45 protein-coding genes and 2 pseudogenes are annotated in these 51195 nt (G+C 70.0%); 33 read left to right on the plus strand and 14 right to left on the minus strand.

What is annotated here, in order from left to right; all coding sequences use genetic code 11:
* Window positions 1-274 (plus strand): T9SS type A sorting domain-containing protein (locus KDM41_04215; GenBank protein ID MCB1182616.1); only part of this gene is annotated, 274 nt, incomplete at its 5' end.
* A gap of 385 nt (window positions 275-659) precedes the next feature.
* Entirely contained in the window at window positions 660-1478 is an 819-nt protein-coding gene (locus KDM41_04220; protein ID MCB1182617.1) for a helix-turn-helix transcriptional regulator, read from the plus strand.
* Between the two features lie 114 nt (window positions 1479-1592).
* On the opposite strand, the gene KDM41_04225 is transcribed toward KDM41_04220, so the two are convergent.
* Window positions 1593-2138 carry a hypothetical protein gene (locus KDM41_04225; protein MCB1182618.1) on the minus strand — a complete coding sequence of 182 codons (546 nt, stop codon included), beginning with the start codon at window positions 2136-2138 and terminating at the stop codon, window positions 1593-1595.
* A gap of 179 nt (window positions 2139-2317) precedes the next feature.
* On the opposite strand from KDM41_04225, the gene KDM41_04230 reads away from it, so the two are divergent.
* From KDM41_04230 to KDM41_04270, 9 genes are all read left to right on the plus strand, one after another.
* Entirely contained in the window at window positions 2318-4300 is a 1983-nt protein-coding gene (locus KDM41_04230; protein ID MCB1182619.1) for an ABC-F family ATP-binding cassette domain-containing protein, read from the plus strand.
* Window positions 4297-5625, plus strand: coding sequence for a GTPase HflX (hflX, locus tag KDM41_04235; GenBank protein ID MCB1182620.1), 1329 nt, complete (start codon window positions 4297-4299; stop codon window positions 5623-5625). The genes KDM41_04230 and hflX overlap by 4 nt, the downstream gene beginning before the upstream one ends.
* A gap of 283 nt (window positions 5626-5908) precedes the next feature.
* Window positions 5909-6364: a GspH/FimT family pseudopilin gene (locus KDM41_04240; protein MCB1182621.1), complete on the plus strand. Its 456-nt coding sequence runs from the start codon at window positions 5909-5911 to the stop codon at window positions 6362-6364.
* A 3-nt stretch (window positions 6365-6367) separates the two neighbouring features.
* Window positions 6368-6766, plus strand: coding sequence for a prepilin-type N-terminal cleavage/methylation domain-containing protein (locus KDM41_04245; protein MCB1182622.1), 399 nt, complete (start codon window positions 6368-6370; stop codon window positions 6764-6766).
* Window positions 6767-6782: 16 nt separating this feature from the next.
* A complete protein-coding gene (locus tag KDM41_04250) occupies window positions 6783-7376 on the plus strand; it encodes a prepilin-type N-terminal cleavage/methylation domain-containing protein (protein MCB1182623.1) in 594 nt (197 codons plus the stop codon).
* Between the two features lie 67 nt (window positions 7377-7443).
* Window positions 7444-7890 (plus strand): hypothetical protein, encoded by a 447-nt coding sequence (locus KDM41_04255; protein ID MCB1182624.1) that lies wholly within the window; start codon window positions 7444-7446, stop codon window positions 7888-7890.
* A 77-nt stretch (window positions 7891-7967) separates the two neighbouring features.
* Window positions 7968-10724 carry a PQQ-binding-like beta-propeller repeat protein gene (locus KDM41_04260; protein MCB1182625.1) on the plus strand — a complete coding sequence of 919 codons (2757 nt, stop codon included), beginning with the start codon at window positions 7968-7970 and terminating at the stop codon, window positions 10722-10724.
* A 50-nt stretch (window positions 10725-10774) separates the two neighbouring features.
* Window positions 10775-11233 carry a hypothetical protein gene (locus KDM41_04265; protein ID MCB1182626.1) on the plus strand — a complete coding sequence of 153 codons (459 nt, stop codon included), beginning with the start codon at window positions 10775-10777 and terminating at the stop codon, window positions 11231-11233.
* A gap of 220 nt (window positions 11234-11453) precedes the next feature.
* The gene (locus tag KDM41_04270) at window positions 11454-14054 is read left to right on the plus strand and encodes a PQQ-binding-like beta-propeller repeat protein (protein MCB1182627.1); all 2601 of its coding nucleotides are present in this window, start codon (window positions 11454-11456) and stop codon (window positions 14052-14054) included.
* A 159-nt stretch (window positions 14055-14213) separates the two neighbouring features.
* Here the strand turns inward: KDM41_04270 and KDM41_04275 are convergent, their stop codons facing one another.
* The 3 genes from KDM41_04275 to KDM41_04285 form a co-directional block, all read right to left on the minus strand.
* A complete protein-coding gene (locus tag KDM41_04275) occupies window positions 14214-16262 on the minus strand; it encodes a tetratricopeptide repeat protein (protein MCB1182628.1) in 2049 nt (682 codons plus the stop codon).
* A gap of 3 nt (window positions 16263-16265) precedes the next feature.
* Entirely contained in the window at window positions 16266-17567 is a 1302-nt protein-coding gene (locus KDM41_04280) for an esterase-like activity of phytase family protein (protein ID MCB1182629.1), read from the minus strand.
* A 105-nt stretch (window positions 17568-17672) separates the two neighbouring features.
* The gene (locus KDM41_04285; protein ID MCB1182630.1) at window positions 17673-18257 is read right to left on the minus strand and encodes a TlpA family protein disulfide reductase; all 585 of its coding nucleotides are present in this window, start codon (window positions 18255-18257) and stop codon (window positions 17673-17675) included.
* Window positions 18258-18515: 258 nt separating this feature from the next.
* Here KDM41_04285 and speD point away from each other — a divergent pair, with 258 nt between their 5' ends.
* The 4 genes from speD to KDM41_04305 all read left to right on the plus strand — a co-directional run bounded on the left by speD (window position 18516) and on the right by KDM41_04305 (window position 21087).
* Window positions 18516-18887 carry an adenosylmethionine decarboxylase gene (speD, locus tag KDM41_04290; GenBank protein ID MCB1182631.1) on the plus strand — a complete coding sequence of 124 codons (372 nt, stop codon included), beginning with the start codon at window positions 18516-18518 and terminating at the stop codon, window positions 18885-18887.
* Window positions 18888-18993: 106 nt separating this feature from the next.
* A complete protein-coding gene (locus KDM41_04295; GenBank protein MCB1182632.1) occupies window positions 18994-19182 on the plus strand; it encodes a hypothetical protein in 189 nt (62 codons plus the stop codon).
* A 14-nt stretch (window positions 19183-19196) separates the two neighbouring features.
* Window positions 19197-20057, plus strand: a complete 861-nt coding sequence (gene speB, locus KDM41_04300; protein MCB1182633.1) for an agmatinase — start codon at window positions 19197-19199, stop codon at window positions 20055-20057.
* Between the two features lie 16 nt (window positions 20058-20073).
* The gene (locus tag KDM41_04305; protein ID MCB1182634.1) at window positions 20074-21087 is read left to right on the plus strand and encodes a deoxyhypusine synthase; all 1014 of its coding nucleotides are present in this window, start codon (window positions 20074-20076) and stop codon (window positions 21085-21087) included.
* Window positions 21088-21162: 75 nt separating this feature from the next.
* Here the strand turns inward: KDM41_04305 and KDM41_04310 are convergent, their stop codons facing one another.
* Together KDM41_04310 and KDM41_04315 are read right to left on the minus strand one after the other, a co-directional pair.
* Complete coding sequence (locus KDM41_04310; GenBank protein ID MCB1182635.1) at window positions 21163-21501, minus strand: DUF805 domain-containing protein; 339 nt, start codon at window positions 21499-21501, stop codon at window positions 21163-21165.
* A 77-nt stretch (window positions 21502-21578) separates the two neighbouring features.
* A complete protein-coding gene (locus KDM41_04315) occupies window positions 21579-22082 on the minus strand; it encodes a DUF309 domain-containing protein (protein ID MCB1182636.1) in 504 nt (167 codons plus the stop codon).
* A gap of 78 nt (window positions 22083-22160) precedes the next feature.
* Between KDM41_04315 and KDM41_04320 the strand changes: the two genes are divergently transcribed.
* Both KDM41_04320 and KDM41_04325 read left to right on the plus strand, forming a co-directional pair.
* Window positions 22161-22898: a glycerophosphodiester phosphodiesterase gene (locus KDM41_04320; protein ID MCB1182637.1), complete on the plus strand. Its 738-nt coding sequence runs from the start codon at window positions 22161-22163 to the stop codon at window positions 22896-22898.
* Between the two features lie 29 nt (window positions 22899-22927).
* Window positions 22928-24448 (plus strand): MFS transporter, encoded by a 1521-nt coding sequence (locus KDM41_04325; protein MCB1182638.1) that lies wholly within the window; start codon window positions 22928-22930, stop codon window positions 24446-24448.
* 83 nt (window positions 24449-24531) lie between these two features.
* Here KDM41_04325 and KDM41_04330 read toward each other — a convergent pair whose 3' ends face one another.
* The 4 genes from KDM41_04330 to KDM41_04345 form a co-directional block, all read right to left on the minus strand.
* Complete coding sequence (locus tag KDM41_04330) at window positions 24532-26640, minus strand: transporter substrate-binding domain-containing protein (protein MCB1182639.1); 2109 nt, start codon at window positions 26638-26640, stop codon at window positions 24532-24534.
* The gene (locus tag KDM41_04335) at window positions 26637-28340 is read right to left on the minus strand and encodes a response regulator (GenBank protein MCB1182640.1); all 1704 of its coding nucleotides are present in this window, start codon (window positions 28338-28340) and stop codon (window positions 26637-26639) included. The genes KDM41_04330 and KDM41_04335 overlap by 4 nt, the downstream gene beginning before the upstream one ends.
* A gap of 63 nt (window positions 28341-28403) precedes the next feature.
* Entirely contained in the window at window positions 28404-28898 is a 495-nt protein-coding gene (locus KDM41_04340) for a methylated-DNA--[protein]-cysteine S-methyltransferase (GenBank protein ID MCB1182641.1), read from the minus strand.
* A complete protein-coding gene (locus KDM41_04345; GenBank protein MCB1182642.1) occupies window positions 28891-30351 on the minus strand; it encodes a DNA-3-methyladenine glycosylase 2 family protein in 1461 nt (486 codons plus the stop codon). The genes KDM41_04340 and KDM41_04345 overlap by 8 nt, the downstream gene beginning before the upstream one ends.
* 126 nt (window positions 30352-30477) lie before the next feature.
* On the opposite strand from KDM41_04345, the gene KDM41_04350 reads away from it, so the two are divergent.
* Window positions 30478-31473, plus strand: a complete 996-nt coding sequence (locus KDM41_04350; protein MCB1182643.1) for a fructose-bisphosphatase class II family protein — start codon at window positions 30478-30480, stop codon at window positions 31471-31473.
* 3 nt (window positions 31474-31476) lie between these two features.
* On the plus strand, window positions 31477-33636 hold the full coding sequence (locus KDM41_04355; protein ID MCB1182644.1) for an STAS domain-containing protein: 2160 nt from the start codon (window positions 31477-31479) through the stop codon (window positions 33634-33636).
* A 4-nt stretch (window positions 33637-33640) separates the two neighbouring features.
* Here the strand turns inward: KDM41_04355 and KDM41_04360 are convergent, their stop codons facing one another.
* On the minus strand, window positions 33641-34180 hold the full coding sequence (locus KDM41_04360) for a GAF domain-containing protein (GenBank protein MCB1182645.1): 540 nt from the start codon (window positions 34178-34180) through the stop codon (window positions 33641-33643).
* Between the two features lie 120 nt (window positions 34181-34300).
* On the opposite strand from KDM41_04360, the pseudogene KDM41_04365 reads away from it, so the two are divergent.
* The 4 genes and pseudogenes from KDM41_04365 to KDM41_04380 all read left to right on the plus strand — a co-directional run bounded on the left by KDM41_04365 (window position 34301) and on the right by KDM41_04380 (window position 39537).
* Window positions 34301-35222: pseudogene (locus KDM41_04365) on the plus strand (DMT family transporter).
* Window positions 35223-35321: 99 nt separating this feature from the next.
* Window positions 35322-37097 (plus strand): endonuclease/exonuclease/phosphatase family protein, encoded by a 1776-nt coding sequence (locus KDM41_04370; protein MCB1182646.1) that lies wholly within the window; start codon window positions 35322-35324, stop codon window positions 37095-37097.
* A gap of 456 nt (window positions 37098-37553) precedes the next feature.
* Window positions 37554-38627, plus strand: coding sequence for a branched-chain amino acid aminotransferase (locus KDM41_04375; protein ID MCB1182647.1), 1074 nt, complete (start codon window positions 37554-37556; stop codon window positions 38625-38627).
* Window positions 38628-38763: 136 nt separating this feature from the next.
* Window positions 38764-39537: a hypothetical protein gene (locus KDM41_04380; GenBank protein ID MCB1182648.1), complete on the plus strand. Its 774-nt coding sequence runs from the start codon at window positions 38764-38766 to the stop codon at window positions 39535-39537.
* A 147-nt stretch (window positions 39538-39684) separates the two neighbouring features.
* Here KDM41_04380 and KDM41_04385 read toward each other — a convergent pair whose 3' ends face one another.
* The gene (locus tag KDM41_04385) at window positions 39685-40269 is read right to left on the minus strand and encodes a hypothetical protein (GenBank protein ID MCB1182649.1); all 585 of its coding nucleotides are present in this window, start codon (window positions 40267-40269) and stop codon (window positions 39685-39687) included.
* Window positions 40270-40411: 142 nt separating this feature from the next.
* Between KDM41_04385 and KDM41_04390 the strand changes: the two genes are divergently transcribed.
* Both KDM41_04390 and KDM41_04395 read left to right on the plus strand, forming a co-directional pair.
* On the plus strand, window positions 40412-41197 hold the full coding sequence (locus tag KDM41_04390) for a 3'-5' exonuclease (GenBank protein MCB1182650.1): 786 nt from the start codon (window positions 40412-40414) through the stop codon (window positions 41195-41197).
* 2 nt (window positions 41198-41199) lie between these two features.
* Window positions 41200-41949 (plus strand): DUF2270 domain-containing protein, encoded by a 750-nt coding sequence (locus KDM41_04395; GenBank protein MCB1182651.1) that lies wholly within the window; start codon window positions 41200-41202, stop codon window positions 41947-41949.
* A gap of 79 nt (window positions 41950-42028) precedes the next feature.
* Here KDM41_04395 and KDM41_04400 read toward each other — a convergent pair whose 3' ends face one another.
* Window positions 42029-42469 carry a hypothetical protein gene (locus tag KDM41_04400; GenBank protein ID MCB1182652.1) on the minus strand — a complete coding sequence of 147 codons (441 nt, stop codon included), beginning with the start codon at window positions 42467-42469 and terminating at the stop codon, window positions 42029-42031.
* A 318-nt stretch (window positions 42470-42787) separates the two neighbouring features.
* Here KDM41_04400 and pseB point away from each other — a divergent pair, with 318 nt between their 5' ends.
* The 6 genes and pseudogenes from pseB (at window position 42788) to KDM41_04430 (ending at window position 48987) form a co-directional block, all read left to right on the plus strand.
* A complete protein-coding gene (gene pseB / locus KDM41_04405) occupies window positions 42788-43828 on the plus strand; it encodes a UDP-N-acetylglucosamine 4,6-dehydratase (inverting) (GenBank protein MCB1182653.1) in 1041 nt (346 codons plus the stop codon).
* 53 nt (window positions 43829-43881) lie between these two features.
* Window positions 43882-44526, plus strand: a complete 645-nt coding sequence (locus tag KDM41_04410; GenBank protein MCB1182654.1) for a methyltransferase domain-containing protein — start codon at window positions 43882-43884, stop codon at window positions 44524-44526.
* Window positions 44526-45620, plus strand: coding sequence for a UDP-2,4-diacetamido-2,4,6-trideoxy-beta-L-altropyranose hydrolase (pseG, locus tag KDM41_04415; protein ID MCB1182655.1), 1095 nt, complete (start codon window positions 44526-44528; stop codon window positions 45618-45620). Before KDM41_04410 ends, pseG begins: the two co-directional genes overlap by 1 nt.
* A complete protein-coding gene (gene hisH / locus KDM41_04420) occupies window positions 45617-46279 on the plus strand; it encodes an imidazole glycerol phosphate synthase subunit HisH (protein ID MCB1182656.1) in 663 nt (220 codons plus the stop codon). The genes pseG and hisH overlap by 4 nt, the downstream gene beginning before the upstream one ends.
* A pseudogene (gene hisF / locus KDM41_04425) lies at window positions 46273-48259 on the plus strand (imidazole glycerol phosphate synthase subunit HisF). Before hisH ends, hisF begins: the two are co-directional and overlap by 7 nt.
* Entirely contained in the window at window positions 48256-48987 is a 732-nt protein-coding gene (locus tag KDM41_04430; protein ID MCB1182657.1) for a glycosyltransferase family protein, read from the plus strand. Before hisF ends, KDM41_04430 begins: the two are co-directional and overlap by 4 nt.
* Before the next feature lie 32 nt (window positions 48988-49019).
* Here the strand turns inward: KDM41_04430 and KDM41_04435 are convergent, their stop codons facing one another.
* Window positions 49020-49472, minus strand: a complete 453-nt coding sequence (locus KDM41_04435) for a GNAT family N-acetyltransferase (protein ID MCB1182658.1) — start codon at window positions 49470-49472, stop codon at window positions 49020-49022.
* Window positions 49473-49556: 84 nt separating this feature from the next.
* On the opposite strand from KDM41_04435, the gene pseI reads away from it, so the two are divergent.
* Window positions 49557-50669, plus strand: a complete 1113-nt coding sequence (gene pseI, locus KDM41_04440) for a pseudaminic acid synthase (GenBank protein MCB1182659.1) — start codon at window positions 49557-49559, stop codon at window positions 50667-50669.
* On the plus strand, window positions 50666-51195 hold a 530-nt coding region (locus KDM41_04445), incomplete at its 3' end, for a hypothetical protein (GenBank protein ID MCB1182660.1). The genes pseI and KDM41_04445, both read left to right, overlap by 4 nt.

Raw genomic sequence — 51195 nt, forward strand, 5'->3', positions numbered from 1 at the left:
CTTCGTGTGGGACGACGACGAGACGCCCACCCAGCTCGACGTGTCCGCGGCGGTGCCGTGGCGCAGCGGCACGCCGCGGGTCACGGTGAAGATCTACTCGGTGAACGGCCAGGAGCTGGTGACCCTCTTCTCCGGCGACATGGGCGTGGGGGAAAATGTCGTCTCGTGGTCGGGCACCGACAGTTATGGGAGATCTGTATCTTCTGGCACGTATTTCTGTAAGCTCCAGATGGACGATTGGAGCGTCACCAGGCGCCTGGTCTACATCCGGTGATCTTGGTCCGATTCGGTAACTGAAACAGATTTCCGGGCTTGCCCACGTTTTTTCCTAAACACCTGAATACGGGGTCTAATCCTAGGTTTTAAAGCGATTTATGGTCATGTCCCATCCCACCGAAAGCTATTTTTGCCGAGGTTCCGATGGCTAATCACACTATCGGACCAAAATAATGTGATAGTTTTGTTTTTTTTGATAGACAAGTCCTCGGGGCCCATCGTATTATACATCACGTCAGCGGTAAAAATTTGTAGTAACGTACACCTTTGCGCTGCCCAAGAGTGATTTTTTGCTTGGGGGTATGATTGTGGAAGAAAGACTTGAGGCGTTGCAGGAGCCTTGGACCTCCTTCGTGATTGAGTTTCCGACTTATCCGAAGCAGATGGTCCACGGGCGGGAGGAGAGTCAGCGGATTCTCTTTCTCTGCCCGCAGGCCGAGGCCAACCCGACGGAGTTGTGCCTGGCCCTGTTCGGCTCCCAGATCCTGATGCACAGGTTGCAGCAGGGTGAATCGACGGAAGCCCTGGCTTCCGCCGGGTTCATCTTCGTGTACGCGGCCGAGACGCCCAATGCATTGCGGAACGTCCTGGCCCGTTACAAGCAGATGACCAACGCCCCGGTTCTGGTGTCCCAGAAGTCCAACGTGGTCAAGACGGCCCATTTCGTGACGGAATTCCTGAACCGGGTGACGGCTCCCGCCTTCAGCCAAGGGCGGACCCTGGCCGACAACCCCGGTGCGGGCATGTCCGTGGGCGCGATGGACCCGGCCATGATGCCCCTTTCGGGCGACGAGGACCTGTGGACCGACGCGCTGCCCGAGATCGTCCTCGTGGACGAGGAAGGCAACACGGTGCACGCGTCGCACAACCTGCAGGATTATCGGGCCGAGTACGCCTGCCGCTATGTGCTGGCGCATTTCTCGGAGAACATCAATCGCGACAAGATGGCCGAGACGGTCAACCTGTCGCCCGGCTACTTCTCGAACCTGTTCCGGTCCGAAGTGGGCATGAGCTTCTCGGACTACCTGATCCAGGTGCGGGTCGAGAACGCCAAGAGCCTGCTCCGGCGGTTCGACCTCTCGGTCGATGCGATCAGCCGCAAGTGCGGGTTCAACAGCCTGGCCCACTTCTCGCGGACCTTCAAGGACCGCTGCGGCCTTTCGCCGCTGAAGTACCGCAAGAGCCCCCACGCCACGGCGTGATCCGGGGCCGCGCGGCGGCCGGTCTGTCAGGCCAGATCAAGAAAAAGGCCCTTCCCGTCGAGTCGGGGAAGGGCCTTTTCTTTTGCCGACGTGGCTGCGTCGGCCATTGCCGGGCTAATGCCCGAAGTGGATGGCGAAGACCGTCAGGTCGGCCAGGTTGAGGATACCGTCGCCGTTGAAGTCGGCGCAGCGGTTGTAGACGCCGGTGGAGTAGAGCCCGGCGAACGCCGCCAGATCGGACAGATCGACCCGGCAGTCGGCGTTCAGGTCGGGCGACACGATCAGCGGCACCACCGCGAGCTGGAATCCGGCCACGTCCACGAAGCTCGCGCTGCCGGCGCAGCACGCCCCCATGGGCGCACTGAACTGCACGATGCCGGTCGGGCCGGACACCGCCGAGAACACCGAGACGCCGTTGCACGCGACGGGACAACTGCCCCCGAAGACCATGGTCAGCGCCTCGTTGGGACACGGCACCGCAGCGGGGTCCCGCAGGACGGCGCTGTAGGTGATGTCGCCGCTGGGGCAGACGGTCATGATCTGGGGGAACGTGCTCGTGGCGGGGCTGGCGCACTGCGCCCGGGCGATGTCGGCCAGGAGAAGCGGCACACCGAGGGCCGCGAGGGCGAACAGGAAGAGGGAGAATCGTTTCCTGGTCATGATGATTCCTTTCGAGCGAGGTCAGAGTGATCCGGGGGACGGAAGGTCCGGCCCCCCAGCCGGACTGTTGCTTCACCCTGCTGTCATGACGATATTGGACGCCGCCGGGACCGTCAATACAGGATGGCCGGACCCCGAATTCGCGACTGCCGACCGCCGCCCCCGAAAGGCCCCCGCCCTTGGCCCTGCTTTCGCTCCAGGACGCCCACTTCGACTACGGGCGCGAGAAGATCCTGCGCGGGGCCAACCTCGCCCTGCAGCCGGGGGTGAAGTGCGCCCTGGTCGGGGCCAACGGCGCGGGCAAGACCACGCTGCTGGCCCTGATGACGGGTGAACTCGCGCTGCACGGCGGCGTGCGCCAGTTGCGGGGCAAGGTCGAGGTGCGGCACCTGCGGCAGGAGTCGGAGCTGGGCGCGGTGCCGGGCGGCGGCGCGGATGCCGGCACCGGCCTGCGTGCCGTCGTGGCCGCCCACGCCTTCACCCGCGAACGGGAACTCGAGCACCGGCTCGAGGTGCTGAACGGCGAGATCGCCGCGGCCGCTGCCGCCGACCAGGCTGCGCTCGTGGTCGAACAGGGGCGCCTGCAGGAGGAGTTCGAGCGCCTCGACGGCTACACCATGACCGCGCGGCTCGAGTCGGCCCTGCGCGGCGTGGGCCTGCGGCCCGCCACCTGGGACACGCCCGTCGACCGGCTCAGCGGCGGCGAACGGCGGCGTGCCGCCCTGGCCCAGGTGCTGCTCAGCCGCGCCGACCTGCTGCTCCTCGACGAGCCCACCAACCACCTCGACCTCGACTCGTGCGAGTGGCTCGAAGGCTTCCTGGCGACGTACCCGGGGGCGGCCGTCATCGTCTCCCACGACCGGCACTTCCTCGACCGCGTCACCACCCGCACCCTGCATCTGGACCGCGGCCGCGTGGTGAGCTACTCGGGCAACTACACCTTCTTCGACGCCCAGAGCACCCTGCGTTTCGAGCAGGACCTCGCCGCCTGGGAACGCCAGCAGGCGAAGATCCGCCAGACCGAGGAGTACATCCGGCGCAACATCGAGGGCCAGAAGACGAAGCAGGCCCAGTCGCGGCGCAAGCAGCTCGAGAAGGAGGAGCTGCTCGAACGGCCCTCGACCGAGCCGGGCCAGTTCCGCTTCCGCCTCGAGCCGGTGCGTCCGAGCGGCGGCACGGTGCTGGAAACGGCGGGCCTCGGCAAGCGGTACGGCGAGCGCACGCTGCTGCACGACCTCGACCTGCACGTGTCGCGCGGCGACCGGGTGGGCATCATCGGGCCCAACGGCTGCGGCAAGTCGACCCTGCTGAAGATGATGGCCGGGCGCGTGGTGCCCGACGCCGGCACCGTCGTGACCGGACACAACGTCGACCTGGGCTACTACGACCAGGACCTGAGCGGCGTCTCGGACCACAACACGGTCCTGGCCGAGATGATGGCCGTCGACCCGCGGGCGACCATCGGCGAGCACCGCTCGTTCCTCGGCGCCTTCGGCTTCGGCGAGGACCTCTTCGACCGGCAGGTGAGTGCCCTGAGCGGGGGCGAGCGCGGCCGGTTGTCCCTGCTGCGGCTCATCAAGGAGGGGCACAACACCCTGCTCCTGGACGAGCCCACCAACCACCTGGACATCCGCAGCCGCGAGTCCCTCGAGGCGGCCCTGCGGGAATTCGACGGCACCATGGTCGTCGTCTCCCACGACCGGCGCTTCCTCGACAAGATCGTCGACCGGCTGGTGGTGTTCCCGTCGCCGGAGGAGGCGACCGACGGCACCGTGCGGGTCTTCGACGGCAACTGGGCCGACTGGGTGTGGAAGCGGGGCCAGGAGCGGCAGGACGCCGCACCGGCGGCCGCGAGACCGGCGGCGAAGGCGGGGGCGACCCCGTCAGCCCCGGCCGCGGGCGAACGCGGCGGGGCCCTGAGCAAGAACGAGCGGCAGCGGCGCCAGCAGTGGATCGCCGCCGCCGAAGAAGCTATCGTGGCGCTCGAGACCGAGCAGGAAACGGTGCTGGCCGCCATGGGCCGCCCCGACCTGGACAACGAGCGCCGGGTCGAGCTGGGCCGCCGCTGCACCGAGATCGAGCAGGAGATCGCCGGCCACCTGGCCGACTGGGAAACGTGGAGCCTCGAACTCGAGGCCGGCCGGGAGGTCGACGGCACGTGAGCACCCGCCAGAAGGAAGTCGCCGGCTTCGTCACCGAGCGGCCGCGCGAGCGCGCGGTCATCGTCGGCGTGCACCTGCCCGACGCCTGGGCCGGCGGCCTGGGCGGCGAGGCCGACCTGCCCGAGCTGGCCCAGCTGGTCGACACGGCGGGAGCCGACGTGGTGGGGGAGGTCGAGCAGCGGCGGCACCGTCCGGCGCCGGCCACCTTCCTGGGCAAGGGCAAGCTCGAGGAACTGAAGGAGCTCGTGGGCGAGACCGAGGCCACCCTCGTCGTCTTCGACAACGACCTCTCGCCCGCCCAGGGCCGCAACCTCGAGAAGCTCCTCGACGTGAACGTGCTCGACCGCACCGAGCTCATCCTGGACATCTTCGCCAACCACGCCGACTCGCGGCAGGCCCGGCTGCAGGTGGAGCTGGCCCAGCTGCAGTACCTGCTGCCCCGCCTGACCCGGCTGTGGTCGCACCTCGAGCGGCAGGCCGGCGGCATCGGCACCCGCGGACCCGGCGAGACCCAGCTCGAGACCGACCGGCGGCTGCTGAACCGGCGCATCGCGGCGCTGCAGCGGTCGCTGAAGGAGGTCGAGACCACGCGGCAGACCCAGGTGCGGTCGCGCGACAACGTCTTCAAGGCGGCGCTGGTGGGCTACACCAACGCGGGCAAGTCGACCCTCATGAACGCCATCACCGACGCCGACGTGTACGTGAAGGACCAGCTCTTCGCGACCCTCGACGCCACGACGCGCCGCGTCGAGACCGACGAGCGGCGGCGCTTCCTGCTGACCGACACCGTCGGCTTCATCCGCCGCCTGCCGCACCACCTGGTCGAGAGCTTCAAGGCCACCCTGCAGGAGGTGCGCGACGCCGACCTCATGGTGCACGTGGTCGACGCGGGCCACGAGGACCCGGAGCACCAGATCGCCTCGGTGAACGCGGTGCTGCGCGACATCGTGCCGGCCGAGAAGGCCACGCTGATGGTCTTCAACAAGATGGACCTCGTCGACCGCGAGCTCGTGGCCAACCGGTTCGGGCGCGCCTATCCGGGCGCCGTGTTCGTGTCGGCCCGCGACGCCGACGGCCCGGCCGCGGTGCGCGACGCCATCCTGGCCCGCGTGCTCGGCGGCGAGATGATCCGCACGGTGCGCGTGCCCCTGCGCAACCTGGGCTGCCTCGGCCGCTTCCACCGCACCGGCTCGGTGCTGGAGCAGGAGTTCGAGGGGACGGCGTGCCGGGTGACGCTGCGCCTCTCGGAGGAGGAGTTCAACCGGCTGGTCTCCCGCGAGGGGGCCGAGCCGGTCGACGACGGCGCGCCGGGCGCCCCGGCCTGACCGCCGCGGGCCCTGCGGGCCCGGCGCTTGCACGAGCTTCCTTTAGCGACCATCCGCCCCGAATTTCCATGCATTCCGCCAGCCCCGTCCGGGCCGGTCGTTGCGCTTTGCCCAGCCCCGTGGCCCCGATTCCCCGTAACCCCCCGTAGTCCCTCGTTTTCGCCCCCGCAGGGGCGGCATGGACCTTGCTGGAAAAAACCTGAAGAAATGTGCCCGGCGGCCGATAACAGGCAGAGAAACGCCGTTTTCAGGACCAGAAACAAGGGATCGGGGGACCGGAACCATGTTGTTGCCCACGCTGGCACCCGGCGGCCGCGCCCGGCAGAAAATGCCGTCGCGCCGCGGTTTCACCATGGCCGAGATGATGGTCATCATCGTCATCGTCGGCATCATGGCGACCGTCGCCGCCCCGCCGCTTTTCCGCTACGTGCAGTCGAACCGGCTGCAGACCGGCGTCGACCGTCTGGCCGCCGACCTGCAGTACGCCCGGTCGCTGTCCATCGCCAACAGCCAGATCCTGCGCTTCTCCGCCGACAACGCCGGCTACCAGCTGACCAACCCCAACTCGGGAGTGGTCATCCGGCAGCGCGACTTCGAGCACGGCGTCGCGCTCGACCTGGACGTGACCGCGGACTTCTACCCGTGGGGGATGGCCGACGCGCGCGTCTTCAACATCACGAACGGATCCGGCACCCGGCAGGTGAACCTGCTGCCCACCGGCATCGTGGAGGTGCACTGAGACATGCTGCGCAAGCTGAACCGCCAATGGCGCCGCTGCCTGGCCCGGGGCCGCGTCCCGGGTCGCGAGGGCTTCACCCTCGTCGAGATCCTGATGGTGCTGCTCATCCTCTCGGTGGGGATCATTCCCGTCGCGATGATCCAGCACCGGGCCCGTCGCGAGGTGACCGAATCGGACAAGTACACCGAGGGGATCATCGTCGCCCAGACCCAGCTCGAGCGCATCAAGGGGATGGGTTTCGGCGCCGCCGCCCCGGACAGCGGCGACGTCGGCAACGTGCGCTGGGTCGCCCAGATCAACAACGTCGCCTTCGGGCTGGACCGCGTCGTCGTGACGGCGACCTGGCAGAACGAAGGGGCCCAGGAATCGCTGACCGTGACCGACCTCATGTCGATGCGCTAGAGGAGCGAGGAGAGAGATGATGAACACCTTGCGCAGGATCCTGGCCGGCCCGGACCGCCGCGGCCTGACCCTGATCGAGCTGATGGTCTCGCTGTCGATGTTCGGCATCGTCGTGGGCGTCGTGTTCGGCTTCATGGTCAACGCCCGGGACAGCTACTCGAGCACGCGGGAGAAGGTGCAGTACCAGCAGGGCATGCGCGCGGTCATCAGCCTGATGACCCGCGAGCTGCGCTCGACGGGATGCGACCCGACCAGCGCCGGCTTCGAGGCCTTCGGCATCGCCACCACGACGGCCCTGCAGTGCCGCGCCGACCTGAACGGCGACGGCGACGTGACCGACGTGGGCCCCGACGAGACGGTGACCTACGCCTACAACGCCGGCACGGGCGAGCTCGTGCGGGCCGACGGCTTCGCCGCGATGACGATCCTGCGGGGCCTGAACGACGTGCGCTTCACCTACTACGACCAGGCCGGCGCCGTGCTCGCGGCGGTGCCCCTGAGCGCCCTCGACCGCGCCGCCGTGCGCTTCGTGGAAGTGACCCTCGACGGCCTGAGCGACCGGGGGGAACCGGTCAACTACACCGCGCGCATCGCCCTGCGCAACAGCTAGGCGACCCGCGGAACGGACAATGCGAACCCCAAGCGGCCCGCCGGCGGCGGGCCAGGGAGCAACGGAAATGGAACAGACCCGACTGGACCGCGAAGGCTTCGCCATGGTCACGACCCTGCTGATCGTCCTCGTGCTGGGCATCCTGGCCGTGGGCGTGGTGTGGATCGCCACCTCGGAGAAGAAGACGTCGTTCGCCGAGGGCGTGCACGTGGCGGCGGTCTTCGCGGCCGACGCCGGCGGCGAGGCCGGCATCAACTTCATCCGGGTCTCGGACTCGCCCCCGTCGATCACGGACTTCGGCACCATGGCGGTGCGCAACCAGGGCGAGACGGTTCTGGAGGGATCGCAGAGCTACTCCTACAACGCGACGTTCCTCCAGCGGCGGATGAAGCCGGGCTGGGGGCTGGAGTACCTGGACTACGACTACCGGATCGGGTCCCTCGGCGAATCGGGACAATCCGGCAGCAGCGGCGTCGACGTGGTCGTCAGCCGGCTCTACAAGGAAGGCTACTGAGCAGGATGGAACTTTCACGGGGGAAACGACGAGGCAGGAGGGACCCCGGGGTCCCAACGGCGGCAGGAGTCGATAACATGAAGAACGGTAATTTCAATTCGAAACGGGCCTCCGGCCGGTCGCTGCTCGTCGGCGCCGCGCTGCTGGCCCTCGTGGTCCCGCTCGCGGGATTCGCCCAGGACGCGTGCGAGATCCCCTTGTTCGTGAAGCAGAACCTGGTCGGCGCGAACGTCATGATCATGGCCGACAACTCCGGCTCCATGAACGAGGCGACGTATCACCTCGACTACGATTCGCACACCACGTACTCGGGGAACTTCAACACGACGTCGACCTACTTCGTCTCGAAGAACAGGGTTCTCGAGCCGAACGACTTCAACTGGTCGTTCCCGTCGTCGCCCTCGGCTTCCCTGGTCTGCTCCGACAACGGCGAGGACGGCCGCTACAGCGGCAACTACCTCAACTGGATCTACTTCCACGCCACGCCCGAACAGCGGGCCGCCATCCCGCAGGTGACGCGGATCCAGGTGCTGAAGGAGGTCCTGTCCGAGATCATCCAGCGCTCGGCGCGGCTCGACTTCGGCCTCACGGTCTTCAACAACAACAACGGCGGCAACATCATCGGCAAGTGCGGGGTCAACCACACCTCGCTGCTGGCCCAGATCGCCGGCATCACGGCGAACACCTGGACGCCCCTGGGCGAGGCCGCCGAGACGGTGCTGGACTACTTCGCCTACGACGGCCCGGACGCGGCCATCCAGGTGCCGTGCCAGTACAACTTCCAGATCATCGTGACCGACGGCGAGCCCACCATGGACCTCGACGTCAGCGGCTACCTGCAGGACGCCGACGGCGACGGCCGGGACCCGGGCAACTGCGAGAGCATCGGCTCGGACCTGTCGAACAACTACGACTGCAGCGACCACCTCGACGACGTCGTCTGGTGGATGCAGCACCGGGACCTGCGTCCGGACATGGACGGGGACCAGAACGTCGTGACCTACGTCGTGGGCTTCCACGAGAACATCCAGCTCCTGCAGGACACGGCCGACAACGGTGACGGCCTGTTCTTCTACGCGGAGAACGCCGTGCAGCTCGCGCGCAGCATCGAGTACGCGGTGCAGGACATCCTGCGGCGCATCTCGGCCGGTTCGGCCGTGGCCGTGGTCTCGACCGAGCGCGGCACCGACGACCGTCTGTATCGCGGCAAGTTCATGCCCATCGACTGGGACGGCTATCTCGAGAGCTACGCCCTGCCCTACAGCGACGGCGACGCCGCCGTCTGGGAAGCCGGGCAGATCCTGGCCGACCGCAACACCCCGCGCCGGATCTTCACCGGCCTGGGCGACACCGAGTACCCGTTCGACGCCGGCAGCGCCGACAACCTGAAGGCCGCCATGAACATCGCCACGGTCGAGATGGCCGAGATGGTGATCGACTGGGGCCGCGGCGAGAACGTCGCGGGCCTGCGCGACCGGCGCGGCTGGGTCCTGGGCGACATCGTGCATTCGACCCCGGTGGTCGTCGGCGCGCCCAGCGACTTCGTCGTCTCCGAGAGCTACCAGGAATTCCAGGCCGCCCACGCGGGCCGGGACAAGATCGTGTACGTGGGATCGAACGGCGGCATGCTGCACGCCTTCGACGCCGTCAGCGGCGACGAGCGCTGGGCGTTCGTGCCCGAGTTCGCCCTGCCCGCCTTCGAGGTCATGGCCGACTCGTCCTATTGCCACAAGTACTCCTGCGACCAGACCGTCTCGGTGAAGGACTTGCTGATCAACGGCGCCTGGCGCACCGTCCTGATCGGCGGCGGGCGCGAGGGCGGTTCGAGCCTGTTCGCCCTCGACGTGACCGCGCCCGACTCGCCGAGCCTCATGTGGCAGGTGAACCTGCCCAACGACAAGACCTTCCACTCCGAGGTCGAGATGGTGGTCATCGGCGGCTCGCCGGTGGCGCTGGTCGGCAGCGGCCTGGACGTGGATACGGGCGAGGCCCTGCTCTACGCGTACGACGTGCGCGACGGCGCCTTCCTCGGCGAGCGCGTCCTGAGCACCACCACGAAGTCGCGCAACAAGGCCACGCGCCCGGCGCCGGTCGACCTGAACCTCGACGGCAACGTCGACGTGATCTACATCGCCGACCACCTCGGCAGCCTGTGGCGCTTCGACACCGCGAACAGTCCGGACCCGTCCGGGTGGCACAAGACCGAGCTCTACGCCGGCGACGACCAGATCACGGCCGACCCGGTGGTCGCCTTCGGCCCCAACGGCAACGTCTTCGTCTACTTCGGGACCGGCGCCTACATGGAGGACACCGACATGGTGACCGTCGAGCAGCAGTACTTCGTCTGCGTGTTCGACGACAACTCGGGCCAGACCTACGACAAGGGGGATCTCCGCAACCAGACCAGCACGATCAGCGACGTGACGTCGGACAACGGCTGGTACGTGGCGCTGTGGAACCAGGAAGGCGAGCGGGTGACCGAGCAGGCGGTGGTGGTGGCCGAGAACGTGATCTTCACGTCGTTCGCGCCGACCCTCGACGCGTGCGTGGCCGGCGGTTCGTCGTACCTGTACCAGATGCGCTACGACGACGGCGGCGTGCCCGACTACGAGGACATGGAGGATCCGGAGGACCGCTCGGTGGATCTCGGCGAGGGCATCGCCTCGTACCCGGTGGTCGACCTGACGGAAGGCACCGTCGTGGTGCAGTCCAGCGACGCGAGCATCAAGGTCCAGCCGATCGCCTCGCTCTACCAGCGCCTGCAGGTGCGTTCGTGGCAGGAGAGCTACGACCACGTCGCCCCGGTGACGCCCGCCGACGGGCAGGTGCAGTGATGTCCTGGAACGTGACGAAGAACATGAGAATCCCTACAGGAGGACGAACCATGAAGCGATTCGTCGGCGCCGGATTGGCGCTGGTCCTGGCCATCGGCGTGCTGGGTGCCCCCCACGCCGAGGCCGGGTTGTTCAGCAAGAAGAAGCCCAAGCGGACCGAGAAGCCCGAATGGATGAAGGAGCCCCGGCGTTTCGAAGACACGCCCCGGATGAGCTTCGTCTCCGGCGTCCTGCAGCAGGACGGCTGGACCGGGTGGAAGGTCGGCGAACTGACGCTGCAGTTCGCCGAGAACTGCCGGTTCAACGAAGGCGCCAACCAGATCCGCGAGCTCGATCCGGGCAAGGAGGTCCTGGTCATGGGGCCGCGGATCGGTTCGACGATCGTCGCCTGGTCGGTCCGGGTCAAGACGCCCGAGTACCTGGTCGCCAGGAACACGAATCCGGAGGTCCGGCTCAAGCCGAGCGACGCCAATCCGGATTGCGGCGAGATCATCAGCTCGCCCCGCTAGAGCAGCCCATATCGCATGGACCGGCCCGCCCCGGGGGGCGGCGGGCCGGTATCCTCAAAATCAAGGATGACACGATGGTCAAGAGGGGATGCCGCCGTGCTTTGCACCCGGCAAAAAGGGGACTTTTCCTATCGTTTTAGTGGTTGGAGCGCTGTTCGCCCTGACGGCAACGACCGCCTCGGCCGGGCAGTGCGAGATTCCGCTGTTCATCAAGCAGGGGATGGCCAGCGCGAACGTGATGATCCTGGCCGACAATTCGCTGTCGATGGACGAGATCATGTACGACGACCGCTACGATCCGGACGTGGTCTATGCCGGCAATTTCAGCACCGATGCGACCTACTACGTCCGCAGCAGCGGGCGTTACACGCCCTCGAGCTTCAACCGCCGCTGGCCGACGACGCCGTCGGCGAACCTCGTCGCCAGCAACTACGTCGGCAACTACATGAACTTCATCTTCTTCGCCCTCGACGACGTGCAGCGCCTGACGATCCCGACCTCGACCCGCATCGAGGTCCTGCGCGAGGTGCTGACCGACCTGGTCGACCGTTCCGAGCAGCTGAAGTTCGGCATGACCGAGTTCGACGGCGACCAGGGCGGCAAGATCATCGCCGAGTGCGGCGCGGATCATGCCTATGTGCGCAGCGAGATCGCCAACATCACGAGCCGTTCCTACACGCCCCTGGGCGAGGCCATGGAGACGATCCTCGACTACTTCGCCGACAGCGGGTCGAACGCGCCGATCCAGGACACCTGCCAGTACAACTTCGTGATCGTCGTGACCGACGGCCTGCCCACCCGGGACATCGACGTCAGCTCCTATCTCGTCGACGCCGACGGGGACGGCAACGATCCCGGCAGCTGCAGCAGCCTCGGCGCGCCCTACGGCAACAGCTTCGACTGCAGCGACCACTTCGACGATGTGGCCTACTACATGGCCCACAACGACCTGCGGCCGGACATGGACGGCATGCAGAACGTGTCGACCTACGTGGTCGGCTTCAACGTCAACGCGCCGATCCTGCACGACGCCGCGGTCAACGGCCAGGGCCTGTACTTCCACGCCAACAGCGCCGCGGCCCTGCTCGGCAGCATCGAGTACGCCATCCAGGACGTCCTGCGCCGCATCTCGGCCGGTTCGGCCGTGGCCGTCGTCTCGACCGAGCGCGGCACCGACGACCGCCTGTACCGCGGCAAGTTCATGCCGCTGGACTGGCACGGCTTCCTCGAGAGCTACGCCCTGCCGTACGTCGACGGCGATCGTCCCGTCTGGGAGGCCGGCGACCTGCTGACGAACCGGCGGACGCCGCGCGAGATCTTCACCGCGCTCGGCGACCGGCACTACGACTTCGACACCGGCTCGGCGCCCGACCTCAAGGCGGCCATGAACGTGTTCACGGACGACGAGGCCGGGCGCATCATCGAGTGGGCCCGCGGCAACGACGTCGCCGGCAAGCGGGACCGCCAGGGCTGGCTGCTCGGCGACATCATCCACTCGACGCCGGTGGTCGTCGGCCCGCCCAGCGGTTTCCAGCCGACCGAGGCCTACCAGAACTTCCGCACCGCCAACGAGAACCGGCGCAAGCTGGTCTACGTGGGCGCCAACGACGGCATGCTGCACGCCTTCGACGCCGAGAGCGGCGACGAGGCGTGGGCGTTCGTGCCGGAGTTCGCCCTGCCGACCTTCGAGGTCATGGCCGACTCGGGCTACTGCCACCGCTACTCCTGCGACCAGACGGTTTCGGTGCAGGACATCAAGGTCAACGGCACCTGGCGGACGATCCTCGCCTCCGGCGGCCGCGAGGGCAGCGCCGCCATCTACGCCATGGACATCACGGCGCCCGACGCGCCGGAGGTGAAGTGGCAGGTCAACCTGCCTAACGGCATGACCTTCCACTCGGAGATCGAGATGGTCTCCATCGGCGGCACGGCCGTGGCCCTGGTGGGCAGCGGCCTGGACGAGACGGCCGGCGAGTCCTGGCTCTACGCCTACGAGGTGTCCGACGGGACCCTGCTCGGGAGCGTGCTGCTGAGCCGTGATCCCGGCGGGCGGAATCGGACCGGACGCCCCGCCGTCGTCGACCTGAACCTCGACGGCGAGACGGACCTGATCTACGTCGCCGACATGCTCGGCAACGTGTACCGCTTCGACACCGGCGGTTCGGCCTACCCGGCGGACTGGCGGGCCAGCGACCTGTACCGGGGCACCCAGGAGATCACGGCCGACCCGACCGTGGCCTTCGGCGAGAACGGCGCGGTGTACGTGTACTTCGGCACCGGCGCCTACGTCTCGGACCCGGACATGCTGAACACGGATCAGCAGAGCTTCGTCTGCGTCTTCGACCGCCATTCGGGCGAGACCCTGACGCGGGGCGACCTGACGAACCAGACGAACAGCATCCAGGACATCGGCAACGACCGCGGCTGGTACGTGAACCTGTGGAACGGGACCGGCGAGCGGGTCACCGAGCAGGCGGTGGTCGTGGCCGAGACGGTGATCTTCACCTCGTTCGCGCCGAGCAGCGAGACCTGCGCCGCCGGCGGCGAATCGTGGCTCTACCAGATGCGGTACGACAGCGGCGGCATTCCCGACAACGAGGACATGGAGAATCCCGACGACCGGTCGGTCAGCGTCGGCGAGGGCATCGCCTCGTACCCGGTGGTGGACCTGACCGGCGGCGAGGTCGTCGTCCAGTCGAGCGATGCGAGCATTTCCGTGGTGCCCATCGCCTCGGGCTACCAGCGGATGGCCGTCCGCTCGTGGCAGGAGCGCTTCGACGTCGTGGTGCCCCCGCCGGCCGACGGCACCCAGACCCCCTAGCGGGCTGTTGAAAAACTCATTCGGGTACCCGGTGCGCCTGGCCGGGCCGAGATCAAGGCGCGATTCCGCCGCCGTAGCCGTAGCTACGGCAAGGGATCGCAACGCGGAGATCGGCTTGGCCAGGCGTACCGCGTGCCGGGAGGAGTTTTCAACAGCCTGCTAGGGCGGACCGGCGTCGCCGGAGCCGGTCGCCAGCAGGCGCGCCAGCTCCTCGACCCGGTCGCGCTCGTCGGCGGACAACCCCCGCAGCCCGCGCGCCCGATCCAGGGCGTCGCGGGCTGCGTCGTTCCGTCCCTGGCGGTACTCCAGCAGGGCCAGGTTGAACCACCCGTTCACGTACAGCGGATAGTCGCGCACGAGCCCGGTGAGCAGCTCGCGGGCGCGGTCGGGCTCGCCCGTCTCGGCGCACAGGGAGGCCAGGTTCGAACGGATGCGCTGGTTGCCCGGGGCGAGCGCGTACGCCCGCTCCATGGCGCGTCTGGCCTCGTCGAGGCGCCCTTCGCGCTGCAGCACGAGGCCGCCCCGGAACCAGGGGTAGCTCCACTCGCGGTCGAGGGCCGCGGCGCGCTCGTAGGCCGCCACCGCCTCGCGGGCCGCGCCCATTTCCTCGCGATTGCGGCCGATGCGGTAGGGGATGAGCCGGTTGGCGGGCGCGCGGCGGGCCGCCTCCTCGAGCAGCCGGATGGCCCGCTCCCGCTCGCCCAGATCCTCCAGATAGAGCGCCAGGTGGTAGGGCGTGTCGGCCAGGCCGGGCCGGACCTCCTCGGCCCGGTTGCCCGCGGCCATGGTGGCCGCCAGGTCGCCGCGCTTGCTCGCGCGCGAGGCCTCGTGCAGATGCACCTGCCACAGCACCTCGCGCTCGTCGAGGGCGCCCCAGCGGGGCCACAGGGCGAGCACCAGCAGCAGCCCCACGGGCAGCCAACGGCGCCGGGCAGCCGGCTGCGTGGCGACGGCCCACAGCCAGGCCGCCGCCGACAGGGCCAGCAGGGGCGCGATGGGCTGCCGGTAGCGGGCCGTGGGGAAGAAGGGCAGCAGGCTGAGGAAGTAGCCGCCCACGAAGACGATCACCACCCACCGCGCGCGGCGCGGGAGCAGCGCCAGTCCGGCCAGGCCCAGGGCGCTGAGCACCACGTAGGGCACCGGCAGCAGGCGCAGGGCCGTGAACCGGGTGCGGTAGTAGTCGTAGCTGACGATCTGCGGCAGCTCGTAGCCGTTCCAGAAGCGGTAGATCTTGCGGGCGTAGTGGGCGGGCATGCGGCCGAGGTTCGCGCGGAACTCGTCCCAGGCCCTGCGGGTGAGGATGCGCGAAACCTCCGAGCCCTTCAGGTCGCGGCCCAGTTCGCGTTCGAGGGTGGGCTCCATGCTGGGGTCGAACTCGGCCTGGGCCTCGTCCATGACCGGGGCGAAGAGTCCGCCGTAGTCGGCCTGCTGTCCGATGAGCAGGTTGACACCGCCGTTGCTGGTCAGCAGCACGAAGTCGTCGGCCACGACGAGATTGCGCAGGGTGACGGGCGCGAGCACGAGCAGCCCGCCGGCCAGGGCCAGGGCACCCAGGCGCAGCACGCGGCGGCGCGGCAGGGGGGCGGGCGTCGCCTCCCGCAGCAGCACCGGCAGCGCCGGCAGCAGCAGCAGCACGTTGCCCCGGGCCAGGCCCGTCAGGCCCACCGTGACGCCGAGCACGAACCATGTCCGGTCGCCGGGCGCCCGCACGGCCCGCACCGCCTGGCGGGCGGCCAGCAGGAACAGGGAGGTGACGAGGGTGGCCATGAGCAGGTTGCCGGCGTAGAACACCGGCGCGCCGTAGAAGGCGAAGAGGGCGGCGGCGAGCAGGGCGACGGCGCGGTGGGGGGCGGCCGCGTCGTCGTCGCCGGTGTCCGGCGCGAGGGCCTCGCGGGCGAAGCGGTGCAGCCACCACACATTGGCCAGGGAGAGGGCGAGCTGCAGCAGCAGCGGCGCCTGGCTGCCCACGCCGAAGATCACGTACACCACGGCCAGCAGATGGGGGTACAGGGGGCCCATCCAGTAGGTCTCGTGCCAGCCCCAGTCGCCGGCCACGAGGCGGGCGGCCCACTCGTGGTAGGTCTGGCTGTCGAGCAGGGGCACGGCGGCCAGGTCGGTGCCCTTCAGCTCGAACCAGAACCACGCGCGCAGGGCGGCGGCCGCCACCAGCAGGGCGATCAGCAGCCGGCGTTCGCGGTCCACGGTCACGGCCTAGTTCCGGGCCACGCCCGGGTCGGCCGGCAGGGGTGTGTGCAGGCGGATCCGGATGAACTCGTTGTCGTCCGGCGTGCGCGGGGGACGGCGGCCCGAGCTCATGGGGAAGTTGTTGTCGTTGGCCACGAGGAGGGTCGCGTCGTCGAGCACGACCAGGCATTCGGGCGTCACGAAGGGGAGGGCGAAGTGCTCGCCCAGGCCGATGGCGCCCCGCTCGCGACGGGTCAGGTGCCGGTCGTCGGCGATGTTGAGCAGGTCGCAGACGAGCATCTTCTGCAGGAAGCCGGCCTGGTCGACGCGGCCCAGCTCGACCCGGTAGATGCGCTTGACCACGGCGTCGCGGCCTTCGGCGGTGTCGCGTTCGAGCACGAGCAGGTGGCGGTCGTCGAAGGCCTCGAGGGAGGCGAGGGAGATGTCGGGCCCGTCGGCCAGGTACAGCCACGAACGTCCGGTGAAGTTCCGGTGGGCCGGATCGAACTCGAGGATGACGCGGCGGCCGCCGACCGGGTCGTCGCGCAGGCCCTTCTCCACCGCGGCGTAGATGCGCGTGCCGGAGCGGTTCACGGCCAGGCCCTCGATGCCGCCGCTGCGGGGCTGGTTGGCCAGGCCGTCGCGCATGTCGTCGTGGCGCATGCCGCGCAGGTCGCGGTGGTCGGGCGTGCGGTAGTAGGGCGAGCCGCGGGCGTAGTCGCGCAGGGCCGGCACGATCGGCACGTCGACGGGCTTCTCGAGCACGGTGCCGTCGGGCCCCACGTGCACCAGCGAGGGGCCGAATTCCTCGCCGATCCAGAAGGTGCCGTCGGGCAGGGGGGCGCACGATTCGGGATCGAGGTCGGCGCCGGTCAGCAGGCCGCTGCTGTCCGCATGGGACAGGGGGAAGGGCAGCACGCGGCCGGGATCGCGGATGTCGACCACGCCGCGGACGGCGACGGTGCCGGCGTCGAAGTCGAGGGCGAGGCGGTACCAGCGCAGGGGGTAGTCGGGGCTGTTCGCTAGGGTGCCGAAGCCGTTGTCCTGCAGGGCGAGCCAGTCGCCGCCCGGCAGCGGCACCAGCGAGCTGAAGCCCTGCACGGGAGGCGAGGCGAAAGGCGGCGTGCGGCCGTTGATCTCGCCCTCGAGGGCCGTGCCGACGACGGGGCCCGGGGCGTAGGTGTCGGCGGGCAGCACGGCGTACCCGGTGAGGGTGGCCAGGGCCGGCTCGGCGGGCGCCGGCAGGTCGCTGCTGCAGGCGGCGAGCACGAGCAGCAGGGCGGCGAGCAGGGATCCGGCCGCGAGGGATACGGGGAAGGCGCGGGGCATCGGCACTCCAGCACGGGAACGTGACGGCGGGGCGGAGACGACATAGTAACAGTCGTCGGACGAATTACCAACGGGAAGGCGGGGGGGCGGGTTGCGGTCGAGCGGTCAGCGGAACAACGCCTTGACCGCCCCGAAGCTCGCGGCCTCGACCGCCACCGGATCGAAGCCGAGCAGGGCGTTCAGGGTGGCGAGCAGGCTCGCCTCGTCGAAGAGGATGCGCGCGTAGCGCAGCACGCCCTGCCGGTCGATGATGGCGTTGTAGGGCAGGCCGCCGGCCACGGGGAACTGGGAGAAGAGGTCCCAGTTCGGCGACAGGACGATCTCGTAGGTGACGCCCTGCTGGGCCGCCCAGTCGGCCACGAGCCAGGCCGGCTCCTGCATGTCGATGGCCAGCACCGTGACGCCGTATTCGGCGTAGACCCGGTGGATGTCGTTTTCGAGGATCGCCGCCTCGACGTTGCAGCCGGGGCACCAGGTGGCGAAGAAGTTGATCAGGACGATGTCGCCCGCGAAGTCGGACAGGCTGACGGGCTCCCCCGCAAGGTTGTCGTAGGTGAAATCGTTCACCACGTCGCCCAGCTGGTAGGCGGCGGCGGACCCCGGCACGACGGTCGCGACGCCGGCGCAGAGCAGGGCGCCGAGGACGAAAACCCGGGTGGAAGCAGCGGATGGGGCAAATAGACGGCTCAAATCGGGCACCTGCCTCCGATTGCAAAAGGGCGCAAATCGCCTGTCAGCAGTCATTATAGGACAATTCGGGTCTTTTGGGCAGGGGGTGCGGCAAAAAAACGTCCAGCCCGCCTTGACACCCGGAGAAACACGGCACTATCATTCCGCCCTGCTCGCGCCTAGGCGCGGTCTGCTATCCGTGCCGACCCCAAGCCTGGTCCCCCCGGACGAAAGCTCAAGGCGGCTATCGCAGGACTTCTTCATCGGGGGGGACATGGATTGCACAAAGGGCACCATCTCCTGATCGACTGCCGCGATGTTCCGCGGGAGTTGTGCCTGGATGACCAGCGGTTGCTGAACGCCATGGCCGACGCTGCCACCAAGGCTGGCGCCACCGTCGTATCCCAGATTCGCTACAAGTTCGGCCAGGACAGCCCTCCGGGTTGTACGGCCGTCGTCATGCTCGACGAGAGTCATTGCTCGGTGCACACGTACGCCGACGCCGGCCTGGTGGCCATGGACGTCTTCACGTGCGGCAGCACCGATCCGATGGACGTGTGGGAACACCTGCGCGCCAGTCTCGATCTGCGCAACGCGACGATCCGTATGGTCGGTCGGTTCGAGACCGCCGACGTCCTGGAAGCCCGCTAAGTGCGTCCGGACGGCATCCCGATGCTGTTCGGATGCCGCGGCGCCCGTCTGACGGTCCGGGCCGGTTGACCGGTCCGGACCGTGGTCCAACCCCGGAGGGTGGTTCGTGATGGCCAAGTACGACGACGACTACGACAACGACAACGACAAAGAGGACTTCGACGGCGACGACTTCGACGGCGATGACTTCGATGACGACGACCTCGACGACGACGACTTCGACGACGATGATTTCGACGACGATGACGACGACTTCGAGGAAGACTTCGACGACGAGTTCGAAGACGATCGTTGAGCGTGTTTCCCCATCTGCATGACGACCCGGGCGCCTTCGGTGGCCTGCCCGAAACGCCGGCATTCGCGTCGGCGCGTTTCGCCGTGCTGCCCATTCCCTACGACGGCACCTCGACCTGGCTGAAGGGCGCGGACCGCGGTCCGGACGCCCTGTTGGCCGCGTCGGCGAACATGGAGCTGTACGACATCCGCACCGCCAGCGAGCCCTGGCGCGAGGGGATCGTCACCATGGCGCCGGTGACGGGTCACGAGGCCCCCGAGGACATGGCCGCCGCGGTGCGCGCCACGTGCGCCGAACTGCTGAAGGCCGGCAAGACCGTCGTCGGTCTCGGTGGCGAGCATTCGGTCACCATCGGGCTGGTCGAGGCCCACGCCGATGCGCATCCCGGCCTGCAGGTGCTGCAGTTCGACGCCCACGGCGACACCCGCGACGAGTACGAGGGCAGCCGCTACAACCACGCCTGCGTCATGGCGCGGGCGGCCGAGCGGTGCGCCTGCACGCGGGTCGGCATCCGCAGCATCGACGCGGCCGAGGCGAAGAACATGGATCCCGAGCGGACCTTCTTCGCGCACCGGTTCGCGGCCACGCCCGACCAGATCGACGCCGTCGTGGCGACCCTCGATCCGGCGCGGCCCGTCTACATCACCATCGACCTCGACGTGATCGATCCCGCCGAGATGCCCTCCACCGGGACCCCCGAGCCCGGCGGGCTGAGCTACGAACAGCTCGTCCGATCCCTCGACGCCGTCTGCGCGAAGCGGAACGTCGTGGGATTCGACGTCGTGGAGCTCCTGCCCGACGACCGCAACCCGGCGCCCGACTTCCTGGCCGCGCGCCTGGTTTATCAGTTGATGGCCTTTCTCGGCCGCAAGTAGATCTGAGGTAAGCCCAGTGCAGAAGTCCGAACTGCTCAAGGACGTCGTGCGCCACGTGGACGCGACCGCGTTCGACGCCCGTCCCATCATCCAGGCCTACGGCGACATGGCCTTCCAGGCCCGCAACCTGGCCAGCGCCGCCGACATCGCCAACCGCATGCTGCGGGACCGCGACTGCGGCGTCATCCTGACCCTCGCCGGCTCCCTGTGCAGCGCCGGCCTGAAGGACGCCATCGCCCTGATGATCGACAACGACATGGTGGACGCCGTCGTCTCGACCGGCGCCAACATCGTCGACCAGGACTTCTTCGAGGCCCTCGGCTTCAAGCACTACCAGGGCGACATCCACGCCGACGACCAGGTGCTGCGCGAGCTGGCCATCGACCGCATCTACGACACCTACATCGACGAGGACGAACTGCGCGTCTGCGACATGACCATCGCCGACATCGCCAACTCCCTCGACCCGCGCGCCTACTCGTCGCGCGAGTTCATCAAGGCCATGGGCAAGTACCTGGACGACGGCAACCTGAAGGCCGAGCACTCGATCGTGCACTCCGCCTACAAGAAGGGTGTGCCCATCTTCTGCCCGGCGTTCTCCGACTGCAGCGCCGGCTTCGGCCTGGTCCACCACCAGTGGAACCGCGAGAAGTACCTGACCATCGACTCGGTGGCCGACTTCCGCGAGCTGACGCAGATCAAGCTGAAGATCGGCGAGACGGGCATCCTGATGCTGGGCGGCGGCGTGCCGAAGAACTTCACCCAGGACGTGGTCGTGGCCACCGACATCCTGGGCGAGGAGACCCCCATGCACAAGTACGCCATCCAGTTCACCGTGGCCGACGAGCGCGACGGCGCCCTGAGCGGCTCGACCCTGCGCGAGGCCTGCTCCTGGGGCAAGGTCGACACGGTGTACGAGCAGATGGTGTACGGCGAGCTCAGCCTGGCCTTCCCGCTGCTGGTCAGCGACCTGTACCACCGCGGCGCCTGGCGCGAGCGGGGGGAGAAGCGGCTGGGGGAGATGCTCTAGGGTTTCCGTTCCGGATGTTGAAAGAAGAAGGGCCGGCGGTGCGCCGGCCCTTTCTTCATGTGCGCGGGGTCGCGCCTACTTCGGACTCGGTCCGTACTCGTTGCTGCCCGGCACGCTGTCGAGCACGCAGAAGTACAGCACCACCAGGTTCACCAGCGGCACGAACATGCCGATGACCCACAGGCCGGGCTTGCCCGTGTCGTGCAGGCGGCGCACGGTGACCGCGAGCAGCGGCACCAGGTAGATCAGCGAATAGATCCAGCTGATCAGGCCGAACGAGCCGAAGGCCGTCTCCAGCATGGCCAGTCCGAACGAGACGAAGAAGTTCACCAGGATGAACATCCAGAATTCCGTGCGGCGGGCGCGCCCGCTGAAATCGTTCCACTTCTTCCAGGCTTGAATGTACCAGTTCATGGATCTCCCTTTCTCCGAACCGGATGTCGTCGACGAGGCTACCGGGCATCATCGCCCAAATCGCCGGGAGATTGAACTCAAAACTCGAGGGCGATGAGGGCCGGCGCCGCGCTGTCCACGGTGAGGAAGGACCGCGTGTCCACCACCAGCTTCTCGTGGTCGACCCCGAGGGTGAAGTGGCCCGACCACCTGGCATGCCTCAGCGAGTGCTCGTGGAGGCGCATGGCGCCGCGGGGGCAGTCGATCGACGCCTTCAGGTGGGCGGCCGCGCACTGGATGACGGCCTGCAGGGCGTGGGCGGCGGGCGTCCCGATGCCCGACGAGTGCCACAGCCCCTCGAGCACCTCGTGGCTCTCCCACCAGTAGCCGGCGTTGAAGAGGTCGATGCCGAAGAGGTAGTGCTCGCAGCAGCGCCAGTCCGCCGTGTTCAGGTCGGGCAGCTTCGGGTCGGGCAGGCCGAACGAGTGGCCCTTCGGGTCCCGGATGGGATGCGGCGTGAATCCCGGGACATGGCGGTAGCCGGGAAAGGGCCGTTCGGTGTATCTTTTTGTCGGCCTGACGATTTCAGGGTCGCCCATCATGGCTCCGCGCGTGATCCCTGGGTCGGGATTGGGGGGCCGGCGCCACGGCGCCGGTGAGGATCCTGTTCCGAGGTGACCATGATAGAGTTATTCGACCGCGTGTACAACTGCGCCCATCGCGGCGCTTCCGGACACGCCCCCGAGAACACCCTCGCCGCCCTCGAGCTCGCCGTCCGCCTGGGCGCGGACATGGCCGAGATCGACGTGCAGCAGACCGCCGACGGGCAGCTCGTGGTCTTCCACGACGACACCCTCGAGCGGACGAGCAGCGGCCGGGGGCCCCTGGCCGAACGGACGCTGGCCGAACTGCGGGCCCTCGACGCGGGGACCTGGTACGGCGAGCGCTTCGCGGGCCAGCGCATCCCGACGCTGGTCGAGGCCGTCTCCCTGGCGCGCGGGCGCCTGGCCCTGAACATCGAGCTGAAGGCCGACGGCAACGTCAACGGCCTGCTCGACCGCCTGCGGGCCGTCGTGCGCGACGAGGACTTCGCCGAGTCCTGCGTCGTCACCAGCTTCGACCACGCGCTCGTCGACGAGTTGGCGGCGTCGGCCCCGGACTTCGCCGTGGGCTACATCTGCGGCGAGGAGGGCCTCTGCGACGGGGTCTTCCGCGCGAACGTCGACCTGCTCAGCCTCGAGAAGAGGCTGGTCGGGCCGGCCGAGATCGAGTTCGCCGTGGCCGCGGGCCACGCCGTCCACGCCTGGACGGTGAACGACGCGGCCGCCATGAAGTCGCTGCTCGACCTCGGGGTCGGTGGCGTGATCACCAACTATCCCGACCGCTTCCCGACGTCGCGCACCGGCCCCGCCGGTTGACAGCAACGCCAGAAGAAAGGCCGACTCCCTTGACCAGCACCGATACCCTCCCGGGCGACGACCTCGCGGGTCGTCGCCGGTTCCTCGGCTTCACCGTCGGCTACTGGATGCTGAACATCATCGAGATGTTCGAGCGCCTGGCCTACTACTCGGTGCGCAGCGTCGTCGCCATCTACATCATGCAGGCCGACGACCCCAACGGGCTGCACCTGACGGCCGCGGACAAGGGCACCATCTACGCCTTCTGGTTCGCCTTCCAGTCGATCCTGCCCACCTTCACCGGGGGCTTCGCCGACCGCTACGGCTACAAGAAGTCGCTCTTCGTCTCGATCACCCTGAACGTGATCGGCTACATCCTGATGGGCGTGCTGCGCTCGTACACGGGCTTCCTCTGCGGCGTGATCGTGCTCGCCACGGGCACGGCGTTCTTCAAGCCGTCGATCCAGGGCTCGCTGGCCCACAACGTGACGAAGGACAACTCGTCGCTGGGGTGGGGCATCTTCTACTGGGTGGTGAACGTGGGCGCGGCCATCGCGCCGGTGATGGCCAACTTCGTGCGCACCGACCTGGGCTGGCAGGCGCTCTTCTTCATCGCGGCCGGCGTCATGAGTTTGAACTACCTGATGCTCTTCACCTTCCGCGACTTCCAGAGCGGTGCCGACAAGACCGAGGGCATCGGGCGCGTCTTCCTGCGCACGATCCGCAACCTGGGCGACATGCGCCTGGTGACCTGGCTGCTCATCATGAGCTGCTTCTGGCTGATGATGTACGCCCTGTGGGACCTGCAGCCCAACTTCGTGACGGACTGGAACGACTCCTCGGACGTGGCCGCGCTCATCGACAAGGTGCCCTTCCTGCCCGACGGCTGGACGGTGGAGACCGACCGTGGCCACCAGGTGCCCCAGGAGCTCCTGATCAACATCAACGCCGTGCTCATCGTGCTGCTGGTGATCCCGGTCTCGAAGCTGGCCGGACGCTTCCGCACCCTCGAGGCCATGGTCGTGGGCATGGCCATGGCCACCGCCGGCGTGCTGGTGGCGGGCCTGACGACCATCGGGGCCATCTTCCTGGTGGGCGTGGCCTGCTTCAGCTTCGGCGAGATGCTCACCGGCCCCAAGAAGAGCGAGTACCTGGGCCTGATCTCGCCGCCGGGCAAGAAGGGCCTCTACCTCGGCTACGTGAACATCCCGGTGGGCATCGGCGGCCTGGTGGGCGCCAAGATCCAGGGCTTCGTCTACGGCAACTTCGGCGAGAAGGCGGTGCTGGCCCAGAAGTGGCTGGCCGACCAGGCCGGATTCATGGCCGGACGGACCTGGAACGGCGACGTCGCCACCCTCGACGCCGCCACGGGCGTGGCCCGCACCGACGCCTTCGCCCGCATGCAGGAGGTCTCCGGCCTGGACGCCGTCGCGGCCACCGACCTGCTGTGGCACACCTACCATCCGGGTCCGAACGTGTGGTTCCCCTTCGCGGGCATCGGCGCGGCGGCGATCATCGCGCTGGTGGTGTTCGCGAAGATGGCCCGCCGCTGGAAGGATATGGACGCCTAGGCGGCGATCGAACGTCTCGTGCGGGCGCGCGGCGCGCGGCGCCCGGACGATCTCCGCGTGGCGGCTCCCCGCCGTCGCCGGGCCTAGGATGCGGGCGCCGGCTGCGCCGCCACGTGGCGGGCGAGGGCCTGCAGCAGCAGCTCGGCGTCGATCGGCTTGGTGAGGTAGTCGTCCATGCCGGCGGCGAGGCAGCGGTCGCGGTCGGTCCGGAACGCGCCCGCGGTCAGGGCGATGATCGGGGTGCGCGGCAGGCCGGCCTCCCTCTCGTGGCGCCGCCAGGCTTCGGTGGCGTCGAAGCCGTCCATGACCGGCATCTGGCAGTCCATGAGGACCGCGTCGAAGCGTTCGGCGCGCCCGGCCGCCACCGCCTCGGCGCCGTTCTCCGCCAGCGTCATCTCGATGCCCTGGCGGCGCAGCAGCAGCGCCATCACCCGCTGGTTCAGGGCGTTGTCCTCCACGAGCAGGACGTGCAGACCCGCGATGGCCGCGCGGCCTTCCGCGGGTCTCGCGGCACGGGCTGCGGCCGGAGCGGGGGCGGCCGGGGTGGCCGGTCCCGCCGGGTAGGGGCCGGGCGTCGCCACCGCCGCGGCCGGGGCGAGGTCGACCCGGATCCGGAACACCGAGCCGCCCTCCGGACGGGGCGCCGCCGTGATCTCGCCCCCCATGAGGTTCATCAGGTTGCGGCAGATGGCGAGCCCGAGACCGGTGCCGCCGTAGCGCCGCGTCGTCGAGCTGTCGGCCTGGGTGAAGGCCGCGAAGAGGTCCTCGCCGGCGGTGGGATCGACGCCGCTGCCGGTGTCGGCGACGGCGATCTCCAGGCGCGTGTCGCCATCCGGGCGCAGGGCCGCCGTGGCCGTCAGCGCCACCGACCCCGCAGCCGTGAACTTGACGGCGTTGTCCAGCACGTTCAGCAGCACCTGGCGCAGGGCGACCGGGTCGCCGGCCAGGTGGGGCGGCAGGTCGGCGCCCACGTCGCAGCGGAATTCGAGCCGCTTGCGGAGCGCCGCGGGTCGCATGCGGTCGCACGCCTCGTGGATCAGCGCGCCGGGATCGAACGGAACGATGGTCAGGGCCCGCTCGCCCGCCTCGATGCGCGAGAAGTCCAGGATGTCGGTGATGATCGCCTGCAGGGCCTCGGCCGAGCGCCGGATCGTCTCCACCTGGTCGACCTGCTCCTCGTCGAGGTCCGAGCGCATGAGGAGCTGGGACATGCCGAGCACGCCGTTCAGGGGCGTGCGGATCTCGTGGCTCATGGTGGCGAGGAAGCGCGACTTGGCCTCCGAGGCGTGCTCGGCGCGGTCGCGCGCGTGCTGGAGGGCATGGGTCTGGCGGCGCACCTGCCGCCGCAACGACCACGACCACAGCAGCGCGAGCAGCGCCACCAGCAGCACCGGCACGACGATGCGGGCGGCCCAGCGCAGGTACTCGGCCGACGAGTGCTCGTGCTCGAGCACCCCGAACCACTCGTCGTAGATGCGGTCGTACTCGCCGGTCGCCTTGACGATGACCAGACCCTGGTTCAGACGGGGCACCAGGTCGGCGTGCGCATGGGGCACGGCGAAGGCGTAGTGGGTCTGGAGCACCGGCTCGCCCACGCGCTCGAGATTCTCCAGGCCCAGCTCGCGGGCCACGTGCAGGCCGCGCAGCTCGGACATGAGGCAGGCGTCGACCTCGCCGGCGGCGAGCAGGCGCAGGGCCTCGGCCGCGCTGTCGGTCCAGATGGGCGTTTCGGTGTAGCCGCGGTCGATGATGACCTGCTCCATGACGCCGTGGTCCTGCACCGCGATCTGCTTGCCGCGCAGGTCGGCGGCGCCGCGGATCCCCGTCTGGCCGCGCCGCACGAAGATGCGGTACTGCTGGCTCAGGTGGGGCGCCGTGAAGGCGTAGTGCAGCCGGCGCTCGGGCGACACCGTCATGCCCACGTGGATCTGGACGCTGCCGTCTTCCAGCCCCTCGCGGGCCTCGCGCCACGGGCCCAGGCGCACCTCGCAGTCGGCGCCGATGGTGCGACACACGGCCTGCAGCAGGTCGACGTCGAATCCCCGCGCTTCGCCGTCGTCCACGTAGTGGAAGGGCGCGTAGGTCTCGCCGCCGCCGGCGACGAGTTTCTCCCGCGCCTCGGCGCGACCCGGGACGGCCCCGAGCACGAGCGCCAGCAGACCCGGCAGCAGCATGACCGCGCGGCGCGTCATGGGCGCACCTCCTGCGGTGCGGCGCCGACCACGGCGAACCCGAACCGGTGGGCCAGCATGTGGGCCAGGGCGTCCGGGTCCAGGGGCTTGGCCAGGTGGGCATCCATGCCGGCCTCGCGGCTGCGTTCGGCGTCGTCGTCGCCGCCCTCGCCGGTCAGGGCGATCACCGGCACGCGGGCCACCGCGTCGGTGCGCTGCCGGATGCGCCGCACGGTCTCGAGTCCGTCGAGTTCGGGCATCTGGATGTCCATCAGCACGAAGTCGATGTCCGACGTGAGCTCTTCCAGCACCTGGCGACCGTCGCCGACGGTGAGGCAGCGCACGCCGAGGCGCTCGAGCTGCATCTCGGTGACGCGCCGGTTGATCTCGTTGTCGTCGGCGACGAGGGCCTGCAGGTCGAAGTGGGGCCGCTCGCGCTCGGTGCTCCCGTCCGGGGCCGACGCCGCCGAAGCGGGCAGCGGCAGCCGCACCCGGAACGTCGATCCGACGCCCACCACCGACTCGACCTCGATCACGCCGCCCATCAGCTCGACCAGGTGGCGGCTGATGGCCAGGCCGAGGCCGGTGCCGCCGAAGCGGCGCGTGGTGTCGGAGTCGGCCTGCTCGAACTGCTCGAAGATGGCGCCGAGGCGATCGGCCGGGATGCCGATGCCGCTGTCGACCACCGAGAGGACCAGGCCCGGGTTCGCGGCCGCGCCGGCCTCGGCCGCGACGACCACCGTCACGCCCCCGTGGGAGGTGAACTTGATGGCGTTGCCGACCAGGTTGAACAGCACCTGCCGCACCCGTGTCGGGTCGCCTTCGTACACCCGGTGCAGGTTCGCCGGCAGGCGCACGTCCAGGGCGATGCCCTTCTCGAGGGCGGTCGGCCAGAGCAGGGTCTCCACGTCGCGGGCCACGCGCTCGATGTCGAACGGCACGCGCTCGATCCGCATCTGGCCCGACGACATCTTCGAGTAGTCGAGGATGTCGTTGATGATGTGCAGCAGCGACTCGCCCGAGCGGATGATGATGTCGACGTTGGCCTGCTGCTCCGGGGGCAGGTCGGCGTTGCGCATGAGTCCGGCCACGCCGAGCACGCCGTTCAGGGGCGTGCGGATCTCGTGGCTCATGTTGGCGAGGAAGTCGCCCTTGGCCCGTTCGGCCACCCGGGCGCGCTCGAGCTCGACCTCCAGGCGGTTGTTCAGCTCGCGCATGCGCACGGCGATCGACATGTAGAACAGGGGCAGCACGAGCAGGCCGCACAGCAGCCCCGTGCCGATCTCGCGGTGGGCGGCCCAGTAGGGCGAGGACAGCAGCACCGCCCCGAAGCCGGCCATGCCGCAGGCCACGGCGAAGAGCAGGTGGCGCTGTCCGAAACGCATGCCGCTGCCCATGGCGACCCAGAAATACAGGGGGTAGTAGTAGGCGGCCAGCCCGCCGGCCAGGAACATGCTGCCCGAGACGACGGTCATGTCGGCGGCGATCATCAGGAAGCGCCGGAACGGCCAGCGGCCCGCATGGGGCAGCATGAAGAAACGCCAGGCGATGGCGAAGGCCAGATAGCCGCCGACGAGGGTGGCCGCGCGGCCCAGGTTCGCCGTGCGCACGTGGGGGAAGGCGCCGGCCGTCGCCGCGAAGACGACCAGCACGAACGCGGCGATGGCGATCCGCGCGCGCGACTGGGACAGTTCTTCGCGATGACAGTTGTCGACGACCACGAGGAGACCGCTTTCCGGGCGAGAGAGAGGTGTCTCCTGTTATCGGTCAACCTGCTCTGCGCTTTAGGGTTGGCCCTTCACCGGGGCGCCCTCGTGGCGCAGCAGCCAGGCCTTGGCGGCGAGGCCGCCGGCGAAGCCGGTGAGACGGCCGTCGGCGCCCACGACCCGGTGGCAGGGCACCACGATGGGCAGGGGGTTGCGGCCGTTGGCGGCGCCCACGGCGCGGCTGCCCCGGGGCGACGCCACCCGGTGGGCCAACTCCTTGTAGGACAGGGTTTTGCCGATCGGCAGGCGCACGAGTTCGTCCCAGACGCGGCGCTGGAAGGGGGTTCCCTCCGGCGCGAGGGGCAGGTCGAAGCGGCGCCGGGCCCCGGCGAAGTACTCGGTGAGCTGGGTGCGGGCGGCCGCCAGCACCTCGTCGTCGCCGCGAGGGCCGAGGGGGGCGGCGGGCCGGGTCTCCCCGGGCAGGACGATCCGCACCAGCGCCCGGCCGTTGCTGACCAGGACGAGCGGACCGAGGGGCGAATCGACACGGCAGTGGCGGGTGGTCTCAGGCACGGGGGTCCTCCTCGGGCGGGCCGGCCCACAGGTGCAGGGCGGCGTAGGCGCGCCAGGGCCGCCAGGCCTCGGCGCGGGTCTTCAGGTCGTGGTCGGGCAGGGCCCGGGCCAGGCCCAGGTCGCCGGCGGGAAAGGCGTCGGGCTCGCCGAGGCCGCGCATGGCCACGTAGTTCGCCGTCCAGGGCCCGATGCCGGGCAGGGCGCCGAAGCGGGCCACGAAGTCGTCGACCCCCCGCGGCGCCTCGAGCCGCAGCTCGCCCGCCGCCACGGCGGCGGCGAAGGCGCGCACGGTGGCGGCGCGGCGGGTCGTCAGGCCGAGTCCGGCGAGATCGGCGGCGGCCACCCGGGCCGGCGTCGGGAAGAGGCGGGTCAGGCCGGCGTGGGGCGTGGCGACCACGTCGCCGAGGCGATCGGCCAGGCGTCCGGTCACGGTGGTCGCCGCCGCCACGCTCACCTGCTGGCCGATGATGGTGCGCACCGCGGTCTCGAACGGATCCCAACCGCAGGGCAGGCGCAGGCCCGGACGCGCCGTCACCAGGGGGGCGAGCACGGGGTCGGCGCCCAGATGGGCGGCGATCAGGTCGGGCTCGGCGTCGCCGTCGAACATGCGGCGCACGCGGCCCACCAGGCCGGCGATGCCGGTGGGCGGGGGCAGGGCCAGGCGCAGGCGCAGTTCGTCGCGACCGGGCACCGGCGCGACCTCGAGCCAGCCGTCGCCGCCGGCGTGCCGCACCGTGCGCCGGTACACCCCGTCGGCGGCCGTCTCGACGCCGGGAACGGCGCGGCCCGCGAGGTAGGCGAGCAGGCCGTCCCAGTCGTAGGGCGGACGGTAGGCCAGACGGTGCTCGTACACGGCGCCGTCGGTGGCCGCCGCGCCGTCCCGGGCCCGCAGCTCGCCGGGCGTGCGGCCGAACACCGCGCGCATGCGGTCGTTGAACCGCCGCACCGAACCGAAGCCCGCCGCCGCGGCCACGCGGGCCATGGGCCAGCGCGTGTTCACCAGCAGCTGGCGGGCGAAGTGGGCGCGCCGGGTCTGGGCCACGGCCAGGGGCGTCGTGCCCAGATGCCCGGCGAAGAGCCGGTCGAGGTGGCGCGGCCCGATGCCCAGGGCGTCGGCCAGGTCGGCCACCGCATGGTCGTCGAGGTAGCCCGTGTCGATCAGGCGCAGGGCCCGCGTCACGGTGGCGCCGGTGCCCGACCACGCCGGCGTGCCCGGGGCCGTCTCGGGCCGGCAGCGCAGGCAGGGGCGGAAGCCGGCCTGTTCGGCCGCGGCGGCGCAGGCGTAGAAGTCGACGTTGGCGCGCCGCGGCGTCACCGCCGGGCAGACGGGTCGGCAGTAGATGCCCGTGGTGCGCACGGCGGTGAAGAAGCGGCCGTCGAAGCGGGGGTCGCGGCTGCGCACGGCGCGGTAGCAGATGTCGGCGTCGAGTTCCATGACGCCATGATAGCGCATCGACGCGCGGCCATTGGCCGGAATCGGACCTCCACGCGGCGCGCCCGGCCCGACGTAGTTGCTGACGGTTGCCCGGGCCGTCGCTATGATGACGGCACACATCCTCCCCAGCCCGCGAGGTGCGCCATGTGGGAAACCCCGCCGAATTTCAAGGTCGACCGGCGCGAGCCGCCCCATCATCCCGGACTCGGCCTGGTCCGGGTGACGGAGAACGGCGCCCTGGCCGCCAGCCGCTGGATGGGTCTCGGCGACGCCGTCGCCGCCGACCACGCCGCCCAGGACGCCATGACCGCCGCCCTGAACCTGCTGCCCATGCGCGGCCGCATCGTGTCCGACGAGGAGGGGCGCACCGGCGAGGCTTCGCCCCTGAGCACCGGCGCGGACGTGGGCACCGGCGAGGGGCCCGAGCTCGACGTGGAGATCAACGCCATCGACGGCGCGACCCTCGTGGCCGAGGGCAAGTCGGGCGCGCTCTCGGTGGCTGCCCTGGCGCCGCGCGGCGCCATGTGGCGGCCGGGCCCCGCGGTGTACCTGGACAAGCTGGTGGTCGACCGCTCGGTGGCCGACGCCATCGGGCCCGACGCCCTCGACGCCCCGCCCGGCTGGACCCTCGCCGCCGTCGCCCGCGCCAAGGGCAAGGACATCCGCGACCTCGTGGTCTTCATCCTCGAGCGCGAGCGGCACCTGAAGCTCATCGCCGAGGTGCGCAAGGCCGGCGCGCGCGTGCTGCTGCGCAAGGGCGGCGACATCGGGGGCGCCCTCATGGCGGCCGACCCGCACGTCTCGATCGACGTGCTCATGGGCATCGGCGGCTCGGCCGAGGGTCTCATGGCCGCCTGCGCGGTGAAGGCCCTGGGCGGTGCCATGTTCGCCCGCAGCGCGCCCCAGAGCGAGGGCGAGCGCGAGGCGTGCCGCACGGCCAACGTCGCGCCTGACCGCATCCTCACCCACGACGACCTCGTGGCCGGCGACGAGGTGTTCTTCTCGGCCACGGGGATCAGCGACGGCTGGCTGCTGAACGGCGTGAACTTCCACGCCGGGACCATCGAGACCCAGTCCCTGGTGCTGCGCTACGAGACCGGCACCCGCCGCCTGATCAGCACCGAGCACCGCGTGAAGTAGGCGATGACCGACACGTCCGCACCCCGCGCCTCCTTCTGGACCCGGCTCCGCGCCTGGCTGGCCGACGAGTCGGTCTTCTTCGCGCGTCCGGCGGCCATCGTGCGCGGCTACGACCGGGCGAACCTGCGCCCCGACCTCGTCGCCGGCCTCACCGTGGCGGTGGTGCTGCTGCCCCAGGCCATCGCCTACGCCATGATCGCCGAGCTGCCGCCCCAGATGGGGCTCTACGCCGCCATCGTCGCGGCCATCGCCGGCGCCCTGTGGGGCTCTTCGTGGCACCTGCACACAGGCCCGACCAACGCCGCCAGCCTGCTCGTGCTGGCCTCGCTGCTCACGGTGGCCGAACCGGGCTCGCCCCAGTTCCTCGCCGCCGCCGGCTACATGGCGATCATCGTGGGGCTGATCCGGCTGCTGATGGGGCTGCTGCGCATGGGCGTGCTGGTGAACTTCGTCGCCGACAGCGTCATCGTCGGCTTCACCGCCGGCGCCGGCGTGCTGATCAGCGTCAACCAGGTCCGGCACCTGCTGCGGGTCGAGATCGCGAGCACGCCCGAGGTGGGGCGCACGGTGCAGGCCCTCTACTGGGCCACGCCCGAGACGCATCTGCCGAGCCTGGGCCTCGGACTCGGTGTCATCGCCCTGATCCTCGTGCTCAAGCGCCTGTGGCCGCGCCTGCCCGCGGCGCTGATCAGTCTCGTGCTGGCGTCGGCGGTGACGAAGGTCTTCGACCTGCCGCTGCGGGGCATCGACGTGCTGGGCGCGGTGCCGCGCTCGCTGCCGCCCCTGGCGCCCCTGCCCATCCTCGATTTCGACCTGATCTGGAAGCTGACGCCGGGCGCCCTGGCGGTGGCGGCCATCGGCCTCGCGGAGGCCCTGTCCATCGGGCGCAGCCTCGCCAGCCAGACCGGCCAGCGCCTCGACAGCAACCAGGAGTTCGTGGGGCAGGGCCTGGCCAACATGGCCAGCGGATTCTTCTCGGGCTTCCCCGTGAGCGGCTCGTTCACGCGTTCGGCGGTGGGCTACGCGGCGGGCGGCCGCACGCCGCTGTCGATGGTCTTCTCGGGCCTGTGGGTGCTCGTGGCCATGTTCGCCCTCGGGCCCATGGTGGCCTACCTGCCGCGCGCCGCCCTGGCCGGCGTGCTGGTGGTGACGGCCTGGGGCATGATCGACCGCACCGAGATCCGGCGCATCCGGCGCACGAGCGTGGGCGACACCTGGATCATGGGCTCGACCTTCGCCGCGACGATCCTGCTGCCGCTGGAATTCGCGGTGCTGGCCGGCGTGCTCGTGAGCTTCGCGCGCTACCTCATCAAGACCTCGACGCCGGGCGTGTATCCGGTGGTGCCCGACGAGAACTTCCGCCACTTCATCCGCGCCCGCGGCCAGATCGTGTGTCCGCAGCTGGGCATCATGGAGATCGAGGGCTCGCTGTACTTCGGCGCCGTGCACCACATCGAGGAGGCCCTGCGCGACAACCAGGAGCGGAACCCGGGCCAGATGTTCCTGCTGCTGCGCATGCACATGGTCGACGTGTGCGACGTGAGCGGGATCCACATGCTCGAGGGGCTCGTGAAGCGCTACCGTGACCGCGGCGGGGATGTCTATCTCGAGGGCGTGCGGCCGGGCGTGATGCACATGATCGGGCTCTACGGCTTCCAGCGGATGCTCGGCGCCGAGAACATCCTGAACACGGACAACGCCATCAGCCACCTCTTCCACAAGGTGCTGCACCCGGGCATCTGCATCTACCAGTGCAAGGAGCGGGTCTTCGGCGAGTGCCAGGCCCTGCCCAAGGACGACCATGCCGCCGACCTGCCCGACGCGGCGGAGATCCCGGCCCACCGGGTCCAGGAGCTGGCGCCGAGCGAGGTGCGCTTCCTGCTCGACGACCCGGAGAGCGGCGTGATCGTGATCGACGTGGGCGAACCGGGCGAGTACCGCGACTGGCACATCGAGAAGAGCTTCAGCCTGCCCCTGCGCCGGCTCGCGGCCGAGGGTTCGGGTCTGCCGCGCCAGGCGGGCATCGTCTTCGTCAGCCGCATGGGCCGGCGCGGGGCCCTGGCCGTGCACATCATGCAGGACCTGGGCTACGAGAAGGTGTACAACCTGCGCGGGGGCATGCTCGCCTGGGAGGCGGCCGGATTTCCCATCGCCGTGGAGTAGGGCCTCAGCCGGTGGGGTCGACTTCGTCGCGCAGGCGCTTGCGCAGCACCACGCGCCACAGCCGCCGCGCCAGTTCGGCCAGGAACTCGACGTCGCGGGGGCCGTAGTCGGACGGGCGGTTGCCCACGCCGACGACGGCGACGATCTTCCCGTCATCGTGGACGGGAACGGCCAGGTCGCGGCGCAGGGTGCCGAACGCGGCCGTGAGCGGGGCGTCGCAACGACTCGGCTCGTTGCGGATCACCGGCGCGGCGGCTTCCAGGCACGCGCTCCAGAAACCGGTCTGGTCGAGGTCCTCGTCGTGCTCCTGCACCGCCGGGGAGGTGTTGGCCCCGGGCGCCACCACGTTGTGGATCCGGATGCGCGCCGGCGCGGCCGACCGCACGAAGAAGTAGCCGTGGCGGCTGCCGGTGAGCCGGACCATGGCCTCGAGTCCGGCCTGCTGGATCTCGTGGAGGAAGGCGTCGTCGATCATGGCGAGCAGGTCGCGGGAAAACGCCTGCACCGCCGGATCGAACTCCGGGCTTTCGTAACTGGGCTGCATGGCTTCGCTGTCCTCTCGGCCCCCCGGCCCACGCACCGTCTACGAGTAACCTTTAGATAATTATCGGAGATTCTGTGCAAAAAATCCAACAAAAAATCGCACTAATTTTGAGGTTTTGTCGTGTTCGCTGAAGCCCAGTCCCGGCGGGCACTCGTCTTCGGCCTGCTGGCGGTGCTGGCCTGGTCGACGGTGGCCACGGCCTTCAAGCTGGCCCTCCGGCACCTGGACCATTTCCAGCTCCTCTTCCTTGCCAACGTGTCCTCCCTCTTGTCGTTGGGAGTGGTGCTGGCGATCGGCGGCGGCTGGCGCCGGCTGGGCCGGGTCAGCCGGGCCCAGCTCGGCCGCACCGCCCTGCTGGGGCTGCTGAATCCCTTCCTGTACTACCTGGTGCTCTTCAAGGCCTACGCCCTGCTGCCGGCCCAGGTGGCCCAGCCCCTGAACTACACCTGGGCCCTGACCCTGGCCTGGCTCTCGGTGCCCCTGCTGGGCCAGCGCCTCACCTGGCGCGACGCGGTGGCCGGACTGGTGTGCTACGCGGGCGTGGTGGTGATCTCGACCGGCGGCCGGGTGGCCGGGATGCGGGTCGAGAGCCCCCTGGGGGTCGGCCTGGCCCTGGGCAGCACGATCATCTGGGCCCTGTACTGGCCGGGGAACACGCGCTTCGGCCGCGGCCCCGGGGGCGCTCGATCCGGTCGTGGGGCTGTTCCTGGGCTTCGCCTGGGCCCTGCCGCCGGTGGCGGCGGTGACGGCCCTGTTCAGCGATTTCGCCTTCCCGGCCGCCGGCGTGCTCGGCGGCGCCTACGTGGGCGCCATCGAGATGGGCTTCACCTTCGTGCTGTGGCTCAGCGCCATGCGCCTGACCGACTCGACGGCGCGCGTCGCCAACCTCATCTTCCTGTCGCCGTTCCTGTCGCTGGTCTTCATCCGCTTCGTGCTGGGCGAGGCCATCGTGCCGGGGACGCTGGTCGGGCTGGTGTTCATCGTCGGGGGGCTGGTTTGGCAGGGGCGGGGGCGGTCGGCCGACGGATCCGGCACGGCCTGATCTCCCTGTGAAAAAACCACTCCATATGTTATAATCGGGCGTCGTTTCCCATCGTGGACGGGCTCCCTGCGCCCGTCCCGCTCGTTCCGGAGGGATCTCTTGCACCGACTCGCCCGCGTTCTCGGTGGACTGGCGCTCGTTCTCGCCGCCGGTCCGGCCCTTGCCTCCTTCACGCCCATCCAGCTCGACGGCGAGTTCGCCGACTGGGACGGCCTGGCTCCCCTGCTCACCGACGCCAGCGGCGACGGCGGCACCGTCGACTTCGCGCGCATCTGGGTCACCAACGACCAGGACTACCTCTACATCCGCTTCGAGACCGGCGGCGAGGTGCAGCCGGACGAGCAGCAGGACATGCTCCTCTACATCGACACCGACGACAACCCGGCCACCGGCACGGCGATCAACGGCATCGGCGCCGACCTGTACTGGGAGATCGGCGGGCGCACGGGCACGTACAAGGGCAACGCCATCGACCACCCGGACATCGGCCTGATGATCGGCCCCACCGTCAGCAACACCGAGTTCGAACTGGCCCTGCGACGCGACGCGACGCCCAACGGCCAGGCCCTGTTTCCGGCGGGCCAGATCAGCCTCGTGCTGCGCGACGGCGTGAGCCAGGACCGCGCCCCCAACGCCACCGGCCTGGACTACGCCTTCACCGCCGGCAGCGACGTGGCGCCCACCCTCGACCTGGGCCGCAACGATCCGGACGACGTGCGGCTCGCCTCGTGGAACGTGCAGAGCGACGCCCTGTGGAACGGCGGCGCGGCCGAGGCGGCGCAGAACCGCCTGCTCGACGCGGTCGATCCGGACGTGCTGATCCTGTGCGAGGTGTGGAACCACAGCGCGAGCCAGACGGCCGCCAAGATCGAGACCTTCCTGCCCAGCGGCGCCGGCGAGAGCTGGAGCGCGGTGAAGCTCGACCAGGGCAACGTGATCGTGAGCCGCTTTCCCATCCTCGACAGCTGGGAGGTGAACCCCGGCTACCGGATCACCGCGGCGCTGCTCGACCTGGGCGCGGGCTTCGACACCGACCTGCTGGTCATCGCCAACCACTGGCGCTGCTGCACCGACGACGCCAGCCGCCAGGAGGAGGCCGACTCGGTGGTCGAGTTCCTGGCCGACATGCGCTCGCCCGGCGGCGTCATCACCCTGCCCGCCGACACGCCGGTGCTGCTCGGCGGCGACTTCAACCTGGTGGGCTGGCGCCAGCAGCTGGACACCATCACCACCGGCGACATCGTCAACAACGGCAGCTACGGTCCCGACGCGGCCCCCGACTGGGACGGCACCGACCTGGGCCACGCCCTGAGCCGCCATCCGGACGGCCGCGCCGGCTACACCTGGCGCAACGACTTCAGCAGCTTCTATCCCGGCGTGCTCGACTGGATCTTCTACACGGACAGCGTGGCCTTCCTGCAGCACGACTACATCCTCGAGACGCGCACCATGCTGCCGGCCACCCTGAGCGCCAACGGCCTGCTGCAGGACGACACGTGGGACGCCAGCGACCACGCCATGCGCGTGGCCGACTTCAGCTTCACGAACCTCGCGTCGCCGGTGCCCGACCTGGCCGTGGGTGCGCGCGGCGCGCGGCTGCTGCCCAACGCGCCGAACCCGTTCAACCCCTCGACGCGGCTCTTCTTCGAGCTCGCGGCGCCGGCCACCGTCGAGCTGCGCGTGTACGACGCGCGCGGCGCCCTGGTGCGCCGCCTCGACGCGGGCGCGCTCGCGGCGGGCGTGCACGACGTGACGTGGGACGGCGCCGACGACGCGGGCCGGCCCGTGGCGTCGGGCGTGTACCACGTGCAGCTGCGCGGGGCCCTGCCCGGCGGGCTGGTGCGCGACGTGCGCTCGATCGTGCTCGTCGAGTAGGATCCGGCCGCCCCGGCGGTCCGGCGAAGTGTCCCGGTGTCCCATTCCCACCACGGAATGGGACACTTTTTTGCGACACATGTCGGGGGTTCGGTCGTGTCCGAATCGGCGCACGGACCGTGCCGGGAAAGGTAACTCGTTGCCGAGCATTGTTTTGAAAAGTGTCCCGCAAAATGGGCACCTGCTTTGCAATAGGTGGGGTGCACCTCCCAATCCGGCTTTTTGAGCGAGGGGCCGGATTTCCAGGCGGAGGGGCTGGCAGGGCGAACCCAGCTCCTCCGCACCCCCCGAACCCGGGACTGCTTGGCGAACGCGGTCCCGGGTTCATCTTGTCCGGCAGCGAACCCCCCCCGCCGGGCGGTCGGCTTGATTTCGACCGCGTCTGATGCGACCTTTGGAGCCAAGGAGACCCCGCAAACCGGGGCCTTTCCCCCCAGTATCAGCGAGGAGGATGGGATGCATATCTCGGTCACCAGGAACCCCAATCCCCCGGCTCCCCCGACCGGCGACTACGGCTTCGGCTCCAAGTTCACGCCCCACATGTTCCTCATGGAATGGAAGGACGGCGTCTGGTCGAACCCCCGTATCGAGCCCTACCGCAATTTCAGCATCGATCCCGCGGCCAAGGTCCTGCACTACGGCCAGGAGATCTTCGAGGGTATGAAGGCCTACCGGAACAAGCAGGACGGCACCGTCCACATGTTCCGCCCCGACAAGAACGTCAAGCGGTTCAACATCAGCTGCGAGCGCATGTGCATGCCCGCGGTCGATCCGCAGCTCTTCATGACCGCGCTGGAGATGCTCATCGACATGGACCGCCACTGGGTGCCCGAGAGCCCCAATGCGCTGTACATCCGGCCGACCATGATCTCGACCCAGGTCGGGCTCGGCGTGAAGGCGAGCACCGAGTACACGTTCTTCGTCATCGTCGGCCCGGTCGGCTCGTACTTCGTGAACGGCATCAACCCCCTGCGCCTGCGCGTGGAGGAGAAGTACGTGCGCAGCGCCCACGGCGGCACCGGCTTCGCCAAGACCGGCGGCAACTACAGCGCCGCCCTGCTGCCCATCCAGCTGGCCCAGAAGGCCGGCTACGACAACATCATCTGGCTCGACGCGCGGGAGATGAAGTACGTCGAGGAGATGGGCGCCATGAACATCTGCTTCGTGTACGACGACCACGTCATCACGGCGCCGACCGGCGACACGATCCTCAACGGCGTCACGCGCGACTCGGTGGGCGTGCTGCTGCAGGACATGGGCACCCGCTGGGTCGAGGAGCCGCCGGCCATCGCCCAGATCATCGAGGACGCCCACAGCGGCAGGCTGAAGGAAGTCTTCGCCTGCGGCACCGCGGCGGTCGTCACGCCGGTGGGCGTGATCCACTTCCAGGGCCATGACCACCAGATCGGCGACGGCGGCGAGGGGCCCCTGACGCTGAAGCTGCGCCAGACCCTGACCGGCATCCACGCCGGCGGCAGCACGCACCACCCCGAGTGGCTGCACGTAGTGCCGGTGCACGAGAACGTGTAGGGCCCGCGCGGCTCGCCGACCATCCGGCCCGCCCGGTCATCTGCCGGGCGGGCCTTTTTACGCCCGCCCGCGCGGCGACCGTGCTAACATGGTGGCCGAATGGCGCCACCCGGCGCCGCACACAGGGGGGACCATCATGACATCCCGAACCGTGCTCGCGTGGGGGCTGCTGCTCGGTCTGGCGGCGACGCCGGCCGCGGCCGTGCACCTGAACGAGGTCCGCGTCTGGCAGCCGGACACGACGTCCATGGGCGGGCCCGACGACCGCTCGAATCGCGACGCCTACGTGGAGTTCGCGGGCGAGCCCGGCGAGGACCTGGCCGGGATCCGCTTCCACACCGTTTCGGGCGGCGGCGTGGTGCAGACGAGTCTCGCCCTGCCCGCGGTCCTGCCCGCCGACGGCATCTACGCCTTCGGCATCTTCGACGCCTTCGCCTTCGAACAGCCCACCCAGTGGTGCACCGGCTACGACGACCTCATCCAGGCCCCGATGTCGTTCCCGGGCGGCCTGATCCTGTACGCGTCGAGCGACCAGACGCTGCTGCTGGTGTCCGGCGGCTGGCTCGGCGAGTTCGGTACCGATCTCGACGTCGACGACGACGGCGTGCTGGAACAGCCGCCCGGCGTGACGATCCTCGACAGCGTCGGCCTCCGGGCGCAGGGAACCGGGCACCTCTACAGCGCGCACACCATCGCCGCCCACGCCGGCGACCTCGTCGCGCGCGTCGTCGACGTGCGGGGCCGGGTGGTGCGCACCCTGGCCGCCGGCGAGGAGTTCGGCGCGGGGCGGCAGGAGCTGACCTGGAACGGCCGCGACGACGCCGGCCGGCCCTTGCCGTCGGGGGTGTATTTCTATAAGATCCAGGCAGGCGATGCGGAGGCGACCGGCCGGCTGGCCCTGATCAAGTAGGGCCCGGGGTCGCGAGCCGCGTCCGACGTTTCGAAAACGACTGATCCGCCCTGGCCGGGTGCAGAGCCGTCCGTCAGATCGTTCGTTTTCCCTGGAGCCTGTCCGCGCGAGCGGGCAGGCTCCTTGACGTCCGGGGGATCGCTCGCCCTAGGCCGCCGCCCCCCGCTTCTGCGCCCGCCACATCAGCAGCATCAGCAGGGCCGTCGAGACGATGGCCCGCACCGCATACACGGTGGCCAGGGTGCCCTTGCTCGAGAGCAGGGAGAAGGCCGGCGCCGCCAGCAGCCCCAGCCACGCCGCGAACGACTCGGTGTTTTCCGTCGCCCGCCACAGGCGGTGCACCACGGGGAAGTAGGCGATCACGAGGATGAGCTGGATCAGCAGGTGCGAGGTGGCGTGGCGACCGCTGAGGGCCCAGAAGGCGAGGATCGCGGCCACGGCGAGGGTGCAGCCGAGGTCGAAGCGCGTGAAGCGGGTCGAGGCGTCGCCGAGCACGGCGATGATGATCGCCACGTACACGCAGAGGAAGAGGTCGGCGACGTTGAGGATGTTGTCGAGAGGGGTGTAGGTGCCGCCGGCGAGGTAGGTGCCCAGGCTGCCGGCCACGGCGACCGAGAAGAAGATCCACATGGCCAGGGCGGGCCTGATGGCCCCGCGCCGGATCTGCACCGTGTAGCGCACGGCGATGAACACGTTGATCAGGACGACGGCGGCGACGGAGAAGAGCTGCACGGGGAGCCCCGATCGGTTGGGTGGTTGCCGGGAAGATGATCCGGCGGCCGGCGGCGCGCCAGCCCAATCTGCGCTTTCAAGCGGGCCCCGGGCGCATATAATGGGGAGTCAGGCCGATCCACCGTCCGCGCGGAGAAGACCCATGCAGAACCTGAAGCTCACCCGGCCCCTGGCCGTCTTCGACCTCGAGACCACCGGCATCGACGTCGAGAAGGACCGCATCGTCCAGCTCGCGATCATCCGGGTCGAGCCCTACGGGACCCGGCGCACCTTCGAGACCCTGGTCAACCCGGAGCGGCCCATTCCGCCCGAGGCCACCGCGGTCCACGGCATCAAGGACGCCGACGTGCGGGACGCGCCGACCTTCGCCCAGGTGCGGCGCGAAGTGGAGGAGCTGCTGGCCGACGCCGACCTGGCCGGCTTCAACTCGGTGAACTTCGACCAGCCCCTGCTGATGGCCGAGATGAAGCGCGCCGGCTCGGAGCTGGAGTTCCGCGGCCGCCGGCATCTGGACGCCATGCGCATCTTCCACCGCATGGAGCGCCGCGACCTGACCGCCGCCTACCGCTTCTACTGCGACAAGGAGCTCACCGGCGCCCACAACGCCCTGGCCGACACCGCGGCCACCCTCGAGATCCTCGACGCCCAGGTGGGGCGCTACGAGGAGGTGCCGGACGAGGTCGAGGCGCTGCATGCCTTCTGCAATCCGGACGAGGGGCGCTTCGTCGACCGCACGCGCAAGCTCGTGTGGAACGACCAGGGCGAGGCCGAATTCACCTTCGGCAAGTACCAGGGCCGCTCGCTCAACGCGGTGTGCGAGGAGAACCGCGGCTACCTGGAGTGGATGCTGAACAAGGACTTCAGCGAAGAGGTGAAGGGCATCCTGCGCGAGGCCCTCGGCGGCGTGTTTCCGCGGAAGGACGGCTGAGCATGGCCCGGGAAGACGGCAAGGACCAGAAGGCGCAGAACGAGATGCGCCTCGAGTTCCCCGGCGCGCCGGACGACGCGCCCGAGTTCGAGAACACGCCCCTGACCCGGGCCGAGTACATCACGGCCCTTTCGCATTTCTACCGCGCCGAGATGCACCGTTCGCTGGTGTGGCGGTCGCGCCTGGACACGACCACCAACTGGGCCATCGTGGCCACCCTCGCGATCCTCACCGCGAGCCTGAACAACCCGACCTACGCCGGCGAGGCGCTCATGCTGGGCATGCTCGCCAACATCGTCTTCCTGACCATCGAGGCCCGCCGCTTCCGCTTCTTCGACGTGTGGCGCGCGCGGGTGCGCATGCTCGAGGAGAACTTCTACGGCGGCATCCTGCGGCGCGACCAGGTCAGCCCCCTCAACTCGTGGGGCGCCCACGTGGCCGACGACCTGCTCTGCCCGCGCTTCCACCTCACCCGCCTGCAGGCCTTCCGGGCCCGCCTGATGCGCAACTTCCGCTGGATCTTCATTTTCCTGCTGTGCGCCTGGATCGTGCACCGTCTCGCGCCCCTGAGCGAGGCGAGCGGCACCGGCATGACTTCGGTGCCCGGCTGGGTGCCCGACGCGGTAGTGGCGATCATCTACCTGTCGCTGCTGGCCATCGTGATCTTCACGCCCAAGGCCCTGGCGCCCGAGGTGGCGTACTGGCCGGACCCGGAGCATCCGGGCGAGGACATCTCCTCGCTGGACGTGTGATTCCGCGGCTGGATCCCGGCCTGCATGCGAAGGCCCCGGGCGACGACGCCCGGGGCCATTGCGTCGGCGGGCGGTCCGGCTACCAGCGCGTGATGCCGCGCACGCACAGGAAGCGCGCGTAGGCGATCTCGCCGATGGCCACCAGGTAGATGACCACCGTGAAGATCACGGCGCCGGAGCCCATGAGCGCCGCGCCGTCCTTCATGCCGAAGTTGTGGATCGAGGTGGCGATCAGGGAGAGCAGGGCCACGAAGAAGAGCGGTCCGGCGACCCGGCGACGCAGCAGCAGCGCGATCGAGCCGGCGACGGCGCCCCAGACGGCGAGGGCCCAGGTGGCGTCGACCCAGGTGGGGAAGCCGTAGAAGAACTCGAGCTGCTCGGGCGTGAACTGGCTCATGTACGACTCGTTGCGCGTCTGGGTCATGAGGTAGTCGAAGGCCCCCATGAGGTTCCACAGCAGGGTGACGATGCCCACGATCCACAGGTGTTTGGGGGCGGGCTTGGTTCGGGATTCGGTCATGATCGCCTCCAGGGCGGGGTGGGGGTCGGCGGCCGAGTATGGCCCCAAACAAGTCCGGGAATCAATCTCAACTCGCCGCCGGCGGTCGGATCAGATCTGACCGACCGGTGGCCAGTTTCAACCCCCGCCCGCCGGCGGGCGGAGTCCGTCCCGGCCGAAACCCGCCCCAATCCCCCCATTCGAGGCGTTACGGGAACCCTTTAGCGGCACGCCCCTTGCGAGTCGCGCGGCGGAGCAATGCGCCGTTTCCGGTCGGAAGCGGCCCCGTGTCCGTCGGCGGCAGCCGGGCGGACGGTGCGCGCGACAGAAAGGCGACCCATGGCCACAGGGGACCAGTTCAGCGGCAGATCGGTGCTCGTCACCGGGGGCACCGGCTCGTTCGGGCAGGCGTTCACGCGGCGCATCCTGGCCGAGTCGAACCCGCGCCGGCTGATCATCTTCAGCCGCGACGAGCTCAAGCAGTCGGAGATGCGCCGGGCCTTCCCGCCCGAGGCGCACCCCAACATCCGCTTCTTCATCGGCGACATCCGCGACAGGGACCGCCTGTACCGCGCCCTGCAGAAGGTGGACATCGTGGTGCACGCGGCGGCGCTCAAGCAGGTCGACACCGCCGAGTACAATCCCTTCGAGGCGGTGCGCACCAACGTCCTCGGCTCGCAGAACGTGATCGACGCGGCCATCGACTGCGGCGTGCGCAAGGTGTTGGCGTTGAGCACCGACAAGGCGGCCAACCCCATCAATCTCTACGGCGCGACCAAGCTCGCCGCCGACAAGCTCTTCACCGCCGCCAACAACTACGCGGGCGCCGACAGCACGCGCTTCGCCGTGGTGCGCTACGGCAACGTGCTCGGCAGCCGCGGCAGCGTGGTGCCCCTGTTCACCAAGCTGCGCGCCTCGGGCACGATCCCCATCACCGATCCGCGCATGACCCGTTTCTGGATCACCATCGACCAGGCCGTGGCGTTCGTCTTCGCGCGCCTGGCCGGGATGCGCGGGGGCGAGGTCTTCGTGCCCAAGATCCCGAGCATGAAGCTGGCCGACATGGCGCGCGCCATCTGCCCCGACTGCGAGCAGCACGTGGTGGGGGTGCGTCCGGGCGAGAAGATGCACGAGGTGATGGTGCCCGCCGACGAGGCGAGCCACACGGTCGACATGGGCGACCACTACGTGATCCTGCCGGCGTTCCACCACTGGGAGGGCGCCGGGTACATGGCCAACTACGGCGGCGAGCCCGTGCCCGAGGGCTTCGTCTACAGCTCCGAGACCAACGAGCACTGGCTGGGCGAGGGCGAGTTCCTCGAGCTGGTGGGACTGAAACCGACGGCGGCCTCGCGGCGGCCCGAGCCCGTGGGCGCCTGATGCGGCGACCCGTCCGGACCGGATCCGCAGCGCGAACCCGACAAGGAAGCGACATGACGCACACGACCGGAACCACCACCACCGCGACGCCGGCCGCCACGGGGCAGCTCGCCCACTGGTCGGCCGACTTCGGCGACGCCTACACCGAGCGCAACGTCGTGGCCTGGCGCGACCGCCTCGCCGGTTTCCGCACCGTGCTGGGCGACCTGCCGGTGTCGTCGGTCCTCGAGGTGGGTTGCAACCGGGGGCACAACCTGCAGGCCCTGGCGCACCTGCATCCGGACGCCGCCATCGTGGGCATCGAGCCCAACGCGACCGCGCGCGCCGTCGCCGCGGGGAACGGCTGCGACGCGCGCCCCGGCGACGCCTTCGCGCTGCCGGTGGCGGACGGCGCCTTCGATCTGGTGTTCACGGCCGGCGTGCTGATCCACGTGGCCCTGCCCGACCTGCCGCGGGCCCTCGACGAGATCCACCGCGCGGCGCGGCGCTGGGTGCTGGCCATCGAGTACTTCGCCGACACCGAGACGTCGATCCCGTACCGCGGCCGCGACGACCTGCTCTGGAAGCGCGACTTCCGCGACCACTATCGCCGCCGCTTCGCCGACCTGGCCCTGGTGGGCGAGGGCTACCTCGACGCCGCGAGCGGCTTCGACCGCTGCCACTGGTGGCTGTTCGAGAAGCCGGGGGCGGGCGCCTGATGGCGGCCCGGGAACAGGGCATCGGCCTGCTCGTGATCCGCGCCGACGCCGGACCGGTGATCGGCACCGGCCACGTGCTGCGGGGCCTGGCCCTGGCTGCGGCCTGGCAGGCGCGCGGGGGCGCGGTGCTGCTGCTCAGCCATGCCATGCCGGGCGAGCTCGCGCGGCGCGTCCGCGAGGCCGGGGTCGAGGTGGCCGATCCGGGGGCCCGGCATCCGGCCGCCGGCGATCTGGCCGCCACCGTGCGTTGCGCCCGCGACCGCCGCGCGGCGGCGCTGGTGCTCGACGGCTACTTCCTCGATCCGGGCTACCAGCGCGGTGCGGGTGCGGCCGGCTGTCCGGTGCTCGTGCTCGACGACCACCGGCACCACCCGCACTACGACGCCGACCTGCTGCTCAACCAGAACCACGGCGCCGAGGGCCTCGACTACGTGACGAACGAGGGCTGCCGGCTGCTGCTGGGCGCGCCCTACACCCTGCTGCGGCCGGAGTTCCTGGCCGCCCGGCCCCGGGAACGCGACCGGCCCCACGGCGGGCCCTTCCACCTGCTGGTCACCCTCGGCGGCAGCGACGTGGCGACGCTGGTGCCGCGCCTGCTCGAGGGCATCAGCGACCCCGAGCTGGACGTGACCATCGCCGCGGGCTCGTCGAGCGCCAACCTGGCCGCGCTGGAGGCGTGGGCCGCGGGTTCACCGCTGCGCCCCCGCGTGGTGAGCGCCGCCGCCGACATGCCGCGCCTCATGAACCGGGCCGATCTGGCCCTCAGCGGCGCCGGGACCACGGCCTGGGAGCTGGCCTACCTGGGCGTGCCCGCGCTGCTGGTCGAACTGGCCGACAACCAGGCGCCCATCGCCGAGGCCCTGTCCGACAGCGGCGCGGCCATCGCCCTGGGGCCCGTGGCCGGCTGCAACCGCTGGCACATCGCCTCCCTGGTGGGCGCGCTGCGCGGCACCTCCGAGCGCCTGCACCAGATGTCGCGGGCCGGACGCGATCTCATCGACGGCCGCGGCGCCCTGCGCGTCGTGGACGCCCTGCTCGACGCGCGACGCCATGGCGGGCGCGGGATGCGGCCCCCGCAGGAGGTGACGGCGTGAGCATCGCCATCGTCGACGCCGGGCTGGGCAACCTGCGCTCGGTGGCCAACGCCGTGGCGGCGCTGGGCGCGGCGCCGGCCATCGTGCGCAGCCCGCACGACCTGGCCGCCGCCGACGCGATCATCCTGCCCGGCGTGGGCGCCTTCGGCGACGGCATGCGGCGCCTGCGCGCCGGCGGCTGGGTGCCCGCCCTCGAACAGGCGGTGCTCGGCGAGGGCAAGCCCTTCCTGGGCATCTGTCTCGGCATGCAGCTGCTCGCGAGCCGCGGCACCGAACACGGCGACCACGCCGGACTCGGCTGGCTCGACGGCACCGTGACCCGCCTGCCCGGCGGCGATCCGGCCGTGCGCGTGCCCCACGTGGGCTGGAACGACGTCGAGATCGCGGGCGACGGCGGCATGTACGCCGGCTGCGGCCCGGCGCCCGACTTCTACTTCGTGCACTCGTACCGCTTCGAGCCCGCCGACCCGGCGGTGGTGACCGGCTGGTGCACCCACGGCGTGCGCTTCGCGGCGAGCGTGGCGCGCGGGAACATCCGGGCCGTGCAGTTCCATCCGGAGAAGAGCCAGGGGGCGGGCATGGCCGTGCTGCGCAACTTCCTCCCGGCGGTTCCGGCGACGCCGGCGGCCCCGGTGATCCTGGAGGTGACGATGTGCTGAAGCATCGTCTCATCCCGGTGCTGCTGCTGAAGGACGGCCAGCTCGTGCGCAGCGAGGGCTTCGCCACGCACCAGATCATCGGCGATCCGTACCACGAGGTGGCGCGGTTCAACGAGTGGAACGTCGACGAGATCATCTACCTCGACATCTCGCGCGGCGACCGCTACGACCTCGGCCGCAGCGACACGCGTTCGGCCGAGATGGGCGATCCGCTGGACATTCTTGCGGAGGTGAGCCGCACCTGCTTCATGCCCCTGTGCTGGGGGGGACGTCTGCGCACTCTCGACGACATCCGGTCGGTCATCAGCCGGGGCGCCGACAAGGTGGCCCTGTGCACGGCGGCCCACGCGACGCCCGGGCTGATCACGGCGGCGGCCGAGGCGTTCGGGGCCCAGGCCGTGGTCGTGTGCCTCGACGTGAAGGGCGGCACGGTGTGGGTCGAGGGCGCGACGGTCGACACCGGTCGCGACCCGGTGGCGTTCGCGCGCGACGTGGTCGCGCGGGGCGCGGGGGAGATCCTGCTGCAGGCGGTGGAGCGCGACGGCGCGGGCGAGGGCTACGACACCGAGCTGATCGCGGCGGTGAGCGCCGCGGTGCCGGTGCCGGTGATCGCCCTCGGCGGCGTCGGCCGCTACGAGCACTACGCCCGCGGCATCGGCGCGGGGGCGGCGGCCGTGGCCGCAGCCAACATCTGGCATTTCAAGGAACTGAGCGATCGCGGCGGCAAGCGCGCCCTGGCGGGGGCGGGCGTGGCCGTGCGCGGCTTCGGGAAGGGTTGATCCGATGCAGTACTGCACGAAGTGCGTGTACCCCGCGGCCTCGGCCACGGCGCTGACCTTCGACGACGACGGCGTCTGCAGCGGCTGCCGCACGGCCGCGGTGCGCGACCAGCTCGACTGGGACGCCCGCTGGCAGGACTTCCTCGAGACCGTCGACGCCTACCGCAGCGACACGAACTACGACATCCTGGTGCCGGTGTCCGGCGGCAAGGACAGCTACTACCAGGTGCACGTGGTGAAGGAGCTCGGCCTGAAGCCCCTGCTCGTCACCTATCACGGCAACAACTACACCGAGGACGGCACCTACAACCTGCTGCGCATGCGCGAGGTCTTCGACTGCGACCACGTGATCGTCGAGCCGGGCGTGGACGTGCTGCGGAAGATGAACCGCATCGGCTTCCGGCTGCAGGGCGACATGAACTGGCACGCCCACTGCGGCATCTTCACGGTGCCGATCCAGGTGGCGGTGCGGTACCGGGTGCCGCTGATCCTGTGGGGCGAGCACGGGTTCATGGACCTGGGTGGCATGTACTCGTTCCGCGACTACGTCGAGTTCACGGCCAAATTCCGCAAGGAGCACGCCCTGCGCGGCTTCGACTGGCACGACTTCACCGACGAGGGCCTGGCGCAGCTGGGCCGGCCGGAGCTCGCCGAGGGCCTGCGCGCGAAGGACCTGCTCTGGGCGCAGTACCCCACCGACGACGAGATCGACGCGCTGGGCGTGCGCGGCATCTACCTGAGCAACTTCGTCAGGTGGGAGGCCAACGACCACGTGAAGATCGTCTCGGAGAAGTACGGCTGGCGGCCGGCGCAGACGCCCTTCGAGCGCACCTACCGCACCATGAGCAACCTGGACGACATGCACGAGAACGGCATCCACGACTACCTGAAATTCGTGAAGCTGGGCTACGGCCGGGGCACCGACCACAGCTGCAAGGACATCCGCGCCGGCCTGATCTCCCGCGACGAGGGCATCGCCCACGTGCAGCGCTACGACCACGTGAAGCCGCGCCGCGATCTCGAGCGCTGGCTGGACTACGTGGGCCTGACCGAGACCGAGTTCGACCGCGTGTGCGACGGCTTCCGCGACCGCCGCGTGTGGCGCATCGAGAACGGCCGTTGGGTGAAGGACACCTTGTGGGGCGAACCCTGCGTGGACCAGCCGGTGACGGCCGACGCGGCCGAGGAGGTGCGGGCATGAAGACCGTGGCCATCATCCAGGCCCGTCTGGGCAGCACGCGCCTGCCGGGCAAGGTGCTGCGCGAACTGGGCGGCAAGCCCATGCTCGAACGGGTGGTGCGGCGGGTGCGGCGGGCCGCGACCCTCGACCAGGTGGTCGTGGCGACGACCGGCCTCGACGGCGACCGCCCCGTGGTCGAGCTGTGCGACGAGCTGGGCGTCGACGTGTGGCGGGGATCGGAGCACGACGTGCTCGACCGCTTCCACGGCGCGGCGCGGGCCACCCGGGCCAACGTCGTGGTGCGCATCACCGCGGACTGCCCGTTCATCGATCCCGGCGTCATCGACCAGGTGGTCGGCGAGTACCGCGAGCGCCTGCCCGAGGTCGATTACGCCAGCAACGTCGCCCCGGTGCGCTGCTGGCCACGGGGTCTGGACACCGAGGTGTTCGGCTTCGCGACCCTGAACCGGATCTGGCGCGAGGACGACGACCCGGCCCGCCGCGAGCACGTGACGCCGTTCATCTACCGGCACCCCGAACTGTTCCGTCTGCACAACGTGGTGGGGCCCGGCGACGAGTCGCACCACCGCTGGACCGTGGACACGCCCGAGGACCTCGCCCTCGCGGCGGCCGTGTACGACCACTACGGCCACGACCTCTTTTCCTGGCGCGACGTCCTTGCGCTCGTGCGGCAGCAGCCGGAGCTGAGCGCGCTGAACGCCCACGTCGAACAGAAGGCGCCGGTGTAGCACATGGTCAAGGATCGGGCAGGGGAACGGAATCAGGCGCGGGCGGGGCGGCGGAAGTGCAGCACGCCGTCGTGTTCGCGGTCGAGCGTCAGGCCGGCGTGCTCGGCGACGCGGATCGACGCGGTGTTGCCGGCCCTGACCTCGGCCCGCAGGGGACCGGGCAGGCGGTCGGCGAGCAGCCGGACCATGGCCTTGGCGACGCCTCGTCCGCGGGCCGGCGGCGCCACGGTCCAGGACAGCTCCCAGGTGTCGGTGCCCGGATCGCGATCGGCCCGCACGACACCCACCGGCTCGTCGCCGCTCTGGGCGACCAGGAGCAGCCGGTCGGGGCTGGCGAGGGAGGCGGCGAGCCAGGCCGTGTGCTCGGCTTCGCCCACCGCGGCAGGGTTGTGGCTGGCCCGGCGCGTCTCGGGGTCGTTGCGCCAGGCGCGCAGCAGGGGGGCGTCGGCGGTGGTCGCGTCCCGCAACTCGATTTTTCCGGCCATGGTGCTGCCTCCGGTGACGGGGCGCGGCGCCCCGGACCCGCGGACCATACACCAAGGCACGCCGCCTGGGGAGGAGGGAACGCGATGAACGACGCCGGACATCCCGCGCCCGCCCCGGTGCGCCTCGGCGACCGCGAGGTCGGTCCCGGCCGGCCCGTGTTCGTGGTGGCCGAGCTGTCGGCCAACCACGGCCACGACTACGACACGGCCCGGCGGCTGGTCGAGGCCGCGGCCCGCGCCGGCGCCGACGCCGTCAAGGTGCAGACCTACACGCCGGACACCCTGACCATCGCCTGCGACCGGCCGGAGTTCCGCATCGGCACCGGTACCCAGTGGGAAGGCCGCACGCTCCACGACCTGTACGCCGAGGCCCACATGCCCTGGGACTGGCAGCCGCGCCTCATGGCGGCCGCCGCCGAACTGGGCGTGCCGCTGTTCTCGACCCCCTTCGACGAGAAGGCGGTCGACTTCCTCGAGGACATGGGCGTGGCCTGCCACAAGATCGCCAGCTTCGAGCTGGTCGATCTGCCGCTGATCCGCAAGGCCGCGGCCACGGGCAAGCCGCTGATCATGTCGACGGGCATGGCGTCGGCCGACGAGGTGGCGGAGGCGGTGGCGACGGCCCGCGCGGCCGGCGCCGGCGGCCTGGTGCTGCTCAAGTGCACGAGCGCCTACCCGGCCACCCCCGACAGCATGAACCTGCGCACCATCGGCGACCTGGCCGCGCGCTTCGGCGTCCCGGCCGGCCTGTCCGACCACACCCTGGGCATCGCCGTGCCCGTGGCCGCGGTGGCGCTGGGCGCCTGCATGGTGGAGAAGCACATCACCCTGCGCCGGGCCGACGGCGGCCCCGACGCGGCGTTCTCCCTGGAGCCGGACGAGTTCGGCGCCATGGTGCAGGCCGTGCGCGTGGCGGAACAGGCCCTGGGCGAGGTGCGCTACGGCGTGGGCGTGAGCGAGGAGGCGAGCCGCGTCTTCCGGCGCTCGCTCTTCGTGGTGGCGGACGTGGCGGCGGGCGAGGAACTGACGACGGAGAACGTCCGGGCCATCCGGCCCGGCTACGGATTGCACACGCGGCACCTGGACGAGGTGCTGGGCCGCAGGGCGTCCCGCGACATCGCGCGGGGCACGCCCCTGGGCTGGGAACTGGTGGCGAGCGGCGATCCGGCCGCGGCAACGATCGGGAGCGGAACATGAGCGAGAACAGACTGAGCGAATGGCGCGAAGAGGAGTACCTGGCGGCGAACCCCGACGTGCAGGAGTCCGTCGCCCGGGGCGAAGTGGCCGACGGCTACACCCACTGGGTCACCTGCGGGCAGTTCGAGAACCGGCCCGGCGCCGCCCTGACGACCGGCGCCGCGGGCACGACGCGCTACTGCACCGACCCCTGGATCAATGCGGAGTTCGATCCGGCCGGGTCGGTCAAGATGTGCTGCATGAACAATCTCCACGAGAACCTCGACGACTTCGCCGACCTCGAGCAGCTGCGCCAGGCGGACGCCTTCCGCCAGCTCCGGCACGACCTCCTGACCGGCAACCTGTCGGCCGCGTGCCGGGCCTGCCACATCCGGCCGACGGTGCCGACGCAGCGCTTCGTGCGCAACATCTGCGGCTACGACCAGGGGCGCATCTCGCCCCTGAACCCGGGCCAGCTGACGACCGCCCGCGTCGACATCAACGAGCAGTGCAACCTGCGCTGCGTGTACTGCGCCGTGAGCCAGCC

It is taken from the genome of bacterium, from assembly GCA_020440705.1.
Classification (GTDB): Bacteria; Krumholzibacteriota; Krumholzibacteriia; order LZORAL124-64-63; family LZORAL124-64-63; genus JAGRNP01.

What these genes read in the sequence shown, in the direction of transcription:
- KDM41_04390 (MCB1182650.1), top strand. Translation starts at nt 40,412, where the DNA reads ATGCAGAACCTGAAGCTCACCCGGCCCCTGGCCGTCTTCGACCTCGAG.
- KDM41_04270 (MCB1182627.1), top strand. Translation starts at nt 11,454, where the DNA reads ATGGCCAGCGCGAACGTGATGATCCTGGCCGACAATTCGCTGTCGATG.
- KDM41_04410 (MCB1182654.1), top strand. Translation starts at nt 43,882, where the DNA reads ATGACGCACACGACCGGAACCACCACCACCGCGACGCCGGCCGCCACG.
- KDM41_04380 (MCB1182648.1), top strand. Translation starts at nt 38,764, where the DNA reads ATGACATCCCGAACCGTGCTCGCGTGGGGGCTGCTGCTCGGTCTGGCG.
- KDM41_04220 (MCB1182617.1), top strand. Translation starts at nt 660, where the DNA reads ATGGTCCACGGGCGGGAGGAGAGTCAGCGGATTCTCTTTCTCTGCCCG.
- KDM41_04345 (MCB1182642.1), bottom strand. Translation starts at nt 30,351, where the DNA reads ATGCGCTATCATGGCGTCATGGAACTCGACGCCGACATCTGCTACCGC.
- KDM41_04435 (MCB1182658.1), bottom strand. Translation starts at nt 49,472, where the DNA reads ATGGCCGGAAAAATCGAGTTGCGGGACGCGACCACCGCCGACGCCCCC.
- KDM41_04280 (MCB1182629.1), bottom strand. Translation starts at nt 17,567, where the DNA reads ATGCCCCGCGCCTTCCCCGTATCCCTCGCGGCCGGATCCCTGCTCGCC.
- KDM41_04260 (MCB1182625.1), top strand. Translation starts at nt 7,968, where the DNA reads ATGAAGAACGGTAATTTCAATTCGAAACGGGCCTCCGGCCGGTCGCTG.
- KDM41_04360 (MCB1182645.1), bottom strand. Translation starts at nt 34,180, where the DNA reads ATGCAGCCCAGTTACGAAAGCCCGGAGTTCGATCCGGCGGTGCAGGCG.
- KDM41_04350 (MCB1182643.1), top strand. Translation starts at nt 30,478, where the DNA reads ATGTGGGAAACCCCGCCGAATTTCAAGGTCGACCGGCGCGAGCCGCCC.
- KDM41_04225 (MCB1182618.1), bottom strand. Translation starts at nt 2,138, where the DNA reads ATGACCAGGAAACGATTCTCCCTCTTCCTGTTCGCCCTCGCGGCCCTC.
- KDM41_04250 (MCB1182623.1), top strand. Translation starts at nt 6,783, where the DNA reads ATGATGAACACCTTGCGCAGGATCCTGGCCGGCCCGGACCGCCGCGGC.
- KDM41_04395 (MCB1182651.1), top strand. Translation starts at nt 41,200, where the DNA reads ATGGCCCGGGAAGACGGCAAGGACCAGAAGGCGCAGAACGAGATGCGC.
- KDM41_04375 (MCB1182647.1), top strand. Translation starts at nt 37,554, where the DNA reads ATGCATATCTCGGTCACCAGGAACCCCAATCCCCCGGCTCCCCCGACC.
- KDM41_04320 (MCB1182637.1), top strand. Translation starts at nt 22,161, where the DNA reads ATGATAGAGTTATTCGACCGCGTGTACAACTGCGCCCATCGCGGCGCT.
- KDM41_04315 (MCB1182636.1), bottom strand. Translation starts at nt 22,082, where the DNA reads ATGATGGGCGACCCTGAAATCGTCAGGCCGACAAAAAGATACACCGAA.
- KDM41_04400 (MCB1182652.1), bottom strand. Translation starts at nt 42,469, where the DNA reads ATGACCGAATCCCGAACCAAGCCCGCCCCCAAACACCTGTGGATCGTG.
- KDM41_04355 (MCB1182644.1), top strand. Translation starts at nt 31,477, where the DNA reads ATGACCGACACGTCCGCACCCCGCGCCTCCTTCTGGACCCGGCTCCGC.
- KDM41_04330 (MCB1182639.1), bottom strand. Translation starts at nt 26,640, where the DNA reads ATGACGCGCCGCGCGGTCATGCTGCTGCCGGGTCTGCTGGCGCTCGTG.
- KDM41_04430 (MCB1182657.1), top strand. Translation starts at nt 48,256, where the DNA reads ATGAAGACCGTGGCCATCATCCAGGCCCGTCTGGGCAGCACGCGCCTG.
- pseG (MCB1182655.1), top strand. Translation starts at nt 44,526, where the DNA reads ATGGCGGCCCGGGAACAGGGCATCGGCCTGCTCGTGATCCGCGCCGAC.
- pseI (MCB1182659.1), top strand. Translation starts at nt 49,557, where the DNA reads ATGAACGACGCCGGACATCCCGCGCCCGCCCCGGTGCGCCTCGGCGAC.
- KDM41_04240 (MCB1182621.1), top strand. Translation starts at nt 5,909, where the DNA reads ATGTTGTTGCCCACGCTGGCACCCGGCGGCCGCGCCCGGCAGAAAATG.
- KDM41_04255 (MCB1182624.1), top strand. Translation starts at nt 7,444, where the DNA reads ATGGAACAGACCCGACTGGACCGCGAAGGCTTCGCCATGGTCACGACC.
- KDM41_04265 (MCB1182626.1), top strand. Translation starts at nt 10,775, where the DNA reads ATGAAGCGATTCGTCGGCGCCGGATTGGCGCTGGTCCTGGCCATCGGC.
- pseB (MCB1182653.1), top strand. Translation starts at nt 42,788, where the DNA reads ATGGCCACAGGGGACCAGTTCAGCGGCAGATCGGTGCTCGTCACCGGG.
- KDM41_04310 (MCB1182635.1), bottom strand. Translation starts at nt 21,501, where the DNA reads ATGAACTGGTACATTCAAGCCTGGAAGAAGTGGAACGATTTCAGCGGG.
- KDM41_04245 (MCB1182622.1), top strand. Translation starts at nt 6,368, where the DNA reads ATGCTGCGCAAGCTGAACCGCCAATGGCGCCGCTGCCTGGCCCGGGGC.